The sequence below is a fragment of the Aquifex pyrophilus genome (genome assembly GCF_054656935.1).
In genome coordinates this window covers 221056-275983 of the sequence record NZ_BAAHXJ010000005.1, presented here as the reverse complement: position 1 = coordinate 275983, position 54928 = coordinate 221056, and the positions used below count along the sequence as shown (strand labels likewise).

General features: G+C 46.7%; 57 protein-coding genes and 3 tRNA genes (2 of these 60 running past the window's edge). 36 read left to right on the top strand and 24 right to left on the bottom strand.

Going from position 1 to position 54928, the window contains the following annotated elements; genetic code table 11:
* Window positions 1–547, bottom strand: the 5' portion of a protein-coding gene (locus ACYQZ0_RS05075; RefSeq protein ID WP_459775516.1) for an alpha/beta fold hydrolase. It extends 215 nt beyond the left edge of the window; 547 of the gene's 762 nt are visible here — the first part of the coding sequence; it begins with the start codon at window positions 545–547; the stop codon falls past the left edge of the window.
* Window positions 548–571: 24 nt separating this feature from the next.
* Between ACYQZ0_RS05075 and ACYQZ0_RS05070 the strand changes: the two genes are divergently transcribed.
* From ACYQZ0_RS05070 to lpxK, 4 genes are all read left to right on the top strand, one after another.
* A complete protein-coding gene (locus tag ACYQZ0_RS05070; protein ID WP_459775515.1) occupies window positions 572–1021 on the top strand; it encodes a DUF1931 family protein in 450 nt (149 codons plus the stop codon).
* A 27-nt stretch (window positions 1022–1048) separates the two neighbouring features.
* The gene (locus tag ACYQZ0_RS05065) at window positions 1049–1927 is read left to right on the top strand and encodes a ferritin-like domain-containing protein (protein ID WP_459775514.1); all 879 of its coding nucleotides are present in this window, start codon (window positions 1049–1051) and stop codon (window positions 1925–1927) included.
* Between the two features lie 77 nt (window positions 1928–2004).
* Window positions 2005–2502 carry a V4R domain-containing protein gene (locus tag ACYQZ0_RS05060; protein ID WP_459775513.1) on the top strand — a complete coding sequence of 166 codons (498 nt, stop codon included), beginning with the start codon at window positions 2005–2007 and terminating at the stop codon, window positions 2500–2502.
* The gene (lpxK, locus tag ACYQZ0_RS05055) at window positions 2489–3469 is read left to right on the top strand and encodes a tetraacyldisaccharide 4'-kinase (protein ID WP_459775512.1); all 981 of its coding nucleotides are present in this window, start codon (window positions 2489–2491) and stop codon (window positions 3467–3469) included. Before ACYQZ0_RS05060 ends, lpxK begins: the two co-directional genes overlap by 14 nt.
* Here the strand turns inward: lpxK and ACYQZ0_RS05050 are convergent.
* Genes ACYQZ0_RS05050 through ACYQZ0_RS05040 form a run of 3 tightly spaced genes read right to left on the bottom strand, consistent with a single transcriptional unit; the run spans window position 3407 to window position 7462 of the window.
* Complete coding sequence (locus ACYQZ0_RS05050; RefSeq protein ID WP_459775511.1) at window positions 3407–5422, bottom strand: nitrate reductase; 2016 nt, start codon at window positions 5420–5422, stop codon at window positions 3407–3409. The two genes, lpxK and ACYQZ0_RS05050, sit on opposite strands and share 63 nt — an antisense overlap.
* A complete protein-coding gene (locus ACYQZ0_RS05045; RefSeq protein WP_459775510.1) occupies window positions 5419–6846 on the bottom strand; it encodes a NarK family nitrate/nitrite MFS transporter in 1428 nt (475 codons plus the stop codon). Before ACYQZ0_RS05045 ends, ACYQZ0_RS05050 begins: the two co-directional genes overlap by 4 nt.
* A 1-nt stretch (window position 6847) precedes the next feature.
* Window positions 6848–7462 carry a P-II family nitrogen regulator gene (locus tag ACYQZ0_RS05040; protein WP_459775509.1) on the bottom strand — a complete coding sequence of 205 codons (615 nt, stop codon included), beginning with the start codon at window positions 7460–7462 and terminating at the stop codon, window positions 6848–6850.
* A 187-nt stretch (window positions 7463–7649) separates the two neighbouring features.
* On the opposite strand from ACYQZ0_RS05040, the gene ACYQZ0_RS05035 reads away from it, so the two are divergent.
* From ACYQZ0_RS05035 to ACYQZ0_RS05020, 4 genes are read left to right on the top strand one after another with little or no spacing between them, the layout of a single operon-like run.
* Window positions 7650–10625, top strand: coding sequence for an FAD-dependent oxidoreductase (locus ACYQZ0_RS05035; RefSeq protein WP_459775508.1), 2976 nt, complete (start codon window positions 7650–7652; stop codon window positions 10623–10625).
* A gap of 1 nt (window position 10626) precedes the next feature.
* Window positions 10627–11370, top strand: coding sequence for a uroporphyrinogen-III C-methyltransferase (gene cobA / locus ACYQZ0_RS05030; RefSeq protein ID WP_459775507.1), 744 nt, complete (start codon window positions 10627–10629; stop codon window positions 11368–11370).
* Window positions 11343–12131: a type II secretion system protein GspC gene (gene gspC, locus ACYQZ0_RS05025; protein ID WP_459775506.1), complete on the top strand. Its 789-nt coding sequence runs from the start codon at window positions 11343–11345 to the stop codon at window positions 12129–12131. Before cobA ends, gspC begins: the two co-directional genes overlap by 28 nt.
* Window positions 12115–13524, top strand: coding sequence for a GspE/PulE family protein (locus tag ACYQZ0_RS05020; RefSeq protein WP_459775505.1), 1410 nt, complete (start codon window positions 12115–12117; stop codon window positions 13522–13524). Before gspC ends, ACYQZ0_RS05020 begins: the two co-directional genes overlap by 17 nt.
* Here ACYQZ0_RS05020 and ACYQZ0_RS05015 read toward each other — a convergent pair.
* Entirely contained in the window at window positions 13514–13834 is a 321-nt protein-coding gene (locus tag ACYQZ0_RS05015; RefSeq protein ID WP_459775504.1) for a hypothetical protein, read from the bottom strand. The genes ACYQZ0_RS05020 and ACYQZ0_RS05015 overlap by 11 nt on opposite strands.
* A complete protein-coding gene (eno, locus tag ACYQZ0_RS05010) occupies window positions 13785–15065 on the bottom strand; it encodes a phosphopyruvate hydratase (protein WP_459775503.1) in 1281 nt (426 codons plus the stop codon). Before eno ends, ACYQZ0_RS05015 begins: the two co-directional genes overlap by 50 nt.
* 15 nt (window positions 15066–15080) lie before the next feature.
* On the opposite strand from eno, the gene ACYQZ0_RS05005 reads away from it, so the two are divergent.
* From ACYQZ0_RS05005 to ACYQZ0_RS04975, 7 genes are read left to right on the top strand one after another with little or no spacing between them, the layout of a single operon-like run.
* A complete protein-coding gene (locus ACYQZ0_RS05005; protein WP_459775502.1) occupies window positions 15081–15449 on the top strand; it encodes a DUF1232 domain-containing protein in 369 nt (122 codons plus the stop codon).
* Complete coding sequence (locus tag ACYQZ0_RS05000; RefSeq protein WP_459775501.1) at window positions 15449–16426, top strand: ABC transporter permease; 978 nt, start codon at window positions 15449–15451, stop codon at window positions 16424–16426. Before ACYQZ0_RS05005 ends, ACYQZ0_RS05000 begins: the two co-directional genes overlap by 1 nt.
* Complete coding sequence (gene secG / locus ACYQZ0_RS04995) at window positions 16423–16740, top strand: preprotein translocase subunit SecG (RefSeq protein ID WP_459775500.1); 318 nt, start codon at window positions 16423–16425, stop codon at window positions 16738–16740. The genes ACYQZ0_RS05000 and secG overlap by 4 nt, the downstream gene beginning before the upstream one ends.
* Window positions 16706–17521 carry a peptide chain release factor N(5)-glutamine methyltransferase gene (prmC, locus tag ACYQZ0_RS04990; protein WP_459775499.1) on the top strand — a complete coding sequence of 272 codons (816 nt, stop codon included), beginning with the start codon at window positions 16706–16708 and terminating at the stop codon, window positions 17519–17521. The genes secG and prmC overlap by 35 nt, the downstream gene beginning before the upstream one ends.
* Window positions 17512–18744 carry a hemolysin family protein gene (locus ACYQZ0_RS04985; protein WP_459775498.1) on the top strand — a complete coding sequence of 411 codons (1233 nt, stop codon included), beginning with the start codon at window positions 17512–17514 and terminating at the stop codon, window positions 18742–18744. The genes prmC and ACYQZ0_RS04985 overlap by 10 nt, the downstream gene beginning before the upstream one ends.
* A complete protein-coding gene (gltX, locus tag ACYQZ0_RS04980; RefSeq protein WP_459775497.1) occupies window positions 18741–20162 on the top strand; it encodes a glutamate--tRNA ligase in 1422 nt (473 codons plus the stop codon). Before ACYQZ0_RS04985 ends, gltX begins: the two co-directional genes overlap by 4 nt.
* Window positions 20159–20848: an ATP-binding cassette domain-containing protein gene (locus tag ACYQZ0_RS04975; RefSeq protein ID WP_459775496.1), complete on the top strand. Its 690-nt coding sequence runs from the start codon at window positions 20159–20161 to the stop codon at window positions 20846–20848. Before gltX ends, ACYQZ0_RS04975 begins: the two co-directional genes overlap by 4 nt.
* Here the strand turns inward: ACYQZ0_RS04975 and ACYQZ0_RS04970 are convergent.
* The 3 genes from ACYQZ0_RS04970 to ACYQZ0_RS04960 all read right to left on the bottom strand — a co-directional run bounded on the left by ACYQZ0_RS04970 (window position 20845) and on the right by ACYQZ0_RS04960 (window position 24819).
* Entirely contained in the window at window positions 20845–21552 is a 708-nt protein-coding gene (locus tag ACYQZ0_RS04970; RefSeq protein ID WP_459775495.1) for a zinc ribbon domain-containing protein, read from the bottom strand. The genes ACYQZ0_RS04975 and ACYQZ0_RS04970 overlap by 4 nt on opposite strands.
* A 7-nt stretch (window positions 21553–21559) precedes the next feature.
* Window positions 21560–21635 (bottom strand) — tRNA-Ile (locus ACYQZ0_RS04965).
* 28 nt (window positions 21636–21663) lie between these two features.
* On the bottom strand, window positions 21664–24819 hold the full coding sequence (locus ACYQZ0_RS04960; RefSeq protein WP_459775494.1) for an efflux RND transporter permease subunit: 3156 nt from the start codon (window positions 24817–24819) through the stop codon (window positions 21664–21666).
* A gap of 40 nt (window positions 24820–24859) precedes the next feature.
* On the opposite strand from ACYQZ0_RS04960, the gene ACYQZ0_RS04955 reads away from it, so the two are divergent.
* Entirely contained in the window at window positions 24860–25162 is a 303-nt protein-coding gene (locus ACYQZ0_RS04955; RefSeq protein ID WP_459775493.1) for a hypothetical protein, read from the top strand.
* Window position 25163: 1 nt separating this feature from the next.
* On the opposite strand, the gene ACYQZ0_RS04950 is transcribed toward ACYQZ0_RS04955, so the two are convergent.
* Window positions 25164–27110 (bottom strand): heavy metal translocating P-type ATPase, encoded by a 1947-nt coding sequence (locus ACYQZ0_RS04950; protein WP_459775492.1) that lies wholly within the window; start codon window positions 27108–27110, stop codon window positions 25164–25166.
* A gap of 76 nt (window positions 27111–27186) precedes the next feature.
* Between ACYQZ0_RS04950 and metF the strand changes: the two genes are divergently transcribed.
* Window positions 27187–28101, top strand: coding sequence for a methylenetetrahydrofolate reductase [NAD(P)H] (gene metF, locus ACYQZ0_RS04945; RefSeq protein ID WP_459775491.1), 915 nt, complete (start codon window positions 27187–27189; stop codon window positions 28099–28101).
* Here the strand turns inward: metF and ACYQZ0_RS04940 are convergent.
* A complete protein-coding gene (locus tag ACYQZ0_RS04940) occupies window positions 28070–28981 on the bottom strand; it encodes a cation diffusion facilitator family transporter (protein WP_459775490.1) in 912 nt (303 codons plus the stop codon). The genes metF and ACYQZ0_RS04940 overlap by 32 nt on opposite strands.
* Entirely contained in the window at window positions 28978–29553 is a 576-nt protein-coding gene (gene plsY / locus ACYQZ0_RS04935; protein WP_459775489.1) for a glycerol-3-phosphate 1-O-acyltransferase PlsY, read from the bottom strand. Before plsY ends, ACYQZ0_RS04940 begins: the two co-directional genes overlap by 4 nt.
* A 19-nt stretch (window positions 29554–29572) precedes the next feature.
* On the opposite strand from plsY, the gene ACYQZ0_RS04930 reads away from it, so the two are divergent.
* Complete coding sequence (locus tag ACYQZ0_RS04930; protein WP_459775488.1) at window positions 29573–30214, top strand: endonuclease III domain-containing protein; 642 nt, start codon at window positions 29573–29575, stop codon at window positions 30212–30214.
* A gap of 13 nt (window positions 30215–30227) precedes the next feature.
* Here the strand turns inward: ACYQZ0_RS04930 and ACYQZ0_RS04925 are convergent, their stop codons facing one another.
* The 3 genes from ACYQZ0_RS04925 to ACYQZ0_RS04915 are packed head-to-tail and all read right to left on the bottom strand — an operon-like array spanning window position 30228 to window position 32941.
* Window positions 30228–30725 carry a bifunctional nuclease family protein gene (locus ACYQZ0_RS04925; protein ID WP_459775487.1) on the bottom strand — a complete coding sequence of 166 codons (498 nt, stop codon included), beginning with the start codon at window positions 30723–30725 and terminating at the stop codon, window positions 30228–30230.
* Entirely contained in the window at window positions 30722–32044 is a 1323-nt protein-coding gene (gene miaB / locus ACYQZ0_RS04920) for a tRNA (N6-isopentenyl adenosine(37)-C2)-methylthiotransferase MiaB (RefSeq protein ID WP_459775486.1), read from the bottom strand. Before miaB ends, ACYQZ0_RS04925 begins: the two co-directional genes overlap by 4 nt.
* Before the next feature lie 27 nt (window positions 32045–32071).
* Window positions 32072–32941, bottom strand: coding sequence for a class I tRNA ligase family protein (locus tag ACYQZ0_RS04915; RefSeq protein ID WP_459775485.1), 870 nt, complete (start codon window positions 32939–32941; stop codon window positions 32072–32074).
* A 13-nt stretch (window positions 32942–32954) separates the two neighbouring features.
* Between ACYQZ0_RS04915 and ACYQZ0_RS04910 the strand changes: the two genes are divergently transcribed.
* The 9 genes from ACYQZ0_RS04910 to recR are packed head-to-tail and all read left to right on the top strand — an operon-like array spanning window position 32955 to window position 40890.
* The gene (locus tag ACYQZ0_RS04910; protein WP_459775484.1) at window positions 32955–34142 is read left to right on the top strand and encodes a hypothetical protein; all 1188 of its coding nucleotides are present in this window, start codon (window positions 32955–32957) and stop codon (window positions 34140–34142) included.
* Window positions 34143–34166: 24 nt separating this feature from the next.
* On the top strand, window positions 34167–35411 hold the full coding sequence (locus ACYQZ0_RS04905; protein WP_459775483.1) for an aspartate kinase: 1245 nt from the start codon (window positions 34167–34169) through the stop codon (window positions 35409–35411).
* Window positions 35412–35420: 9 nt separating this feature from the next.
* The gene (locus ACYQZ0_RS04900; RefSeq protein WP_459775482.1) at window positions 35421–37820 is read left to right on the top strand and encodes an EAL domain-containing protein; all 2400 of its coding nucleotides are present in this window, start codon (window positions 35421–35423) and stop codon (window positions 37818–37820) included.
* A 5-nt stretch (window positions 37821–37825) separates the two neighbouring features.
* Window positions 37826–38422 (top strand): outer-membrane lipoprotein carrier protein LolA, encoded by a 597-nt coding sequence (locus ACYQZ0_RS04895; protein ID WP_459775481.1) that lies wholly within the window; start codon window positions 37826–37828, stop codon window positions 38420–38422.
* Complete coding sequence (locus ACYQZ0_RS04890; protein WP_459775480.1) at window positions 38415–38900, top strand: GNAT family N-acetyltransferase; 486 nt, start codon at window positions 38415–38417, stop codon at window positions 38898–38900. The genes ACYQZ0_RS04895 and ACYQZ0_RS04890 overlap by 8 nt, the downstream gene beginning before the upstream one ends.
* 6 nt (window positions 38901–38906) lie before the next feature.
* On the top strand, window positions 38907–39389 hold the full coding sequence (locus ACYQZ0_RS04885; protein ID WP_459775479.1) for a DUF2391 family protein: 483 nt from the start codon (window positions 38907–38909) through the stop codon (window positions 39387–39389).
* 19 nt (window positions 39390–39408) lie between these two features.
* The gene (locus ACYQZ0_RS04880; RefSeq protein WP_459775478.1) at window positions 39409–39999 is read left to right on the top strand and encodes a CDP-alcohol phosphatidyltransferase family protein; all 591 of its coding nucleotides are present in this window, start codon (window positions 39409–39411) and stop codon (window positions 39997–39999) included.
* Window positions 39996–40292, top strand: a complete 297-nt coding sequence (locus ACYQZ0_RS04875) for a YbaB/EbfC family nucleoid-associated protein (RefSeq protein WP_459775477.1) — start codon at window positions 39996–39998, stop codon at window positions 40290–40292. The genes ACYQZ0_RS04880 and ACYQZ0_RS04875 overlap by 4 nt, the downstream gene beginning before the upstream one ends.
* The gene (gene recR / locus ACYQZ0_RS04870) at window positions 40282–40890 is read left to right on the top strand and encodes a recombination mediator RecR (RefSeq protein WP_459775476.1); all 609 of its coding nucleotides are present in this window, start codon (window positions 40282–40284) and stop codon (window positions 40888–40890) included. Before ACYQZ0_RS04875 ends, recR begins: the two co-directional genes overlap by 11 nt.
* Here the strand turns inward: recR and ACYQZ0_RS04865 are convergent, their stop codons facing one another.
* Together ACYQZ0_RS04865 and ACYQZ0_RS04860 are read right to left on the bottom strand one after the other, a co-directional pair.
* Window positions 40891–41643 carry an SAM hydrolase/SAM-dependent halogenase family protein gene (locus tag ACYQZ0_RS04865; protein ID WP_459775475.1) on the bottom strand — a complete coding sequence of 251 codons (753 nt, stop codon included), beginning with the start codon at window positions 41641–41643 and terminating at the stop codon, window positions 40891–40893.
* Window positions 41643–42122 (bottom strand): tetratricopeptide repeat protein, encoded by a 480-nt coding sequence (locus ACYQZ0_RS04860; RefSeq protein WP_459775474.1) that lies wholly within the window; start codon window positions 42120–42122, stop codon window positions 41643–41645. Before ACYQZ0_RS04860 ends, ACYQZ0_RS04865 begins: the two co-directional genes overlap by 1 nt.
* A gap of 218 nt (window positions 42123–42340) precedes the next feature.
* Here ACYQZ0_RS04860 and groES point away from each other — a divergent pair, with 218 nt between their 5' ends.
* Complete coding sequence (gene groES, locus ACYQZ0_RS04855; RefSeq protein ID WP_459775473.1) at window positions 42341–42643, top strand: co-chaperone GroES; 303 nt, start codon at window positions 42341–42343, stop codon at window positions 42641–42643.
* Window positions 42644–42660: 17 nt separating this feature from the next.
* Window positions 42661–44298, top strand: coding sequence for a chaperonin GroEL (gene groL, locus ACYQZ0_RS04850; protein ID WP_459775472.1), 1638 nt, complete (start codon window positions 42661–42663; stop codon window positions 44296–44298).
* A 23-nt stretch (window positions 44299–44321) separates the two neighbouring features.
* On the opposite strand, the gene recO is transcribed toward groL, so the two are convergent.
* Window positions 44322–44957, bottom strand: a complete 636-nt coding sequence (recO, locus tag ACYQZ0_RS04845) for a DNA repair protein RecO (protein ID WP_459775471.1) — start codon at window positions 44955–44957, stop codon at window positions 44322–44324.
* 18 nt (window positions 44958–44975) lie between these two features.
* On the opposite strand from recO, the gene mutS reads away from it, so the two are divergent.
* A complete protein-coding gene (gene mutS / locus ACYQZ0_RS04840; protein WP_459775470.1) occupies window positions 44976–47543 on the top strand; it encodes a DNA mismatch repair protein MutS in 2568 nt (855 codons plus the stop codon).
* Here the strand turns inward: mutS and ACYQZ0_RS04835 are convergent.
* From ACYQZ0_RS04835 to ACYQZ0_RS04825, 3 genes are read right to left on the bottom strand one after another with little or no spacing between them, the layout of a single operon-like run.
* A complete protein-coding gene (locus ACYQZ0_RS04835; protein ID WP_459775469.1) occupies window positions 47530–48279 on the bottom strand; it encodes a tRNA (adenine-N1)-methyltransferase in 750 nt (249 codons plus the stop codon). The genes mutS and ACYQZ0_RS04835 overlap by 14 nt on opposite strands.
* On the bottom strand, window positions 48266–49105 hold the full coding sequence (locus ACYQZ0_RS04830; protein ID WP_459775468.1) for a menaquinone biosynthesis family protein: 840 nt from the start codon (window positions 49103–49105) through the stop codon (window positions 48266–48268). The genes ACYQZ0_RS04835 and ACYQZ0_RS04830 overlap by 14 nt, the downstream gene beginning before the upstream one ends.
* Before the next feature lie 6 nt (window positions 49106–49111).
* Window positions 49112–49549, bottom strand: coding sequence for a phosphatidylglycerophosphatase A family protein (locus tag ACYQZ0_RS04825; protein ID WP_459775467.1), 438 nt, complete (start codon window positions 49547–49549; stop codon window positions 49112–49114).
* A gap of 24 nt (window positions 49550–49573) precedes the next feature.
* Between ACYQZ0_RS04825 and ACYQZ0_RS04820 the strand changes: the two genes are divergently transcribed.
* Window positions 49574–50431 carry an LptF/LptG family permease gene (locus ACYQZ0_RS04820; RefSeq protein ID WP_459775466.1) on the top strand — a complete coding sequence of 286 codons (858 nt, stop codon included), beginning with the start codon at window positions 49574–49576 and terminating at the stop codon, window positions 50429–50431.
* Here ACYQZ0_RS04820 and ACYQZ0_RS04815 read toward each other — a convergent pair.
* Complete coding sequence (locus tag ACYQZ0_RS04815) at window positions 50423–51049, bottom strand: MarC family protein (RefSeq protein WP_459775465.1); 627 nt, start codon at window positions 51047–51049, stop codon at window positions 50423–50425. The genes ACYQZ0_RS04820 and ACYQZ0_RS04815 overlap by 9 nt on opposite strands.
* Before the next feature lie 12 nt (window positions 51050–51061).
* Between ACYQZ0_RS04815 and ACYQZ0_RS04810 the strand changes: the two genes are divergently transcribed.
* The 4 genes from ACYQZ0_RS04810 (at window position 51062) to ACYQZ0_RS04795 (ending at window position 52293) form a co-directional block, all read left to right on the top strand.
* The gene (locus ACYQZ0_RS04810; protein WP_459775464.1) at window positions 51062–51445 is read left to right on the top strand and encodes an acyl-CoA thioesterase; all 384 of its coding nucleotides are present in this window, start codon (window positions 51062–51064) and stop codon (window positions 51443–51445) included.
* Window positions 51446–51474: 29 nt separating this feature from the next.
* Window positions 51475–51551, top strand: a tRNA-Arg gene (locus ACYQZ0_RS04805).
* A 23-nt stretch (window positions 51552–51574) separates the two neighbouring features.
* A tRNA-Lys gene (locus ACYQZ0_RS04800) sits at window positions 51575–51650 on the top strand.
* A gap of 16 nt (window positions 51651–51666) precedes the next feature.
* Window positions 51667–52293 carry a lysophospholipid acyltransferase family protein gene (locus ACYQZ0_RS04795; protein WP_459775463.1) on the top strand — a complete coding sequence of 209 codons (627 nt, stop codon included), beginning with the start codon at window positions 51667–51669 and terminating at the stop codon, window positions 52291–52293.
* Here ACYQZ0_RS04795 and ACYQZ0_RS04790 read toward each other — a convergent pair.
* Together ACYQZ0_RS04790 and ACYQZ0_RS04785 are read right to left on the bottom strand one after the other, a co-directional pair.
* Window positions 52196–53458, bottom strand: a complete 1263-nt coding sequence (locus tag ACYQZ0_RS04790) for a cation:proton antiporter (protein ID WP_459775462.1) — start codon at window positions 53456–53458, stop codon at window positions 52196–52198. The genes ACYQZ0_RS04795 and ACYQZ0_RS04790 overlap by 98 nt on opposite strands.
* 2 nt (window positions 53459–53460) lie before the next feature.
* Window positions 53461–53952, bottom strand: coding sequence for a cation:proton antiporter regulatory subunit (locus tag ACYQZ0_RS04785; protein ID WP_459775461.1), 492 nt, complete (start codon window positions 53950–53952; stop codon window positions 53461–53463).
* Window positions 53953–53978: 26 nt separating this feature from the next.
* Between ACYQZ0_RS04785 and lysS the strand changes: the two genes are divergently transcribed.
* A protein-coding gene (gene lysS, locus ACYQZ0_RS04780; RefSeq protein WP_459775460.1) for a lysine--tRNA ligase crosses the window boundary here: on the top strand, window positions 53979–54928 show its 5' portion. 769 nt of this gene lie beyond the right edge of the window; only the first 950 of its 1719 coding nucleotides appear in the window; the start codon lies at window positions 53979–53981; its stop codon lies off the right edge, out of view.

Genomic DNA, 54928 nt, shown 5'->3' with positions numbered 1-54928 from the left:
TATCCCTCCTCTCCGCAAGGGCTTTCAGAGTCTTTACTATCCCCTCCGTTGAGGCTTTCTCCATTATACACCTGAGCGTTCTCATTTTCTTTTCATCCTTCTTCGTTGAAGGGGATGTTTGGTTCTCAAGCATAACGTCTATGAGGAAATCCTTCCCCTCCTTCTTGACCCTCTCAATGAGTGTGTATCTCGTCTTTTTGCCCTCCTCGGTATCCGCTTCCGCCCTCGTTGCGACGAAGACAAAGCCCTTAACAAGCTCCCTGTATCTCCTCCAGAGGTCAAACATTATATAACCCCCCATGCTGTCCCCCACCGCCACTACCTTTTTAATTCTCAGCTCCGAGAGAATGTTAACAACGTAGTCGGTGAGCCTCTCAACGGTGTATTCCCCCGGTAGGTTGGGGCTGTCGCCGAAGCCCGGATAATCAACCGCAACGTAGGGAATGCCTTCCTCCTCAAGGGCACAGAACTGGAACTTATACATATCCTTATTCAGTGGAAATGCGTGGAGGAATAAAACCGCTTCGGGAATGCTTATCCTGTACATGAAAAATATTCTAAAATAGAAACCATGATTAGGCCTAAGGGATTTGACAAGCTTGACCATTACTTCAGGACGGAGCTCGGGATAGACCTAACAGACGAGACGATAAACCTTCTCCTTGAAGGTGTTAAATCAACCTTCGGTAAGCTCTTTTACGGAGCTGAGAACAGGGCGCGCTTCAACGGGAGAAACTTTATAGCTCTTGCGGACCTAAACATAACGAAAGCCCTTGAGGAACACATTGAGAACTTCAAGAAGATTGAAGAGGATATGGGAGTTGACGAGCTTCTTGAGTATATCTCCTTCATTCCCCCCGTGGAAATGGAGGTGGGGGAAGACCTGAGGAGCGAATACAGGAACATAATGGGAGGACTCCTTCTTATGTATGCATCGGTAATAAAGGGCGCAACTGGAGAGAAAAAGCCCTCAAGGAGTGCGATGGAGTTTGTGAACAGGATTGTTGACAAAGTTTTTTAAAGGCTTACCTTTTAGTCGGGGGCTGTTATGAATAAGAAGGAAGTCATAGACATACTGCTTTACGACGTTGCCCTTGAGCATTCCGCGATAATTCAATACCTTTACAACGTGTTCCTCATAGGAGACCCCGAGATAACGAATGAGATAGAGAGTATAGCGAGACAGGAGATGAGACACCTCAAGTGGTTTGCCCAGAAGGTTGTTGACCTCGGCGGGAAGGTCTCCCTAAAGAGGATAGAGGAAGCCATAAAGCTCGGTGAGAACTGGGAAGAGATGCTAAAAAACGACGTGAACGCGGAAGAAGAGGCTATAAAGATTTACTCAAGCCAGCTTGAGGTGGTGAAGGACGACTCCGTTAAGAAGCTCCTTGATAGAGTGATAAACGACGAGATGAGGCACAGGGACGAGTTTACGGAACTCCTTGAGGCAATAAGGCAGAAAAAGATAGAGGAGAAGAAGGAAAGCGGGGAGCTTGACCCCGAGATAATCTCAATTCTGAATAAACTTCTCCAGAAGGAGTATAGGCTCATACTTGATTACCTCTATCACTTCTTCCACTCAAAGACGTGGAGGGAAAAGGACACCTCCCTTGATATAGCTATAGAGAGCATGGTTCACATGGGAGAGCTCGGGGAGAAAATCGGAGAGCTCGGCGGAATGCCTGACCTATCCCTTCCCGAAACGAGACATATGAAAGGTTTTACGCCCCAGGAGGTAATAGAGGACATAGCGGAAGAGGAAAGGGCAAAGAACACGTATAGGGAGGAGGCCCAGAAAATTACAAAAGAGGAGCTCGTAAAACTCTTTAAGTGGATTGAGAAGCACGAGGATTATCACGCCCAGCGTCTTAAGGAGCTCTTCAGGACCCTTAACAGGTTCACAGTAGGAAGCCTAATAAAGGAATAAAAAGAATTTATAGCCTCCTTAATTGAAATCCTATAAAGTATCCTTAAATTGTTAGTTAAAGCTAACCGGTGGCGGAGATGGTAAGTATTAAGGACCAGATTAAGACTCTTGCGGAAGCGATAGAAAGGGAGAGCGTCCTCATTCACAGGGATGCCCTTATCGGAGCATACAGGGACCTTAGCAAGATAGCGAAGTTCGGGCTTGATAAACTCATAAAGAAGGCCTCCGAATACGGAGGAAAGAAGGGAGCCCAAACCCTTAAGGAGAAATACGGCATATACACAGACAGGCTTGACGAGGCCCTTGACGTCCTCTCAATAATAGCGGAATCCTCAAGGATGATAGGCTATTTTGAGTATGACCTTGATAAGATGGAGATAAGAATTGAGGGCTCAATACTCGTTGAGGCGATACCCACAAGTCAGAAGCCTGTATGCCAGCCCATAGCGGGATTTTTTAAGGGATTCCTGAGCGAGTTCCTTGAAAAGGATTACGACGTTGAAGAGGTAATGTGCCAAGCCCAGGGATACGAGCAGTGCGTTTTCAGGATAAAGCCAAAAGGTGCTAAGAAGTAAGCTCCTTTTCCCTTTAAGCATTTTATACGGAAAGGCAGTTGACCTGAGAAACGCTTTATACGATAAGGGATACCTGAAGGTTAAAAGGCTTCCCGTTCCGGTTATATCCGTCGGAAACCTCTCGGTGGGAGGGACCGGAAAGACGAGCTTCGTTATATACCTTGCTAACCTTCTGAAAGATAAAAAGGTGTGCATTCTCTCAAGAGGATACAAGAGAAAAACTAAAGGAGCTCAAGTAGTTTCTGAATATGGGAATATAAAGCTTGGATGGGAAGAGGCTGGAGACGAGCCTTACCTTTTGGCGAAGCTCCTCCCCTTTGCGAGCGTTGTCGTCTCCGAAGACAGATACGAGGGGGGATTAAGAGCGGTTGAGGAGCTATCCCCCGACGTTATAATCCTTGACGACGGCTTTCAACACAGGAAACTCCACAGGGATTTGGACATTCTTCTTTTGAAGAAAAAGGATTTAAGGGATAAGCTCCTTCCCGCAGGCAATCTAAGAGAAAGGCTCTTTTCAATAAACAGGGCGGATATTATTATCCTCTCGTATCAAGAAGTGGAGCCTTTTGAGTTCTTCACGGGAAAACCTACTTTTAAAGTTTTCAGGGAGTTCAACAAACTCCTCAACTCAAGGTTTGAACCTCTTCTCCTTGACTTTATAAGGGACAGGGAAGTTATAGCTTTTTGCGGACTCGGAGACAACGAGCAGTTTTTAAAAACCCTTAAAAAACTCGGCATAAGGATAAAGGAGTTCATACCCTTTTCGGACCACCACGACTACAGGGATTTCGTTCCCGAAGAGGGAAAGGTTTACATAACAACGCCCAAGGACCTCGTAAAACTTGAGGGATACGAAAACGTTTACGCCTTATATTTTGACCTCAGGATTGAAAGGGAGGAGAGACTAAGGAAGATCCTTCAGGGACTCCTTTCCCACGGGAATGACCTTAATCCCCCTGAACTTTAGGTCCGGCTCCTTTGATATTGGGTCCGTTCTGTCGCTCGTGAGGACGTTTACGGGAATTCCGAACTCCTTCGGATAACCGAAGGGTGTGAATAGGTGTCCCCTCTTGATGTTTCCTATCCTTACCACCCTCTCAACTTCCAGACCGTTGACCGAGAGCTTAACGAGGTCTCCCTCTTCAACACCGAGGCTTTCCACGTCTTTCGGGTTCATAAGAACGAAGGGGGGTATCTCTCCCTTGAGGAGTTCAGGGGACTTTCCCGTTCTGGTCATCGTGTGCCACTGGTTCTTCAACCTTCCCGTTATGAGTATGAATCCCCCTTCTTCCTCAATCTCAAAAACAGCCCTGTTAAACCTTGCCCTTCCGGAAGGCGTGGGAAATCTAAGGTCTTCGTAAAGCCATCTCTTTCCCCACCTTGCGGGGAGTTTAGAGTAATCAAGCCCCGATATGTCGCAAAGCCTTCCCTTTGTTGAGAGGGCAAACTCCCTGAATATCTCTTCCTCTTCTTTATAGGGGAAGGCTTCCCAAAAGCCGAGCTTTTTCGCCAGCTCCGTAAAGATAAGCCAGTCTGGTTTTGACTCACCGAAAGGTTCTTTAAACCTTTCGCACAGGGTTAGGGTCCTGTCAGAACCCGTCATAATTCCCCTTTTTTCCCCTATCTGGCAGGCCGGAAGAACGAGGTTAGCATACTCAACGGTATCGTTAAAGTATGCATCCTGAACCACGAGAAAAACCCTCTCAAGGGCTTTATGAACCTTGCTTAAGTTCGGCAGGGATACAGCGGGATTCGTTCCCACAACCCAGAGAAGCTTTATCCTTCCCTCAAGGATGAGGTCAATCGCTTCCGTAATCGTAGGACCCGGTTCTTTCTTTATCCCCTCGGTTTTCCAGAACTCTTCCATAAACTTCCTGTCTTCTTCGTTCCTAACATCCCTGTATCCGGGTAGTCCCGCATTAAGGTATCCGACCTCCCTCCCCCCCATGGCGTTGGGCTGGCCCGTCAGGGAGAAGGGACACCCCCCATCGTTTATCCTTCCCGTGGCAAGATGAAGGTTTATAAGTGCCAAGTTCTTCATAACGCCGTTTACTGACTGGTTTAGTCCCTGACACCAGAAGGATATAAGTTTTTTACTCCTGTGGAAGGCTTCCGCAACGAGGTAAATAGCCTCCTCCCTAACACCGCAAATTTTTGAGGCAACCTCAGGAGGGTATTTTTTAGCCTCTTCAAGGGCTTCCTCAAAACCTTCGGTATACTTCTCAATGAAAGCGTAGTTTATCCAATCATTTTTATAAAGGACGTATAAAACAGAGTTAAGGAATACCGTATCCGTTCCCGCCCTTATGGGTATGTATATGTCGCTCTTCTTTGCGGTTTCCGTCTCCACGGGGTCAATCGTTATAATCACAATCTTTTCCGCTTCCCTTCTTCTCTTGAGAACCCTCTTGAAGAGAACGGGGTGGGCTATCACCGCATTTGAGCCTATGAAGAGAAAGGTATCTCCCTCGTCAACGTCCTCGTAGGTGCAGGGAACACCGTCCGAACCGAACGCAAGCTTGTAAGCGGAAACTGCAGTTGCCATACAGAGCCTTGAGTTTGCGTCCATATTATTGGTTCTCAGAAATCCCTTAACCAGCTTGTTTATGACGTATATGTCCTCTGTAAGGAGTTGACCTGACAGGTAGAAGTAAAGCTCCTCCGGCTTCAGGCTCTTTATTTTTCTTACGAGTATCTCGTAAGCCTCTTCCCACGTTATTTCCCTGAAGGCTTCCTCTTTCCTCTCCCTGTAAAGAGGCTTCTTTATCCTTCCCTTATCAAGAACCTTGGGAAGGTATATGGGCTTTTTACAGATGTCTCCCCTGTTTGCGGGATGCTCAAAGTCTCCCTTTACCCTTCCCTTCTCGTCCAAAAATAGACCGCAACCTACTCCGCAGTAAGGACACTGAAAGTTCCTCATCTTGCCAGCTCCACGAGAACTCTTCCGCTTTTGGGGTCTATACCGACGAGCTTACCCTTCTCGTAGTCGTATCTCACGTATGCCCATTCCATCCATTGGGAGTGGAGGAGCTTAACTATCAGCGTTATGAGAAGAGCAAGACCGCCGAAGAGGGCGAAGGCAACGTTGTAATGTCCCGTAAGGTCGTAAACTATTCCGTTCACCGTGGGAAGGTAAAAGCCTCCTATTCCGCCCGCGGCCCCTATTATTCCCGTCATAAGTCCCGTCTTGAAGGGCCATCTGTGGGGAACGAGCTGGAAGGTTGCCCCGTTTCCGAGACCGTAGAAGGTGTAAAGGGCTAAAAAGAGAAGAACTCCGAGCATTAAGAGAGGCGTAAATAGGGCAAACAGGAAGTTAACAAGAGCTATGCCGCCGAGGAAGTAAAGGAGTGCGGTAGCTCCGCTAATCTTATCCGCTATGTATCCCCCAAGTGGCCTTATCATCGCACCCGTGAAGGCAAAGAGGGACATAAGAGCTCCCGCCTCTATCTTTGATATCCCGTATACGTCCCTAAGGAGCATCGCGACGTACGAGGACATACCGACGAATCCACCGAAGGTTATGGAGTAAACAAACATAAGCACCCAGGTATCCCTCTCAAGGAAGACCCTCTTGAACTCCGCAGGCATAAGGAGAATGGCAAAGATAGCTCCGAGAACGGGGATAAGGAGTTTTGCCGCGTTTCCGCTTACACCGAACCATCCCTTGTAAAAGCCCAGGGATATGAGAATCATAAAACCTATGGTTGCGAAGAAGGCTAGAACAGGGTAAATCTTGTTTCCTTCATTTTTCTCGGTCCTGTCCTCCGCCCAGAGGAGAACGAAAATTAGGGCTATAAGGAGCAGGACAGCAGAAAGAACGAAGGTTTTCTCCCATCCTATCGCTCTGGCTATCGGTGGGAAGAGAATTCCGTCCAGAACCGCTCCTATGTTTCCGGCCGCCGCTACCCCCAGAACGAGCCCCTGTATCTCTTTGGGATAATTGCTACCGGCCATGGGGAGAGCTATGGCGAAGCTCGCACCCGCAACACCAAGGAAAACACCCATCCAGAGAAGGTCCTCGTAAGATACCCTGTATCCCGAGAGGAGCATATAGATGTGGGGAACAGAGGAGAGGAGAATACCCATAACAGCTATGTGTTTCCCGTTTATATACTGGAACATATGGCCGAAGTTTATTCTGAATATGGCCGCGGCGATAACGGGTATGGCTACCATGAATCCCTTTTGAGCTCCAGATAGCCCCAGACTTTCCGCTATGAAGGGCCCGAGAGCTCCCAGAAGTAGCCAGATGCTGAAGGAGTGGTCAAAGTAGATAAAGGAAGCAAAGAGAGCCTTCCAGTTACCGCTTTTTATAGCCTCAATTACCTCTTTAACCTGTCTCATATCACAACTCCTTTTTCTTGCTCCTTACGGTCCAGACTTCGGACAGATCGCATACAAACACCTTCCCGTCCCCGTAAGCACCCGTATGGGCTGACCTGTTTATCGTTTCTATAACCTTGTTCACGTCCTTGTCCTCAACCGCTATCATTATCAGGGTTTTCGCAAGCTCGTCGTAAATCGCCTCTCCCGCTTTCAGTCCTCCTTCCTTTCCTCTTCCGACAACGTCCCACATCGTCAGGGCTTTAAAGCCTTCCTTATCAAGAGCCCTTACAACGTCAAGGGCCTTGTCGGGTCTCACAACAGCTTTTATCAGCTTCATACCGCTTACCTCCCCTTCCTTTATCACGAAAATCTTTCCATCACCGTAATTTCCCGTGCTTGCAACATTAATAATGAGCTCAACAACTTCCCCGGGAGAATTGGTAGGTATGAGGAAGGCCCTCTTCGGGAGAAAGGGAATTAAAACCTTCTCCCTGAGAAAGCCCTTATACCTGAAGCCACCTTCCTTTCCCCTTCCCTTTACGGTCCAGGAGACGTAAGGTATTCCCCTCTCCGAGAGAACCCCGCTGAGCTCGTATGACTTCTCCTTCCTTATAACCGCTAATATTTCAGCCATCTCACAAATTTAATTGCAAAATTTGTGCCAAAATCCCGCCCCGATTTTTCAGAGATTTTTGAAAAATGGATTTACAATTTTGTCAACATGTTAACAATTTTGTCCAAAGGGAAATCCTAAACGTATAAAGAGATTTGAGGGGTTTAATCGGCACGAAACTTGCAAAACATTTTTCGGGAGGATGGTTATGAAGATTGCGGTTATAGGAAACGGAATAGCGGGAACCGCACTTGTTGAGGAGGTTCTCCGGTTATCCGAGGGGAAAGATGTCAGGCTTCAGGTATTCGGTGATGAGAGATACATAGGCTATAACAGGATTCTTATAACTGAAGTTCTCGCGGGAAGGAAGCTCCCGACGGAGATATACATAAAAAGGTGGCAGTGGTATGAGGAAAAAGGAGTAAGGCTTGAGGTGGGAAAGAGGGTTGAGAGGATATTTCCCAACAAGAAGCTCCTCATAACGAGAGACGGGAATATACACAGATACGATAAGGTCGTTATAGCGACGGGGAGTAAGCCCTTCATTCCGCCGATTAAAGGGATAAACAAAAAAGGCGTGTTTACCTACAGAACCCTTGATGACGTTTTTAAGATTCTGGACCTCGCGAGGGTTTCGGAAAGGGCTGTGGTAATTGGGGGAGGGCTTCTCGGCATAGAAGTTGCAAAAGCCCTCGCGGATATAGGACTTGAGGTTTACCTCGTTCACATACTTGACATCCTTATGGAACAACAGCTTGACAAAACCGCTTCAGAGCTCCTCAGGAAGGACCTTCAGAGAATGGGCGTAAAAGTTTTACTGAACAGGAAAACAGAAGAGATACTGGGAGATAAAAAAGCACAGGGTGTTAGGTTCTCGGACGGGGAGGAGATAAGGACGGAGCTCGTAATAATAGCGACGGGCATAAGACCGAACGTTGACGTCGCCCTGAACTCGGGGCTGAAGGTAAACAGGGGAATTCTCGTGAACGATTACCTTGAAACTTCCGCAACGGACGTTTACGCGGTAGGGGAGTGTATAGAGCACAGGGGAAAAACCTACGGACTTGTCGCTCCGATAATGGAGCAGGTAAAGGTGTGTGCCCATAACCTCGTTTACGGAAATGAAAAGAGGTATGAGGGTTCCATAACATACGCTATGCTGAAGGTTGCGGGAATAAATCTCTTTTCCGCAGGTGATTTTAAAGGGGAAGGAAAGGAGGTTATATCTTTTCTGGACCAGGGGAAAGGTATATACAGGAAAGCGGTTCTCAAGGGAAACAAGGTCGTTGGTGCTATTCTTTACGGGGATATAAGGGGAAACAACTACATACTTGAGCTTATAAAAACGAAAAGGGACGTAAGTGAGGAAAGGCCTTTCTTCCTCATAAAGCATATAGTTCCCGAAAAGGGCACGGAAGTAAAGGAGTTAAAAGATACGGATATAGTCTGCAACTGCAACGCGGTAACGAAGGGGGAGATAGTTAAGGCAATCCTTGAAAAGGGAGCTAAAACCCTGGAGGATATTCAGGCCCTTACTAAGGCCTCAACCTCGTGCGGTAGCTGTTCGGAGCTCGTTGAGGAAATACTAAAAGAATACGTAAAGGAAAAACCGAAAAGGGTTAACAAGATAGAAGTAATAAAGAAAAGTCTTCACCCCTTTGACGAGGAGTTCAGGAAAAGGATGGAGAAATACTTTGAAGAAGGAGACTGGGAAAAAATACCCGAAGAGGACAGGGATGTAAGGCTGAAGTGGTACGGAATCTTTTACAGAAAGGCGACACCCGGTTACTTCATGATAAGGATAAGGGTTCCGAACGGAAGACTAACCTATGAGCAGGCAAAGGTGGTTGCCCATATATCCGAGAAGTTCTGCAGGGGAGAGGTTGAGATAACCTCAAGACAGCAGCTCCAGGTAAGATGGGTGGAGCTCAAAAACATCCCCGAGATACTCAACGCTCTTAACAGCGTAGGACTCACCACCCTCCAGACGGGTATGGATAACGTGAGAAACGTAACGGGAGACCCGCTTACAGGTCTTGCTGAGGATTCTCTCATAGACACATTAAGGCTCACGAAGGATGTGACGAATGTATTTCTCGGTAAGAAGGAGTATGCGGATATGCCGAGAAAGGTTAACGTGGCGGTTCTCGGCTCAAGGAGGGATTGTATAAACGCATTGTTTAACGATATATGCTTTTACCTCGCAAGGAAGAACGGAAAGCTCGGCTTTAACCTTTATCTCGGAGGGAAGATAGGTTCGGGTGGACCCGTAAAGGCTATAGACATGGACACCTTTGTTGAACCTTACGAGGTTCCCGACTTCACAAGGGTAATTCTTGATATATACGCAACTTACGGAAACAGGGAAAACAGGAGTAAGAACAGGCTCTTTTTCCTTCTAAAGGAGTGGGGCGTTGAACGATTCAGGGAGGAAATGGAAAAGAGGCTCTACAAGGCTCTTCCCGAAAAGGGAGAGGAGCTCGTAAACTCACGGGGAGAAAGAGAGGGAATAATAAACCTGAGAAACGGAACCTATGCGGTATGCGTTGTCGTTCCGGCAGGGAAGATAAAGGCGGAAGATTTGAGGAGGGCTGCGGAGCTCTCAAGACTTTACGGAAGCAGGGAGCTCAGGCTTTCGGTATACCAGAACTTTTATATACCTAACGTTCCCGAAGAAAACCTTGAGAAGCTTCTCTCGGACCCCTTCTTTGAGAAGTTCTCAACGGTGAGCTCGCCCTTCATGACCCATCTTATAGCCTGTGCGGGAAGCGATACATGCAGTTTCGGGGTTATAAAAAATAAAAGCGATGCGGTTGAAGTGGCGAAGTATTTAACCGAGAGGTTTGAGCTTGACATACCTATAAGAATGCATTGGTCCGCCTGTGCCAAGGGATGCGGTCAGCACGGCTGCGGTGATATAGGATTTGTGGGGACTAAGACAAAGATAAACGGGAAAGCGGTTCTCGCCGTTGACCTCTTCGTAGGAGGTTCCACCGACAGGGAAGGGATGAAGCTCGTTCAGGGCGTTCCCCTTAGCAGGATAAAGGAAACGGTTGGCTCAATAATTGAGTATTACCTGAATAACAGACTTGAAGGGGAGAGCTTCTCAGATTTCGTAAAAAGGGTAGGAGCGGAAACGTTAAAAGGTCTCGTAGTTGCAAAAATTAAGGCGGGGGTTTGCTGATATGGGAAAGGTTTATTTGGTGGGAGCGGGTCCCGGAGACCCCGAACTCCTAACACTTAAGGCTTACAGGCTTATAAAAGAGGCTGATGTTATCCTTTACGATGCACTCGTGAGTGAAGGGATTTTGAGTCTTGCGAGGGAAGACGCGATAAAGGTATACGTCGGGAAGAGAAGGAGAAACCATTCCCTTTCGCAGGAAGAGATAAACGAGCTCATATACAGATATGTTCTCAGTTTCCCGAAGGTTGTAAGACTCAAGGGAGGAGACCCCTTCATATTCGGGAGGGGAGGTGAGGAGCTTTTATACCTTGTGAGAAGGGGCATAGAGGTTGAGGTCGTTCCCGGGATTTCCTCCTTCCTGGGTGCCTCAGCTTATTCAAACATTCCATTAACCCACAGGGGTGTATCCTCTTCCTTTGCGGTCCTGAGTGGACACGAGCCCGAAAAGGTAAACTGGAAGAACTACAGAGACGTTGAAACCCTCGTAATACTGATGGGCGTAAAAAGAAGAAAGGATATAGCGAAAAAGCTCCTGGAAGCGGGAAGGGACCCGAAGGAACCCGTTGCCTTTGTTGAGAACGCAACGAGGGAAAACCAGAAAATCTTTTTTACAAGGCTCGGAGAAATAGAAGAAGATTTCCCTCCCGTAAATGCACCCGCGGTTATGCTTATAGGAAACGTTGTGAAAGTGGTCAAGTCCGTTATAGATTTAAATAAATGCACCTCGTTTACGGACTCGGTTTAGGTTTTGTATTTGGAGTAATCGGGAGCTTCCTTATTTTATTCATTATTTTTAAAAGTTCACTACGACCTTCCTTTGTTCCAAAAGTAGAAGGGGCAGCGGAAATATCCGCAAGCAGGCTTATCTCTCAGGGAGGGAAGTTTTTCAATTATGAGAAGAATATTGTTCTTAATGGTGAGTTAAATGGCTCCTTTGACGAAGTTTCCCCTCCTGCATTTGGAATAAGGGGATTAATCCTTTCAAAAAGTTTAAGAGGAGTATTTATAATTGATAGCGGTAAAGTTAACTTTCTTGAGGAGGGAAAAAAATATAAGGGGTATGAGCTTATTCGTGTAGGAAAAGAGGGTGCGGAGTTCAGAAAAGGGGAAAAATCTTTTTTCCTCAGATTTGAACCCGTAAAGGGAAGCACAAATCTAACAAAGACTGCGGAAGTTGCGAGTATTCCCAAGGAAGTGGTGATTAACAGGAGGGAGATAGAGAGTATTACAAAGGACCCCGCAAAAATGTTTACCCAGATAAGGCTCGTTCCCTATATCAAGAACGGAAAAACCGAGGGGTTCATATTTGAGTGGGTGAAGCCGGGAAGCTTGTTCCACAGGCTCGGAATAAGGAGGGGGGATATACTCGTATCCATAAACAACCTGACGATAACGAGCGGTGAGGATGCCTTCAGAATATTGCAGATGATAAGGAACGAACCTAACCTGAAAGTTGTTCTTATCAGAAAAGGAAAAAGGGAGGAGATAGATGTCAGAATTGAGTGAGAGCCTGGAGTTCATAGTTGAGTATGAAAGTGAAAGTGAAGCCCTTTTAATCGTTCCGAAGGGATTTAATCCTCTTGTAGTTGAGGAATTTCGTTTTAAGAGAGGGAAGGACGTTAAACTGAAGGTTGTTGAGCCGGAAGAGTATGCAAAGCTTGTTCAGGAGAAGATAAGCTCCCAAGAGCTTGAGCTTGAAACGGAATCGGAAGAAAGCGAGGATGGTGTTGACATCTTATTCCAGAGGGACGGCTCCCCGGCGGTAAGGCTTGTAAATACCATTTTGATAAAAGCCTCTTCGGTTTCCGCCTCCGACGTTCACTTTGAACCCTATGAGGACGAAACTGTTGTAAGGATAAGAATGGACGGGGTTCTCCACGACTACATGAAGATACCTCCCCAGACGTACCAGGAAGTGGTTTCCCGCATAAAGGTTATGGCAAAGCTGAACGTAGCTGAAAGAAGAGTTCCCCAGGACGGGAAAATAAGGGTAAAGATAGGGAGGAAGGATTACGATATCAGGGTTTCGGTCGTTCCCACGGTCTTCGGTGAGAGAGTCGTTTTGAGACTTCTTGAGAAAACGGGAAGACTTCTCACCCTTTCAGAGCTGGGGCTCTCCGAGGAGGACCAAAGGAAAGTAAAGAGGTTGGCGGAAAAGCCTTACGGCATAGTTCTCGTAACGGGTCCCACGGGAGCGGGAAAGTCAACAACCCTTTACGCTATGCTTCTTCACGTAAAGAGTCCCAAGAGGAACATAATAACGATAGAGGACCCCGTTGAGTATCAGGTAAAGGGGGTGAGCCAGATACAGGTAAACCCGAAGGTCGGCCTCACCTTTGCCCAGGGACTTCGGGCCATCCTCAGGCAGGACCCCGACGTAATAATGGTGGGTGAGATTAGGGACCCGGAAACCGCGGAGGTTGCGGTTCAGGCTGCACTCACGGGACACCTTGTTTTATCAACGGTTCACACAAACGACGCACCTTCCGCTATAACGAGGCTAAAGGACATAGGTATAGAGCCCTTCCTGATAGCTTCCTCCCTTGAAGGAGTTATAGGCCAGAGGCTCGTAAGGAAGATATGCGAAAACTGCAAGGAGCCTTACAAACCCGACGGGGAGGAGCTCAAGGGGCTCGGACTTGAGGACGGAGATTACGTATTTTACAGGGGCAGGGGGTGTGAGAACTGCCTCGGGACGGGATACAGGGGAAGAACGGGAATATTTGAGGTTCTTGAGCTGAACGATGAGTTAAAGAAGCTGATTAACAAAACTCAGGACGCAAACGTTATAAGGGAGGAGGCGAGGAAGTTCGGTTTTAAAACGATGCTTGAGGACGGAATAGAAAAAATACTAAAGGGCATAACTACGAGTAGCGAGGTTCTGAGCGTCATTCGTTGATTATGATAATCTTCTCCCCCTCTTTTATCTTGAAAAGATACTCCCTTATGAATCTTTCCTTGACTTCTTTGGGATTTCTTTTAAGTTCATTGTATAAACTCTCAAGTTTTTCCCTTTTTTTGAGCTCCTTCTTTATATTTTCCGCAACCTCCTTTTTCAGACTTCTTAGTTTAATAAGGTCAAAAATGGTAGGTTTTGAAATAAATAAATTAACAAAGGTATTCAGAAGGAGAACGAAAAGAAATAACTTGAGGATTTTCTTAAGAGAGGAATCTGTAGAACTCCTCCCTTCCCCAGAAGATTGCTCCATCACCCAGCCTCTCCTCTATTCTTAAAAGCTCGTTGTATTTAGCTATCCTGTCGGTTCTTGAGGCGGAGCCGGTCTTTATCTGTCCCGCATTTGTAGCCACCGCAAGGTGGGAGATAAAGGTGTCCTCCGTCTCTCCGGAGCGGTGGGAAATTATTGCGGAGTATCCCCTCTCCTTTGCGAGCATAACCGTGTCAAGGGTTTCAGAAACGGTTCCAATCTGGTTGAGCTTAACGAGTATAGCGTTTGCTATTCCGTTTTCTATTCCCTTTCTCAAAATCTTTGGATTGGTAGTAAAAAGGTCGTCCCCAACGAGCTGAACCCTGTTTCCGAGCCTTTCCGTTATTAACTTCCATCCTTCCCAGTCGTTCTCGCTCATAGGGTCCTCTATTGATACGACGGGATACTTTTCAACGATTTTCTCGTAAAACTCTATCATGTCCTCCGCTCTCATCTCTCTTCCTTCAAACCTGTAAATCCCGTTTTCGTAGAACTCGGAAGATGCAACATCAAGGGCAAGGAGTATGTCTTCGCCGGGCTTGTATCCCGCCTTCTCAATTGCGGTCATCAAGAGGTCAAGGGCTTTCTCGGAGGAGTTTAAGTTAGGTGCGAATCCCCCCTCGTCTCCTACGTTCGTTGAGTATCCCTTTTCCTTCAAAATCTTCTTAAGGTGGTGGAAGGTCTCAACGCCCGCCCTCAGGGCTTCCCTGAAGGAACCTCCGCACACCGGAACAATCATAAACTCCTGTATGTCAAGGTTGTTATCCGCATGAGCTCCCCCGTTTATAACGTTCATGAGGGGAACGGGAAGCCTGTATCCGAACTTACCGCCGAGGTATTCGTAAAGGGGAATTCCGAGCTCATTCGCGCAAGCCCTCGCAACAGCCATGCTGGTTCCCAGTATTGCGTTAGCCCCGAGCTTGCTCTTGTTATCCGTTCCGTCAAGCTCTATAAGAATGTTGTCAATCTCCCTCTGGTTGAAAGGGGAGAGTCCTTTCAGGGCTTTCGCTATAACGCTGTTTACGTTATCAACCGCTTTCAAGACGCCCTTTCCGAGGTATCTCTTCGGGTCTCCGTCCCTCAGCTCAAGGGCTTCCCTTTCCCCCGTAGAAGCTCCGCTCGGAACGATAGCCCTTCCTACAGCTCCGCTCTCAAGCTCAACCTCAACCTCCATCGTGGGATTTCCCCTTGAGTCAAGAACCTCCCTTCCGTGAACCCTCACAATCCTTGACATGTATACTATCTTACTATGGAGAAGCACCTTGAAAGGTTCAAAGGAGAGGAGTATAAGGACATAAATAAGCTGAGACAAGCCTTCAAGAAAAAGCTCTCGGAAGTTCCCCCCACTATGGAATACGTGAGGAACCTAATCCTTGACGCTAAACTCCTCTTCAGAATTCTCACGGACCCTAACTTTGAGCTGAGCCAGGAGGCAAGGGAAGACTTTATGGCTGCACTTTGGTATTTCATAGAGAAGAAGGACCGCATACCCGACTGGCTTCCCATAATAGGATACTGGGACGACTACAAGGTAATCAGGTATGTAAAAGAAAAGCACAAGGAGGAGATAGATAAATACTTCCAGGAGACTAAGTTCTTTATAGCCAATTACTTTTAATGTTCAAGTTCATTCTCTTCAGAATTCTTCAGGCTATTCCTACCCTTCTCGGAGTTACCTTCCTTTCCTTTGTTATCATTAAGCTCGCTCCCGGGGATTACCTTGACCAGCTCAAACTGAATCCCCAGATATCCCCCGAAACCATAGAGAGACTAAGGGAGCTCTACGGCCTTGATAAGCCCCTTCTTGTTCAATACCTCTTATGGTTAAAGAACGCGGTATTTTTTGACCTCGGGTATTCCTTCCAGTATCACGCACCCGTTCTTGAACTAATCCTTGAGAGGATTCCCAATACGCTTCTCCTCTCGGTGAGCTCAGCCCTCTTTGCCTGGACACTCGCCATCCCTCTCGGAACCCTTGCAGCGTTCAAGGAAAACAGCCCCATAGATAAACTCATTCAGACCTTCTCCTATACTTTTTTTTCAATACCTTCCTTCTTTCTTGCCTTTATCCTTCTCTTTTTCGCGTCAAAAACGGGAGTCCTCCCGATAGGAGGGATATACAGCCCCGAGTTTGAAAAGCTTAGCTTTACAGAGAAGGTAATTGATATTTTAAAGCACCTGTTAATCCCTTCGCTTGCCCTCGGGCTCGTCTCCCTCGCGGCCCTGACCAGACTCGTGAGGAGCGCGGTTCTTGAGGTTCTCCACAGCCCCATGATAACAATGCTAAAGGCTAAAGGTGTAAGGAGGATAACGCTTTTCAAGCATGTCCTTAAGAACGCTATGAATCCCTTCACAACCCTTCTGGGATACGAGATAGCTAACCTCATATCGGGGGCTGCCCTCATAGAGATAATCGTGGGATGGCCCGGGATGGGCATGCTTATGCTGAATGCGGTTCTCTCCCAGGACTTGTTCCTCGTTATGGGAGGGCTTTACATAGGAACGATAATGTTGATTGTGGGAAACCTTATTGCGGACCTCCTTCTCGCATACATAGACCCGAGGGTGAGGGAGAGGGCTTTCGGGAAATCGTGATAAATTATAAAACTATGTATTACGCACTCCTTACCCTATTCGTGATAGTTGCGGTTCTTCTGCTCATAGCAACGCTCCTCCAGAAAAGCAGGGGAGATGTGGGAGCAGCCTTCGGGGGAAGCATGGGCCAGTCCATATTCGGCGTCGGAGGTGTTGAAACGATACTTACGAAGGCTACCTACTGGCTCGGAGCCCTTTTTCTCATCCTCGCGCTTCTCATCTCAATAGTCCCGAGGGAAAAAGGTTCCGTAATTGAAAAGCTTGAAAAGACGGAACAAAGTGAAGGTAAGGGAGCTACTCAAAAAAGTAAGTGAGAACAAGAGGGATGCCCGTATAATCCTCTCTCACCTCCTCGGCGTGAAGCCCCCCGAGCTCATACTCCTTGAGGATAGGGAAGTTCCCGAAGAGGTTGTTGAGAAGTTTAACGAACTTATGGAATGGAGAAGGGAAGGCTATCCGGTTGCATACCTTATAGGCGAGTGGGAGTGTATGGGGAGAACCTTCAAGGTTGAGGAGGGCGTTTTAATACCGAGGCCCGAGACCGAGATACTCATAGAGAAAACCCTTGAGAGGATACCGAAGGACAGGAATATGGTCGGGTTTGAGCTCGGTGTCGGAACGGGGTGTATATCCATAAATCTACTCCTTGAGAGGCCACTCTTGAGGATGGAGGGAAGCGATATAAATCCGAAGGCTGTAAAGCTGGCGATGGAAAACGCAAAGATGCACAGGGTTGAGAAGAGGTTTAAGGTATTTCTCGGAAACGGCTTTGAACCCGTAAGGGGAAAGGTTTACGACTTCATAGTATCAAACCCTCCCTACATACCCGAGAAGTTCTGGGACTTCCTTCCTGAGGAGGTCAAAAGGGAGGGATACAGCTCGGTAATAGCCGGGAAAAAGGGGTATGAGTTTTACGAGGAAATAGCTAATGAGTCTCCGAAGCACCTCAAAGAAAAGGGTTTTGTTGCCCTTGAGATAGGGCACGACCAGGGGGATATTGTGAGAAAGCTCTTTGAAGAGAAAGGTTTTAAGGTTAGGATTTTTAAGGATTACTCGGGATACGACAGGGTGGTGATAGCGGAAAGATGGAGCTGATAGGTTTCTTAATAGGAGTTTTCTTCTTCATTCTCCTTGAGGGTTTCTTTGCGGGTTCGGAGATAGCGCTCCTTAATGCGGACAAGGGCATTCTAAAGGCGGTTTACAGAAAGAGAAAATACGGCTTCATAAAGCACTTCCTGGATAATCCCGAGGAGTACATAACCCTCACGATGCTGGGATACACCCTATCAATAGTCCTCGCATCAACCTTATACACGCTCTTTTTACTTAATCTCTCAAGGTATGTTCCCGCGATAAGGGGGAAAGAGGTTCTCCTTGCGGAAAGTCTCGTAATATTCACAATAATCCTCGGGGAGATAATACCCAAGAGCTTATTCCAGCATTATGCGGACAAAGTAGTAATACCGAGTCTTTTCATCCTTGATAAGCTAAGGCTCATATTCAAGCCCTTCCTTCTCCTCGCGAAGATAATAAGCAGGGCGATAGCCAAGCGTTTTAAGGCTTCCGAAGAGAAGGTGAGGAGGGAGGACCTGATAGCACTTCTCAGGGAGGATAAGACCTTTTCCGAGTCAATTAGCTACATAGTTTCAAACGTTCTTTCCTTCAAAAGCAGAAGAATAGGGGAGATAGTAAAGCCCCTTTACGAGGTCGTTATGATTCCCGATACCGCAACGGTCGGGCAGGCGGTTGAGCAGATTAAGAAAACGGGATACTCAAGAATACCCGTTTACAGGGAAAGGGTTGACGATATTGTGGGTTACATAAGCGCTTATGACCTCATAGATAAGGATATAAACGAGCCCGTGAAGAAGTATATAAGGCGGATTCTCGTTTTTAGCGAGTATACCTCCCTTCCCGAAGTCCTGAAGGTATTCAAGGAGAGGAAGGAGCACATAGCGGTCGTCGTTGACGAGAGGGGGATAATACTCGGAATTATAACCATTGAGGATATATTTAAGGAGATTCTCGGATACCTCGCCTCGGAGAGCGAGGAAAAGCCCCTGATAAGGGAGATAAGCAAGGACAAGTGGGTCGCTGAGGGAAAGATTGAGGTAAACGAGTTTAAGCGAATTACGGGAATAAACATTCCCGAAGGCCCTTACAACACCCTGGGCGGATTTCTCACATACAGGCTCGGGAGGATACCAAAGAAGGGGGAGGTTGTGAGTTACGACGGGTACATCTTTAAGGTTGTTGATGCGGACGGAAGAAAGGTAAAGAAGGTGGTTGTTGAGAAGGCCTATAATAAAGCTTTATGAGTAAAGTTAAAACGCGTTTTGCTCCGAGTCCTACGGGATACCTCCACCTCGGGAATGCGAGGACCGCCATATTCAGCTACCTCTTTGCGAGGCATAACAACGGGGGTTTTGTCCTCAGGATAGAGGACACGGACAGAGAGCGTTCAACGAAAGAGTATGAGGATATGCTCATAGAGGATTTAAAGTGGCTCGGCCTTGATTGGGAAGAGTTTTACAGGCAGTCCGAGAGATTCGATATATATAGGGAGTATGTGAATAAGCTCCTTGAGAAGGGCAAAGCCTACCCCTGTTTCTGCACCCCTGAAGAGCTTGAGAGGGAAAGGGAAGAGGCGAAGAAGAGAGGCGTTCCCTACAGGTATTCGGGAAAGTGCAGGAGACTATCAAGGGAAGAAGCGGAAAGGCTGAAGAGGGAAGGAAAGCCCTTTACTGTAAGGTTTAAGGTTCCCGAAAATAGAACGGTTGTCTTTGAGGACCTCGTGAAGGGACACATAGCGATAAATACGGACGATTTCGGGGACTTCATAATAGTGAGAAGCGACGGGACTCCCACTTACAACTTCGTCGTCGTTGTTGACGATGCGTTAATGGGCATAACCCACGTGATAAGGGGTGAGGACCACATACCAAACACCCCGAAGCAGATACTCATATACGAAGCCCTCGGTTTTCCCGTTCCTAAGTTTGCCCATCTTCCCGTTATACTGGGTGAGGACAGGAGCAAGCTATCAAAGAGGCACGGGGCTGTATCGGTGAGGGCTTACAGGGAAGAGGGGTATATGCCCGAGGCTCTCTTTAATTACCTCTGTCTTCTCGGCTGGTCTCCTCCCGAGGAAGGAAGGGAGATATTCTCAAAAGAAGAGCTTATAAAACTCTTTGACCTGAAGGACGTAAACGACTCGCCCGCGGTATTCAACAGAGAGAAACTTAAGTGGATGAACGGAGTTTATATAAGGGAGGTTCTTCCCCTTGAAACGCTCCTTGAGAGGGCTATCCCATTCCTTGAGAGAGCGGGATACGAGGTGAGCGACAGGGAATACGTAAAGAAGGTTCTCAGCTACACGAGGGACTCCTTTGACACCCTTTCGGAAATGGTTGAAAGGCTCAGGCCTTTCTTCGTTGACGATTTTGAGATAAAAGAAGAGCTATGGGCTTTCATAGACGACGAGAAGGTTTACGAGGTTTTAAGCCTCTTCCTTGAAAGGATAAGGGAGAAGAAGCCCGAAACACCAGAAGAGGTAAAGAAGCTCGTCAAGGATATACAGAAAACCCTTAAGGTGAAACCCCCTAAGGTTTGGAAGCCCCTAAGGATAGTCCTTACGGGAGAAACGGAAGGGGTGGGAATAGACATTCTCATAGCGGTTCTCCCAAAAGAGAGGATAGAGAAGAGAGTCCTGAGGGTTATTGAGAAGCTTTCATGATAAAGCTCTACTTTAAGAAGTCCTTTCCCTCCTTAACCGTTGAGGCTTCCTTTAACTTCGTCAAGGGCTTTAACGTTATTCTCGGTCCCTCGGGTTGCGGAAAGACTACGACCCTCAGGGTTATGTGTGGACTTCTTAGACCCGAGAGGGGATATATGCTTTGCTGTGAGGAGGTCTTTATGGACCTTGAAAAGGGTATATTCCTCCCTCCTCAGAAGAGGAGGCTCGGTGTCGTATTTCAGGAGCACAACCTCTTTCCCCATATGACCGTAAAGGAGAATATTGAGTTCGCACTTAAGAAAGCCCAAAAGAGGGAGTTTACAGCGGAGGAGCTCCTTGAGAGGTTCAACCTGAAGGGCTATGAAAATAAATACCCCCACGAACTCTCGGGAGGCCAGAAACAGCGGGTAGCGGTTATAAGAGCGCTCGCTTACAACCCGAGAGCCTTTCTCATGGACGAGCCCTTCTCCTCCCTTGACTTCAGGACCAAGGTTGAGGTTATGGATTTCGTAAAAAGCGTTCAGTTCGGAAGACCCGTAGTAATAATAACCCACGACCCCTTTGAAGCCCTCTACGTGGGTGAGAGATTCTTCTTAATGGATAAGGGGAAAGTCGTCGCGGAAGGGGGTAAGGAGATAGTAAGGGAGTATGTAAACCTTAAGAAGATAAGGGAAGTTTTATCTTAAAACTTGTAGTAAACGAACCTTCCGCAGGAGGGACACTGCTCTATGCTGTCCTCCCTTATCATCTTTGAGAGAATGACGCTCGGGATTTTTATACCGCAACCGCTGCAGGCTTCCTCCTCCATAGGAACAACTACGAAACCCTCAAAGTGTTCCTTGTTCTCTTCGTAAAATCTAACGAGGTGTTCGGGAATTTCCCCCTTAGTTTCTTCCCTTCTGTTTGCAAGCTCGTGGAGCTTCCTGTGGGCTATCTCTTCCTCTGTTTTTAAATCCTGTATCTCCTCCTCAATCTCTTTAATTCTCTTTTCAAGCTTGGGAAGGTTCTCTTCTATTTCCTTCGTAAGTTTTTCTATTTCCTCCTCAACCTCGTCAAGCTCGTAGGATTTCTTAAGAATTTTGTCCTCAAGCTTTGCCTTTTCTCTTAGGAGTGCCCTGTATTCAACGTCCCTCGTTGCCCTCATTAATCTCTCTTCCGTTTTCTTGAGCTGCTCTTCAGCTTCCTCTATTTCTTCTCTTAATTTCTTTCTTAGTCCCTCCAGCTCCTCCTTTCTCTTCAAGAGCTTTTCCTTTTCCTTATTTAGGAACTCTAAATCCTCGGTTAGTTGCTTTAGCTCCTCCCCTATCTTCTCAAGTCTTTTTTTTATCCTCTCTATCTCAAGGTCTATCTCCTGTAGCTTTAGAATTAATTTAACTTCTTCCTTTGTCATGGTTTTGTGGTGGGCGCGGGAGGACTCGAACCCCCAACCGGGCGGTTATGAGCCGCCCGCTCTGCCAATTGAGCTACGCGCCCAAGCTAAAAAAATAATATACCATCTTTTTTACCTGCGTGCAAGTCTTAAATCAAGATATACCGCGTAAAGTGCAGGAATGAAGATGAGAACGACGATAATCGTTGAGATTATCCCGCCAACCATGGGTGCGGCTATGCGGGACATTACCTCGCTTCCCGTTCCCTTCCCGAGGAATATGGGAAGGAGTCCCACAAGTATCGCACCGAAAGTCATGAACTTTGGCCTTATACGTTTCACCGCCCCGTGGTAGATAGCCTCAAAGGCTTCCCTTTGTGTATATCCCTCGGGAAGTTCTTTCAGGGCATTCCTTATGTAAACCACCATAACTATTCCCATCTCCGCCGCTATGCCGAGAAGTGCGAGAAATCCCGCTATACTTGCTATGGATACGTTATAACCGTTTATATACATCAAGAAAACGCCCCCGAAGGTTGCAGCGGGAAGGGTGAGAAGGACGAGGAGTGTCTCAAAAAACCTGTTGAAGGTGAACCATACCAGAAGAATTATGAGGAGAATAACCGAGGGGACTATAACTTTCAGGTCCTCAAGTGCCTTCTTCCAGTATTCATACTGTCCGCTCCATTCGTAGTAATATCCCTTCGGGAGCTTGAGCTTCTCCTTCAGGATTCTGTCCGCGTTTTCTATAACGCTTCCCATATCCCTCTCGGGGTCGGGGGTTATGAGGACGTAGCTCACGAGCAGCCCGTTTTCGGACTTTATGCTTACGGGACTTTCCCTCTTCACTACGTGTGCCACCGCGGAAAGGGGAACAAGCTTATCCTTTAAGGGAATCATTAGGTTTTCAAGGTCGTATCTGTAATCGAGGGGAAGGCCGAGGGTTATGGAATACCTCTCCCTTCCGTAAATGAATGTTGATACTTCCGAGTTTGCGAGGAGTGAGGAAAGAGCTTGATTTATATCTCCGATTGTTAATCCGTATCTCTCAAGAGCTTCCCTTCTCGGGATTATCTCTATGTAGCTTCCCCTTGAGCTCCTTTCCCCGAACACGCTCATTATTCCTTCCGCATTTCTCAGTAGTCTTTCAACTTCTTGAGCGAGCTCGTTGAGTTTATCAACGTTATCCCCGTATATCTTTATCCCTAAGGGTGTCTGAATGCCCGTCGTTATCATATCTATCCTTCCCTTTATGGGCATAGTCCACATGTTTGTGAGTCCGGGAACGGATATGGCTTTATCCATCTCCCTTATGAGCTCCGTATAGGTTATCGGTCTCTCCTCGGGGAATACTTTTCTAAGGATATTCTTAGCCCATTCGGGTATGTTCCAGTCGGAGTAAAATCTCTCAACCTTTACCTTTCTCCACTCCTCCTGGGGTTTCAGCATTATGAAGGTCTCAACCATTGATAGGGGAGCGGGGTCGGTGGGTGTGTTCGCCCTTCCCGCCTTTCCGAAGACGGACTCAACCTCGGGAAACTGAGCGAGTATCCTGTCCTGAAGGTTTATTATCCTCAGTATTTCCTGCCTTGATACGCTGGGTGTTGTGGTAGGCATATACATCAGGCTTCCCTCAAAAAGGGGAGGCATGAACTCCCTTCCCAGCTTTTCGTAAAAGTAAATGCTTCCCCCTATGAGGCCGAAAAAGAGAACGAGGAGTAAATACCTGAGCTTTACGGAAATGTGAAAAATAGGGTCGTAGAGCTTTACGAGAACCTTAACGAGCGGGTTTTTCTCCTCCCCGGGAATCCTTCCCCTTATGAGGTAGTAAGCGAGGACCGGGACTACGATAACGGAGAGTATAGAAGCCACGAGCATTGAGAGGGTCTTCGTTGCAACGAGGGGGGTAAAGAGCCTTCCCGCCTGGCCTTTCAGGGCAAGGAGGGGAACGAAGGAAACGGTAACAATGAGAAGGGCAAAGAATATGGGCTTTCCCACGTCTGAAGCGGAGTGAAGGATTGCGGTTTTCAGGTCCTCCCCGTTTTCAAGCCTTCTGTGAATGTTCTCAACGAGAACGATTGCAGCATCAACCATCGTTCCTATTGCTATAGCTATTCCCCCGAGAGACATTATGTTTGAGGTTATTCCGAGATGGTTCATCGTTATGAAGGTTGCGAGAATAGAAAGAACGAGGAAGACGATTATCACAAAGGCACTCCTGACGTGGAAAAGGAAAAGGGAAACGACGAGGAGAACGATTATTGACTCCTCAATGAGTTTCTCCTTAAGGTTGTTCACAGCACTTTCTATGAGCCTTGAGCGGTCGTAAACGGGAACTATCTTCACATCCTCGGGAAGTCCCTTCTTTATTTCCTCAAGCTTTTTCTTTACTTCCTTTATAACCTTGTAAGCGTCCGCTCCGAACCTCATAACGACTATACCGCCCACCGTGTCCCCCATACCGTTCAGGTCCGCGACGCCCATCCTGTATGCGGGAACTTCCACAACCTTACCTATATCCTCAATTCTTATGGGAACTCCGTTTCTCTCAACTATTACCGTTTTCTCTATCTCTTTCTTGTTTTTCACGTATCCCACGAGCCTTATCAGATACTCCCTCTCGTTTACCTCCACATACTTTCCGCCGAGCTCAAGATTCGTTTTCTTAACCGCTGTGTATATATCCTTCAGGCTTATGCCATATTGGTATAGCTTCTCGGGTTTTACGAGAATCCTGTATTCCTTCTTGAATCCTCCTACGGAAGCGACTTCCGCAACGTCGGGAACGGAAAGGAGGGCATACTTTATGTAAAAGTTCTGGAGTGTCCAGAGCTCATCAAGGGTTCTTTTCTCGGATACGAGGGCATACTGGTAAACCCATCCAACTCCGGTGGCATCTGGCCCGAGCTGGACCCTTGCCTCCTTTGGGAGCTGGTCCCTTATCGTTGCAAGCTTTTCAAGAACCCTGCTCCTTGCCCAGTAAAGGTCTGTCCCGTCCTCAAATATAACGAACACGAGGGAGTAGTTGGGAACGGAATACCCCCTTACGGTTTTCACCCTCGGAACACCCATCATGTTCGTAACGAGAGGATAGGTAAGCTGGTCCTCAATAACCTGGGGAACCTGACCTATCCACTCCGAGTAAATTATCACCTGAACGTCCGAAAGGTCCGGAATGGCGTCTATAGGAGTCTTTTTGAGGGAGTAATAACCGTATAAAAGGAGAAATATTGAGGCAAATAAAACAGCTATGCGGTTTTTAAGTATAAACTCCGTAAATCTTTCCATTGAGGTTCACCTCCGACGATTGTATATTTTTTCCATGGGGATGTTTGATGAATTAAGGAACTGGCTTTCTCCCGAAATAAAGGAACTCAAGGCAAAAGCGGACCATCTCCACAATGATTTATCAAACCTGAAGGAAAAGGTGGATAATTTGGAGAAAAGGATATCAACAATTGAAGCGGAAATAAAGAATCTAAAGGAAAACAGTATAAAAAGTGAGGAAAAGCTGGAAGATATGTCCCGTATGCTCCTTGAAATTATACGTATGATAACAAGACTTGAGGATAAGATAGAGCTTGAAAGAAGAATAGAAAGACTTGAGGAAAAGGTTCTAAAAAAGAAGTAGCTCATACCAGTTCCCTCTTCATAAGAAGGGCATTTAAAGAAACGATAACGGTGCTTGCGCTCATGAGAATAGCTCCCACCGCGGGCTTGAGCACTATACCGAAGGGAACGCCAAGACCCATAGCGAGGGGGATTGCAACAACGTTGTATGAAAGAGCCCAGAAGAGGTTCTGATACATTTTCTTAACGGTTATCTCCGAGAGCCTAAACACCTCAACAACGTCAAGAGGATTGCTTTTAACGAGGATTATGTCCGCACTTTCTATGGCTATATCCGTTCCAGAGCCTATGGCTATACCGACATCAGCCTGAACGAGAGCGGGAGCGTCGTTAACCCCGTCCCCGACCATGGCTACCATATAGCCCCTCTCCTGAAGCTCCTTAACTTTGAGGGCCTTCTCGTGGGGAAGAACCCTTGCAAAGAACTCCTCAATGCCAAGCTCTTCCGAAACCGCCTTAGCAACCTTTTCATCGTCCCCCGTTATCATAACCACCTTCTTCCCCATTTCTTTCAGCAGTCTCACGGCCTCGTAGGACTCCTTTCTTATCCTGTCGGAGAGGGCAACGCATCCCGAAAGCACCCCGTCAAAGGATGCGTAAATAACGCTCTTTCCCGCTAAAGAAAGCTCCTCACACCTTTTTAGCAACTCTTCGGAGATTTTCACTCCTTTCTCTTTCAGAAACTCAAGATTCCCGACGAGAACCTCTTTCCCATTAACCTTTCCGTATACACCCTTTCCGGGGAAGGCCTTAAACTCGGAAACCTCAAGGAGGTTAACTCCTTTCTCCTTTGCGTAATTAACAACCGCCCTTCCGAGGTGGTGTTCCGATAAGGCCTCAACGGAAGCAACGAGCTTCAAAAACTCATTTTCTTCCATATCGGTCATCACGTCGCTTACGGAAAGCCTACCTTCCGTTAAGGTTCCCGTTTTGTCAAAGACGACGACCTCAACATCTTTTGCTCTCTCAAGGGCTACCCTGTTCCTTATGAGAATGCCTTTCCTTGCGGAGTAGGCTGTTGATATGGCAACAACGAGGGGAATAGCGAGACCGAGGGCATGCGGGCAGGCTATAACCATAACCGTTACCGCTCTCTCAACCGCAAAGGTTGTATCGCCCCTCAGGTAAATCCATGCTATAAGGGAGGAAAAACCAGAAAGAACAGCTATAACCGTGAGATAGAAGGCCGCACGGTCCGCTATATTCTGGAGCTTCGTTTTTGTCTCCTGGGCTTCCTTGATGAGCTTCATAACCTGGCTCAGGTATGTGTCCCTTCCCGCCTTCTCAACCCTCACCTTAAGGAAGCCGTCAAGGTTCAGGGAACCACCTATCAACTTATCCCCTTTGCCTTTCTTAACGGGCTTTGACTCTCCCGTTAATACGGACTCATCAACGAAGCTCTCCCCCTCCTCAACAACCCCGTCCGCCGGAATTCTCTCCCCCGGCTTTACGAGAACGAGGTCACCGGGCTTCAAGCTGTGCGTGGGGACTTCAACTGTTTCCCCGTCCCTGATTAAGTGGGCCTTTGATGGAATGAGCTTTACAAGCTCCTCAAGGGCTTTTCCCGCACCCGCTATGGACCTCATCTCTATCCAGTGTCCCCAGAGCATAACCGCTATAAGGGTGCTAAGCTCCCAGAAGAAGGACTTCCCCCCGAAGAAATAGGTGTAAACGCTGTAAAAGTATGCAACACTTATTCCCAACGAGACGAGGGTCATCATTCCGGGCTTTCTCTTCTTAATCTCTTCCAGGAATCCCTTGAGGAAGAACGTCCCCCCGTATAGGTATATAAAGGTTGAGAGAAGTAGGTTTAAGGTACTCCCGTAGGGAAACTCCTTCACCGAGAGAAGAACCACGGGAATTGATAACAGGGTTGTTATTATCGCTTTTCTCTTTATTACCTCCTCGTGGCTCTCCTTATGTTTTTTATGGTCGTGGTGTTCGTGCATAAACAAAAAGATAGAGAAAGGTTTTGTTAAATTGGGAGTTTTATTTCCTGTTTTTTTAACGTTAAACTTAAACCTTATGAAGATAGGGGATATACTCAGGAAGGGCGTTTTCAGCATATCCTTTGAGTTTTTTCCCCCCAAAACGCCGGAGGGGGAGAAACAGCTCTTTGAAACGATAAGAAAACTTGAGAGATTAAATCCGACCTTCGTTTCCGTAACCTACGGTGCTGGAGGCTCAACGAGGGACAGAACGAGAAATATAGTGAAGAGAATACACGAGGAGACAAACCTTACCGTTATGGCACACCTCACCTGCATAGCCCACACGAGGGAGGAGTTAATAGAAATACTCAACGATTACAAAAACATAGGAATAGAAAATATATTAGCCCTGAGGGGGGACGTCCCGAGGGATAAGCCAGACTGGAGACCCCCAAAGGGTGCCTGCAGGTATGCGAAGGAGCTTGTGGAGCTAATAAGGAAGGAGTTCGGGGACTGGTTCTCAATAGGCGTTGCCTCCTACCCGGAAGGTCATCCCGAATCCCCGAACCTTGAGTGGGAAGTGAAATACTTCAAGGAAAAGGTTGAGGCGGGGGCGGACTTCTCAATAACCCAGATGTTTTTTGTAAACGATTACTACTACAGATTTGTTGATATGTGCAGGAATGCGGGAATAGAGATTCCCATAATTCCCGGAATAATGCCCATTACAAACTTCAAGCAGATAAGGAAGTTTGCATCCCTCTGCGGTGCGACGATTCCCCAGAGCCTCGTTGAGAAGCTTGAAAGGGTTGAGGACAAGCAAGAGGAGGTTAAAAAAATAGGAATAGAGTTTGCGATAAACCAGTGCATAGACCTTATTGAGAACGGCGTTCCGGGACTTCACTTTTACACACTCAACAAGTCCGACGCAACCCTGAAGATATACGAGAGTATCAAAGACAAAATTCCGAGGAGTGTTAATGTTCGTGGTGGTGATGGTGAAGCTTAACGTGTCCCTCCGTTAGCAGAGGGCAGGACTCGGTGCAGGCAAAGCCCTCCTTCTCAAGCTGAACGGTTGTGTGCCTTATCCCGTATTTTTCCGCAATCTCCTGAACCTTCTTTAAAATATCGTTGCATATACTTGTGTCCTCAATTACGACGTGAACCGTTAAAACCTCCGTTCCCGGAGTTATGGACCATACGTGAAGGTCGTGAACGTCCTTAACACCGGGAAGATTCCTTATATCCCTCTCAAGCTCCTCGGTGCTTATGTGGGAAGGCGCAAGCTCAAGGAGAACGTCAACGGTTTCCTTTATAACCGCATAGGTTGAGGGAAGAATGAGGAGGGCTACAGCCACGCTCAGAATCGGGTCCGCAAGGTAAAACTTCCAGAAAATAATAGCAATTCCCGCAATTATTGCAGCAACTGAGCCGAGGGTATCGGTAGCCACGTGAAGAAGGGCAGCCTTTACGTTTATATTCTCCTCCGAGTGCTTAAGGAGAATGTATCCGACCCCGAGGTTAACGAGAAGACCCGCAACCGCTATGTAAATCATCTCTTCCTTAACGGGCTCGGGGTTCTGGAAACGTTTCAGGGCTTCAAAGATTATGTATCCGACGAGTCCGAGGAGGAAAACTCCGTTTATAAGAGCTGCGAAAACCTCAAGCCTGTAAAGGCCGTATGTCATTCTCTTATTTCTCACCTTTACCGCGAGAATCTGGCTTATGAGGGCTATTGAAAGGGAGAGGGCATCCGTCGTCATATGCCCCGCATCCGAAAGGAGAGCGAGACTGTTCGTTAAAATCCCGCCGACAAACTCAATAACGGCAAATAGGGTTATCAGAAAAAAACTTATTCCCAAAGCCTTAAGGCTCTTTTCCCTGTTCATACCTTAAGCTCCCTTCCCTGAACGAGACGCTCAATATTCCCGCGATGCTTATAAAGGATAAGGAGAAAAATAATCAAGGCCATGACTATTATCTTCGGAGGGTATTCAAGAACGAGAAGGTAAATAACCGCGGAAAAGCTCGCAACGAGGGAGGAAAGAGATACGTATCTCGTAAGGGCAAGAACGATAAACCATACAAGTATTGAGGCAAGGGCGACTGAAGGGGAGAGTGCTATGAGAACGCCGAAGGCGGTTGCAACACCCTTCCCACCCTTTAAACCAAAATAAAGGGGGAACATATGTCCGAGAACTGACGCTATTCCCGTAAGTGGGGTTATCCAGGAATCGTAGCCGTAAAGCTCAACCGCAAGAGCGGTTGGTACAAATCCCTTTAGCATATCGAGAAAGAAGACGAGAGCTCCGTATCTCTTTCCGAGGGCACGGGAAACGTTTGTAGCTCCCACGTTCCCGCTTCCCACCTCTCTCAGGTTTATCCCTTTAAGCTTTGCTATTATCTCTCCGAATAGAATAGAACCAAGAAGGTATGAAAAAATTATCAGGAAAACCCCCATAATTCTTATTATCTTCAATATGAGAAAGGAAGACATTCCCAAGGTTATTGAGATACTGAAAAAGGAGTTTCCAAAATGGAACGCTCCCGTTGTTCACATGATTTCCCAGCACAGAAGAGACCCCTTCAGAACCCTTGTGTGTGCTCTGCTTTCCACAAGAACCAAGGACGAAACAACGTGGAAGGTATGCAAGAGATTCTTTGAAAGGGTTAAATCTCCCGAGGATTTGTTAAAGCTCTCCGAGGAAGAGATAAGGAATCTTATATACCCCGTAGGGTTTTACAGGGTTAAAGCGAAACAGCTAAAGGAGATTGGGAGGATACTCGTTGAGAAGTATAAAGGAAATGTTCCTGACGATATAAAGGAGCTCTTGAAGCTTCCGGGTGTCGGGAGAAAGGTAGCAAACCTCGTTTTATCAAAGGGATACGGAAAACCTGCGATAGTCGTTGACGTTCACGTTCACAGGATAGTTAACAGGTGGTGCCTTGTGAAGACAAAAACACCCGAGGAAACCGAAAGAAAGCTCATGGAAATAGTTCCGAAGGAGCTCTGGAGCGATATAAATTACCTTCTCGTTGCCCTTGGGCAGACGATATGCCTACCGAGAAAACCAAAATGCGAGGAATGTCCCATTAATGATTACTGCGGGAAGTGTATATGAGAGGAGGGGGAAATCAGCTTTTTTCCCCGCCTATCTCAAAGTCTTCCGGTCTTATGTTCTCAAGCCATTCCCTTAACTTCTTCTTCTCCTCGTCCTCTTCGGGCTCGGGGAGCTTTGATTGTTCAAGGACGTGTTCCGCCACGTATATGGGTGCCCCGAACCGGAGGGCGAGGTTTATCGCGTCGCTGGGGCGGGAATCTATAACGAGTGTGTTATTCCCCTGGTTTATGTATATCTCCGCGTAGTAGGTGCTGTCTTTGAGGTCGTTTATTACGACCTTCTCAACGGTTCCGCCCATCTCGGTTATTATCCTCTTCAGGAGTTCGTAGGTCATGGGTCTTGGGGGCTCAACGCCCTGGAGCCTCATCGCTATACCGTTAGCCTCAAAGGCACCTATCCATATGGGAAGTATGAGGTTCTCGTCCTCCTTTCCCTTTAAAACCACTATCGGCATCTGAGTTGTAGGGTCAAGGGTGATGCCGTGAACTTCCATCTCAACAAGCTCACTCATCTCAATACCTCCAAAAGCTCACACTCTAAATTAAAGGCGGAAGCCTTATTAACCTTAACCTTAACTATCTTCCCGAGGAGGGACTTATCTCCCTTCAAGGTAGCCCACTTGTTCGTGGTCGTCCTCCCTATGAGCTCCCCGTTCTTTTCCTCTTCAATCAGGACCTCCTGAACCGTTCCCTCGTATCCCTTAGCTATTTCGGAGAGGATACGTTTTTGTAGCTCAAGGAGTCTACTCATTCTCTCCGTCTTCACGTCGTCACTAACCTGTCCCTCCATTTCGGCAGCGGGCGTTCCAGGCCTCGGGGAGAACTTGAAGGAGAACACCTGTTCAAACCTTACCTTTTCAAGGACATCAAGGGTGTGCTCAAAGTCCTCCTCAGTTTCCGTCGGGAATCCCACTATCACGTCCGTTGACATAGCTATGCCCTTTACCTTCTCTTTCAGCTTGTAAACCTTCTCAAGGTATTCCTCCTTTGTGTATCCCCTGTCCATGAGGGTGAGAATCCTATTTGAGCCCGCCTGGAAGGGAAGGTGGAGCGCGTTGCAAACCTGGGGAATATCTGCCATGGCCTCTATGATGTCGTCGGTGAGGTCCCTCGGGTGTCCCGTTGTGAACCTTATCCTCTCAACTCCCTCAATCTTTGAGACCTCGTAAAGGAGCTCGGAGAAGGGAATGGGTTTTTCAAAATCCTTTCCCCAGGCCGTTACGTTCTGACCGAGGAGGTGAATCTCCCTTACCCCGTCGTCAACGAGTCTCTTTACTTCGTCAAGTATGCTGTGGAGGGGTCTTGACCTCTCCTTTCCTCTGGTTCTCGGGACAACACAATAAGTGCAGTTCTTATCGCACCCCTTAATTATCGTCACGTATGCGCAGTATTTGTTATCCCTCTCAACGGGGTATTCCCATATCTTGTGCTCGTCCTCGGGAGGCTCGTCAAGTATGGCTATCGCTTTATATCCCGCCTGAGCCTGATTTATGAGCTCGGGGAGCTGGTGCATGTTAAAGGAGGAGAACATTATATCTATAACGGGAGCCTTCTTCACGAGCTCCCATCCTGCCCTCTGGGCAAGGCATCCCGCAACCGCTATTAAGGCGTTGGGATTTCTCTCCTTAATTTTCTTATACTCCCCAAGGTGGGACAATACCTTCTGGTCAGGCTTCTCCCTTATCGTGCATGTATTCAAAATTATGAGGTCCGCCTCTTCCCAGTTCTGGGTGGGCTCGTAACCGAGGGTTTTCAGCATTCCCTTTATCCGTTCGCTGTCGTTAAAGTTCATCTGGCATCCGAAGGTCTTTATGAAAAACTTCTTTCCCATAGATAATTAATTTAAGGTAGGTATAACCTAACGCACCACGAGGTTAACGAGCTTATTCTTCACGTATATAAACTTCTTAAGCTCCTTTCCCTCAATCCATTTCCTCACCTTTTGGTCTGAGAGGACAATCTCCCTCACGGTTTCCTCTTTGGCATTTGCGGGAATCTTTACCTTAGCCCTCACCTTTCCGTTCACCTGAACGGGAATTTCTATCTCCTCCTCCTTCAGGGCTTCGGGGTCGGGTTCGGGGAAGGTCTGTTCTATAACGAAGCCCTTATTTCCGAGCATCTCCCATATTTCCTCGCATACGTGGGGAGTTATCGGGGAAAGGAGCAGTGTAATAGTCTCAACCGCCTCCCTTAAAACCTTGTAGTCCTCTTCCGATTCGGGTTCAAATTTCTGGAGGGTGTTAAGGAGCTTCATAACGGAGGCTATGGCTGTGTTGAACTGGTATCTCTCCTCAAAATCCCTTCTGAACTGTTCTATGGTTCTGTGAACCTCCCTCCTCACCTCCTTAGCCCTTCCCTCAACCCTTCTCAGCTCTTCCTTTGTGTAGGAAACCTCTTTTAGTTTATCTATATAGGTATTTACGAAGTTCCAGAGCCTGTTTAAGAACCTGTAGGCTCCCTGAATGCCCTCGTCGGTCCACTCAAAGTCCTGTTCGGGGGGTGCGGCAAAGAGTATATAGAGCCTTACCGTATCCGCCCCGTATTTCTCAACCGCTTCCTCAGGGTCCACAACGTTCGCCTTTGACTTTGACATCTTAGCACTTTCCCCTATTTCCCTCTCAAGGAACTTTATAAGCTCCTCATCCTTAAGTCCGAGCTTCTCAAGGAGGAATATCGCGTTATCCCCTACGGAAATTTTATGCTCCTTTAAAAATTCTCTTATTTTCATAGAGAATTATTTTATGACCTACGTTGATTTGGCGGTAAGCTCCGTATTCCTTCTCTCCCTCCTCTTTTTCCTGAATCCAAAGCTTGAGAGAAAACGCATATGGACCGCAACCGTTACGCCCCTCGCATCAATAATAGGGAGCGGTTATCTCGTTTCCGCCCCTCTCCTTTATTACGCCCTCGGGGATTGTGCGTTCCTCGGAATGCTCGGAATAGTCCTCCTCGCCTATCTTATAGGTAGCTCCATAAGGTTCAACATAAAGAGGGAAGAGAGAATAAACGAATTCGTTATAACGAGAGAGCTTGAGAGCTTCTCAAATCTTTCCCTCTCCTTCGCTTACTTCATCTCCGTTGCCTTTTACCTCAGACTCCTTTCCGCCTTCATATTCTCGGGATTTTTTGAGAGAAATCCCCTTTACGAGAACATTTTCACAACGAGTTTGCTCCTGTTCATAGGCGTTTCTGGATTTTTAAGGGGTCTCAACTACCTGGAGTTTCTTGAGAAATACGCCGTTGCCTTGAAGCTCTCCGTTATCTTCTCCTTTCTCGTTGCCCTTTTCCTTCACGATGTGAGCACGGGATTTGCCGTAAAAGGGGAGTGCAGGCCCGTAAACCTTGAAACCTTAAGAGTTCTTGCGGGTATCCTTCTCATAGTTCAGGGGTTTGAAACCTCAAAGTATCTCGGTGAGAAATACACGAAGGAGGAAAGGATTAGGAGCATGAAGCTTGCCCAGTTTATCTCGGGATTCATTTACATATCCTTCATAGCCTTAATAACTCCCATTCTTTACGAGCTTGAGGGAAAGCCCCTTGACGAGACAGCTGTTATCTTCCTTGCGACTTCCGTATCCCTCGTTCTCGGATACCTCATTAGGCTTGGACCCCTCATGAGTCAGTTCAGCGCAGCGGTTGCTGATACAATAGGTGCGGGAGGACTCATAAATAAGGAGACCCACGGGAGAGTTAGCTCAAAGCTCGGGTATTTAATGGTTGCCACGATAGACACAGTTATTGTTTGGAGCTTAAATGTGTTTGAGATTATAGCCTTCGCCTCAAAGGCCTTCGCCTTTTACTACCTCCTCCAGACCCTTATATCCCTTATCCTTTCCCTCAAGGAAGGGAGATTATTTACCTCGTTTTTCTTCTTTATTCTTTCCCTATTACTCGCCTTTGTGGTTATTCTCGGGAGAAGTGCGGAATAAAAATACTTTAAAATAATCTTTTCTATGAAAATAATCGTTCAGAAGTTCGGAGGAACTTCAGTAGCAAATCTGGAGAGGATAGAGCTCTGTGCGAAAAGGGTTATAGAGGCTGTTGAGAAGGGGTATAAACCTGTGGTCGTTTCTTCGGCGATGGCGGGAGAGACGGACTCTCTCATAAACCTCGCAAAGGAGGTGAGCCCGAGGCCCCCTGAAAGGGAAATGGATATGCTCCTTGCAGTAGGGGAGCAAAAGGCTATAGCCCTTTTTGCTATGACCTTAAACAAGCTCGGATATCCAGCGGTTAGCCTCTGCGGATGGCAGGTTCCCATAATAACCGACAACATTCACACAAAGGCCCGCATAAGAAAAATAGGCGTTAGGAGACTTCTTAACCTCATAGAGGAGGGATACATACCCGTAGTTGCGGGATTTCAGGGGGTAACGGAGGATTGGGAAATAACAACCCTCGGGAGGGGAGGCTCCGACACAACCGCTGTAGCCCTCGCGGCTGCCCTTAGGGCGGACTGCGAGATAAACACGGATGTTCCGGGCGTTTTCACGGCTGACCCCCGCATAGTTCCCAACGCACGGAAGATAAAAAAGATATCTTACGAGGAGATGCTTGAGCTTGCCTCTCTCGGCGCTAAGGTTATGCAGATAAGGAGCGTTGAGTTTGCCGCAAAGTATAAAGTTAGAATACATGTAAGGAGCACCTTCTCGGACGAGGAAGGAACGTGGATTGTTCCGGAGGATGAGGTAATGGAAAAGGTTGTTGTAAGGGGAGTTACGGCGGACACGAGCGAGTCAAGAATTACAGTCGTTAGGGTTCCCGACAAGCCCGGAATAGCAGCGGAGATATTTAAGGCCCTCGGAGATGCCCACATAGTTGTTGATATGATTGTTCAGAACGTATCCCACGAGGGATATACAGACATGTCCTTCACGGTTAACAAGAATGACGCGGACAAGGCGGAGGAGATAGTTAAGAAGATAGCCCAAAAGATTGGTGCAAAGGAAGTCATAAGGGACGACAAGGTAGCGAAGATATCCGTCGTCGGGATAGGTATGAGGAGTGCCTACGGAGTTGCCGGAAGAATGTTTGAGATTCTGGCAAAGAACGGCATAAACATAATGGCTATATCAACCTCCGAGATAAAGATATCCTGCCTCATTGAGGAAAAGTATGCGGAACTTGCCGTAAGGGTTCTCCACGAGGAGTTTATTGAGGAGATGGAGGAGTTTGAAACCATAAACGGGAAAAGTAAGTAAATTTAATGTATGGAAAAATCCCTTCTCAGGATGCTTATTTCCTTTTCGGAGGAGGACAGGAAAAATCTTGAGGAAATACGTTCACTGCTTACAGAAGGGGAACTCAATAAGGTAAGCGAAGAGTTTGCAACATTTCTAAAAGAAAAACTCGGCGTTAGTGTTGATAACCTTGAAGGAGAGATATTTGAATACCTTAAGAATTCCCTTAATTGTAAAGCGGATTACTCTCTCGCTGAGGAAGTTTACAAAAGCGGTGTTGATATTCCCGAGTTTATAGCATCTTACGGGAAACTTTTTGAGCTAATCAGGGAGGTGTTAAAACCAAAAGTTGAACCAGAAAGGCTAAATGAGCTCTGCCTTTCTCTCGCAAAGCATACCCTGCTTGATATAGCTTCGGTGGCGGACTACATAATAGAGGAGCACTTTGAGACATTCATAAGATTCTTTGAAGAAAATCCGGACCCCATACTCATAATTGATGAAAACTTTAAAATTTTTTACGCAAACAATACCTTTAGTGAAATTCTAAAGATTGATAAACCTAAAGGTATGAAACTTAAGGAACTATTTCCCGAAAGATACCTCTCTCATTACGAATTGCTCTGTAAGGCCTGCAGGGAAAAGATTTCGGGAAGCTTTGATAGGGTTGTTTACCTGACAAACAGGAAGCTGGGCATAACAAAGCCCTTTAAGTTATCCTTTGAACACGTAAAGCTAAAAAATAAAGATTACATAATCCTTGACCTAAGGGATGCGGAAGAGGAACTGAAGAGGGAAAAGGAAAGGGAAAACTTAAGCATTCTTTACGGACTCATAAGCGAGCTTTACAAGGTCCTCCTTGAAGAGACAAACTTAAACAGGCTGTTTTTCAAAATGGTTGATGCATTCGTTAGGAAAGGCATATACACGTATGCCGCGGTTATAAGAACCGATAAGGAGGTAAAGGTTGCTGAAGAGGGGATACCCACAGATTACAGCGTCTGCATTCCCTTTTACAGGGAGTATGCCCTCGTGCTCACGAAAAATGAGCCCTTTTACAACACGGAAGTTGACCTCATAAGGAACTTCCTCTCGGAGCTTTCCGATATTATTCAGTCCTTTAGCCTTGAGGGGAAACTGAAGGAGCTCAGGTTTTATGACCCAGTAACAGAGCTTCCCACCCGTGCCTTCTTCGTAAGTGCTCTCTCCGATATGATAAGAGAGGCTGACAAAAAGGGGGAAAGAGTAGGATTGATAGTCCTTGATATAGACAACTTCACAGCGATAAACGGCTTATACGGACAGCAAACGGGGGATAGGGTTCTTAAGGAAGTTGCGGACGGCCTCAAGGAGATAGTAAGGCTTGAGGACATTCTTGCGAGAATAGGTGCGGACACTTACGCCATAGCTTTCGTATCAAAGGACCCCTTTGAAGCGGCAAACAGCCTGATAACACGTATAAGAACGAAGTTCATAAAACCCATAAAGGTTGACGGGCATAGCATACCCATAACCTTCTCAATGGGTGTGGCCTTTTATCCCGACGATGCAAAGGACGGAGAACAGCTCATCGCCCACGCAACTCAGGCGATGTTTGAGGCGAGAAAGCTCGGCGGGGATACGGTAATTTTCTACCACAGGGATACAAAGAGGGATATAGAAAAGATGTTTATCTTGAGGAACGAGCTCCAGAAGGCACTCAAAGAGAAGGAGTTTGTTCTCTTTTATCAACCGAAGGTTAACCTGAAAAAGGGAAAAATAGAGGGAGCGGAAGCCCTTATAAGGTGGGTGAGAAAGGGAAAGCTCGTTCCCCCCTATGAGTTCATTCCCATCCTTGAGGAGAGCGGTCTCATAACGGAAGTTGGTCTATGGGTTCTTGAGGAAGCCATAAAACAGATAAGTCAATGGAAGAGCAAGGGAATAAATATAGAGATTGCGGTTAACCTTTCCGCGGTTCAACTCCGTTCCGTAAAGCATCTTGAGATAATCATTAAGACCCTTCAGGAGAACTACGATGCGGTTCCATACCTCGGATTTGAGATAACGGAAACCGCGTTAATAGAAAATATCTCAACCGCCTCCGTTTTCTTAAAGCTCGTCTCGGAGCTCGGCGTCAAGGTTTATATAGACGACTTCGGAACGGGATACTCCTCAATAGCCTATCTCAAGACACTCCCAGTTTACGCCCTAAAGATAGACGTTGAGTTCATAAGGAATATAGATAAAGACGAGAAGGATTACGAGATAGTGAAAACCATAATAAACCTCGCAAAGAACCTGAACCTCAAAACCGTTGCGGAAGGCATTGAAACAAAAGAGCACGAAAAAATACTTAAAGAGCTCGGTTGCGACTACGGACAGGGATACTACTACTCACCTCCCGTCCCTCCCGAAAAGTTTGAAGAGCTCTACAGAAAGTTTGCAAAATAAACCTTATGGTTATCTTTCTGCTTTTACTTATAGCTTTCACTTTCGGAAACAGCTTTGAAAAGCTCAAAGAAGTTCTCAGAAATACGGAAACCCTTAAGGTCGTATTCGTCCAGAAGGTTATTTACGACTGGTATCCGAAGCCCGATGTAAGCAAAGGTATTCTTTACGCAAAAAGGGGAGAAAGAATAAGGCTTGATTACACCTACCCCGACAGGATAACGATAATATCCGACAGGAAAAAGGTTTATCTCATACACTATGAGGAGAAAAAGGTTTACGTAGAAGATATGAGCAGAAACACCTCTCCCGTAATAAACAGCCTCCTCTTCCTCTCCGAGCCCGTTGAAGAGGTCTTTACCTTTGTGGGAAAGGAGAAGAACGAAGAAGAAGCTATAATCCTTCGTCCGAAGAAGAAGGACGAGAACCTTAAGCTCGTCAAGGTTTACCTAAAAAACGGGAATATTGAGAAGATAAAGACTTACGATGGGAAGGGAACAGAGGTTGTGATAGAGTTTATAGAGGTAAAGAGGAATTTCAAACCTTCCGAAGAGCTGTTTAAAATAAAGTTTCCCGATGGCTTCAGAGTATTTCGCTATGAGTGATAAGGCAAAAACTGAAGTAAAGATAGAAAGGGTTAAAGAGGAGGACATTCCGAAGCTCGTTGATTTATACCTCAGGGCTTACAAGGGGCTTGAGGAGTACGCATATACACATCCTAAAGACGTTGAAAGCTATATGAGATGGCTCCTGAACAGGGACCCCGAGGGCTTCTTAGTTGCAAAGGTTAACGGGAAGATTGTCGGCTTCGTTGCGGGAGATGCAAACTGGTACAGCAGGAGGGAGAAAAAGAGAGTAGGTGCAATCCACGAGATAGTTGTTGACCCCGAATACCAGGGAATGGGAATAGGAACGAGGTTGATGGAGGAAATCCTGAACTACTTCAAGAAAAAGGGACTTGATACCGCAGAGCTGTGGGTGGGGGACGAGAACTACAGGGCTATAAACTTCTACAAAAGGTTCGGATTTCAAGAAAGGGGAAGGTATAACTACTGGATAAGAATGACAAAATCCCTGGAGTAAAGGAGGATGGACAAGCTGAACGAGATAGACAGAAAGGTTGATGACCTTGAAAAGAAGATAAACGAAATGTATGAAGACTTTGAAAGTTCAAAGAAAAAACAGAAGCTCGGATTTTCTGACCTCGTTCAGGAACTCATAGGAGCTATGATAATAGCCCTTCCCTTTTCTCTAACAGAAGAGGTTTGGGAGCTTGCGAAAAGGCTGAGCTTTTTGAGGGTTCTTGTAGTTTACCTTATTACGGTTATTACCGTTTTCCTGTTTATAAAATACTCAAAGCTCCAGAACTGGGAGCACCAAAACGTTCTCGGATTTATTCCTTTGAGACTTATAACGAGCTTATCAATATCCTTCTTCATTTCCCTTTTATTTCTTACACTCTTCGGAGTTTACCCGGATATGATAAAGGACTTTCCCACGCTTCTTAAGGCTTCTCTACTTGTGAGCATATTTGCGGTTATAGGAAGTCTCGGTGTTGACGTTGCTAAGTGATATACTTTTTAAAAGTTAAATGAGCGTCCTTACAAGAAGGCTGAAACCTTACTATGAAGAACTTGTAACACCCTTAATAACGCTTCTTGAGAGGAAGAATGTAAATCCTAACTACATAACGCTATTCGGGCTTTTCAGTGTAGGTTTTGGCTCCTTATTCCTTTATCTGGAGGATACACTTCTGGCCCTTCTCTTTTTAGTGCTCGGTGCCCTTGCGGACAGCCTTGACGGTGCCCTTGCAAGGAGAACCAACAGGGCTTCCCCCTTCGGTGCCTTTCTTGACTCAACCTCGGACCGGTTTTCTGACGCTTTCCCCTTTACCGCTATGGGTGTAAACTTCTCCTCAAAGGGGGACGAACTGGGAACGCTTCTTTCTTTTTTAGCCCTAACCGCTTCCTTCGGTGTGAGCTACACGAGGGCAAGGGCGGAAGGCCTCGGGGTTTACGGACTTGGCGGACTCTTTGAGAGAACTGAGAGATGGGTCGTTCTCCTCGTTGGAATACTCCTCGGACTCTGGAAGTTAGCCCTTCTTGTCATATTTGTCGGCTCTCTTATCACGGTTATCCAGCGGGTGAGGGAGACGAAGAGGGCTCTGGAGGTGATGAGATGAATATTTACGACTTTATGAAGAACTTAAAGAACTTTCAGGAGACGATGGAAGAAGTAAAGAAAGAACTCAGGGAAGAGAAGGATATCCTTGAGAAGGACGGGGTTGAGATAGTTTTTAACGGGCTCGGTGAGATACTAAATATTGAGTTTAAGGAAGAGAAGGACTGCGAAAAGGTTAAGACAACCTTAATAGAGCTCATAAATCAGGCTCAGGACATAGCGAGGGATAAGGTAAAGGAGTCCTTCCAGAGGAAGTTCGGCGGGCTGTTGGGAGGGCTCGGGCTTGGGCTTTGAGGATGTATTTCCCAAAGCCCTGAGAGAAGCCCTTGAGAGTATAACGGAGATACCTACTTACGGAGAGAGGGGGGCGAGCAGGTTTATGTATAACCTTTTAAAACTGAAGCCTGAGGAAAGAAAGAAGGTGATTGACAAGATAAGGGAGGCGGTTGAGGTTCTTAGACCCTGCAGAGAGTGTTTCCTCATAACCGACAGGGAGGTATGTCCCATATGCTCTGACGATAGGAGGATAAAACGTTTCATATGCGTTGTTGAGGAAAGTCAGGACGCTTATGCTATAGAGAGGCTTGAGAGGTATAAGGGAGTTTACCACGTCCTTCAGGGAAGGATTGCACCCCTTGAGGGCATATCTGCGGAGGACCTGACGATAGACAAGCTCCTTGAGAGGATAGAGAAATACAACGCAAAGGAGGTGATAATAGCGACGAACCCAAACGTTGAGGGAGAGGCTACAGCGAGCTACCTTATGAATCTCATTAGAAAGAGGTTCCCCTCGGTAAAGGTTACGAGAACCGCTTACGGATTTCAGTTCGGAAGCCTCATAGAGTTTATGGACGAGTATTCTCTTGAAAAATCAATAGAAAACAGGAAGTAATTACTTGAAAAACCTAACTTTCTCCCCTTTCTTCAGGCCAAACCTCTCTCTTGCACTCCCCAAGGGAACGAAAAGCTCCATAAGTCCGAAGCTCCCGCAAACTCCGTTCAGTTTATCCCTTTCCCCCTCAAGGAAAAAGTTAACGACTTTGAACCTATCTCCTCTAAACTCCCCTTCCCTGTATTTCCCGCAGGGAACGTTCGTTATCCCGTTCCCGAACTTATCAAAGTAAAGAATAACACCTTCAACGTAATCCTCTTCTTCCTTCACCCCGGGTATATCAAGCCTGAAGGTGTATTCTATCTTTCTCCCGATAAGCTCTGGTCTCACTCCCCTGCTGAGGTATGCGGAAACGGGTGCGAAGACGTCCCTCCCGTGGAAGGTGTTGTTTCTTCTGGGGAGGGTAAACCTCTCGTTTTCTATAAGGTATGTCTCAAACTCTTTCTCTTCCCTCAGGACAAGGTCAAATATGCCGTTGTCGGGACCCACAAAAATGTATTTCTTTGTTTTAACAACTATACCCCTTCTCTCGGAGCCAACTCCCGGGTCCACGACGCACACGAATATGCTACCTTCGGGAAAGTAAGAGTAATGAGCCTTTAAAATAAGTGCTCCTTCCAGTATATCAAAAGAATTAACCTCGTGGGTTATATCCACTATCTGGACCGAGGGGTTTATGGAGAGAATGACCCCCTTAACCGCACCGACAAACCCGTCCTTGGTTCCGAAATCGGTAAGGAGGGCTATAACCATCAGTTGAGCATTCCGAGAATCTGGTGTCTGAGTATGTGGGAGGGCTTGTAGTCGGGCTTTATCCTTATAGCTTCCTCAATCTCCCTCAGGGCTTCGTAAAGCCTTCCTTTAAGCATGTAAACCTTTGCGAGGTTTATATAGGGGTAGTGTCTCGGCTCGTATCTCTTTGCCCTCTTTGCCTTCTCAAGCCACTCAACCGCCTCGTCAAGCCTTCCGAGCTCTATGAGGTATGAACCTATATCGTTGTAGGGATTTCCGAAGTCGGGGTCTATCTCTATGGCCCTCTTGCAGGCCTCTATGGCTCCCTCGTAATTTCCCCTCATGCTGTAAGCCCATCCCAGGAAGGTCCAGGCCTCCGCGGTGGGGTAAACATCTATGGACTTTCTGTAAAGCTCTATAGCCCTGTCCAGGTCTCCGAGCATGTGGTATTTATAGGCTTCCTCAAATAGCTTCATCGCTTCCTCTCTCAGGCCTTCCATGGCCAAACACCTCCTGCATTTTAATATATTGCCTTCATAAAGATTTACAAGAAAGGACTAAAGTTAGGAAATCGCTTTTTCCGTAGGGATTTCCTGAGCTAAATATTTCCTTAAAATTCCTTAAGTGAAATTCGCTAAAATTAGGTCTTGACATCGGGAACCGATGTTAATATAATTGGAAAGTGAAAAGATTAGGTAATAACGGAGGAGGTGGCAGAATGAAACTGAGACCCTTATACGACAAGATAGTTGTTGAGAGGTTTGAAGAGAAGGAGGAAAGGACTCCTTCGGGAATTATAATTCCCGATACCGCTAAGGAAAAGCCTCAGCTCGGTAAGGTTGTGGCGGTTGGACCCGGAAAATTACTTGATAACGGGGAGCTTAAGCCTTTGTCTGTTAAGGAAGGTGATGTAGTTCTCTTTAACAAGTATGCGGGTAATGAGGTAGAAATTGAGGGAAAGATTTACCTCGTTATGTCTGAAGATGAAGTTCTTGCGGTAGTTGAAGATTATCAAGCTTAATTAGGAGGTGAGGTGAGATGGCAGCAAAGGCGATTATCTATAACGAAGAGGCAAGGGCAAAGTTAAAGGCAGGTGTTGATAAGCTTGCAAATGCGGTTAAGGTAACCCTCGGTCCCAAGGGAAGGGAAGTTATCTTAGGCAAGAACTGGGGAACTCCCGTAGTTACGAAGGACGGTGTTACCGTCGCTAAGGAAATAGAGCTCAAGGACAAGTTTGAAAATATCGGAGCTCAGCTCGTAAAAGAAGTAGCATCAAAGACCGCGGACGTTGCGGGTGACGGAACGACGACCGCTACGGTTCTGGCACAGGCGATATTCCACGAGGGACTAAGGGTAGCGGCAAGCGGTGCTAACGTAATGGAAGTAAAGAGGGGAATAGACAAGGCGGTAAAGACCGTAGTTGAAGAACTCAAGAAGCTTTCCAAGGAAGTAAAGGACAGGAAGGAAATTGAACAGGTCGCAACCATATCCGCTAACAATGACCCCGAGATAGGAAAGATAATAGCGGACGCTATGGAAGAGGTAGGAAAGGACGGTGTTATAACCGTTGAGGAAAGCAAGTCCGCGGAAACGACCCTTGAAGTTGTTAAGGGAATGCAGTTTGACAGAGGATACCTATCCCCCTACTTCGTAACGGACCCCGAAAAGATGGAATGCGTTCTTGAAAACCCCTACATACTCATATACGAAAAGAAGATAAGCAACGTAAAGGACCTCCTTCCCATACTTGAACAGGTTGTAAGAGCTGGAAGACCTCTCCTCGTAATAGCTGAAGACGTTGAAGGTGAAGCACTCGCTACACTCGTTGTAAACCACATAAAGGGCGTTCTGAAGGCTTGTGCTGTAAAGGCTCCCGGATTCGGACAAAGGAGAAAGGACTACCTCGGAGACATAGCTGTTCTCACGGGTGGACAGGCTATAACGGAAGACCTCGGAATCAAGCTTGAAAGCGTAACCCTTGATATGCTCGGACAGGCGGAAAAGGTAGTTGTTGACAAAGAACACACAACCATAATAGGCGGTAAGGGAGACCCGCAACAAATACAGGCAAGGATAGAACAGATAAAGAGACAGATACAGGAAACGACTTCCGACTACGACAGGGAAAAGCTCCAGGAAAGACTCGCTAAGCTCAGCGGTGGTGTTGCGATAATAAGGGTAGGTGCAGCAACGGAAGCTGAGCTCAAGGAAAAGAAGTACAGGGTTGAGGACGCTGTTCACGCAACCAAGGCTGCTGTAGAAGAGGGAATAGTTCCCGGTGGTGGAGTAGCACTCGTAAGGGCTTCAGAAGCACTTGAAAACCTCAAGGGAGACAACCACGACCAACAGCTCGGTATAGACATAATCAAGAAGGCTGTAAGGGTTCCTCTGAAGCAGATAGCTTACAACGCAGGATACGACGGCTCAGTGGTTCTTGAAAAGGTTATAGAGCTCGGAAAGACGAAGGGAGTAACCTGGGGATTCAACGCGGCAACGGGCGAATACGTTGACATGTATGAAGCGGGTATAATAGACCCCACAAAGGTTGTTAGAACCGCAATAGAAAACGCAGCATCCGTTGCAGGAACGATGCTCACCGCAGAAGCACTCATAGCGGACCTCCCCGAAGAAAAGAAGAAAGACATAACACCCACCGACATGCCCGAGCTTGACTAATCCCTTCTCCCCCTTTCCCTTTATCACTTTGTGTGAAAGCTAAGAAAATCCTTTAAAAACTTCTCTATCTCCCTGAAACTTCCCCTCGTTATTTTTATCCTTTCGTAATCCTCCATGTTTTTAATCTTTCTCAATAGCTCTATATAACTGCCCTTTATTTCGTAATTCCCCTTACCTATCTCTCCGTTTTCAAGGTTTATCCTTACCCTCTTCCTTACCTTTCCCTCGTAGAGGAACTTGGGAGTGTATCCGAGAAGCTCAATTAGGTTTATGTAAAACCTAAGAACGGAAGCGTTAACGTTTTTAACTTTCTTCCCGAGCTCCCTCAAAAGAAGTCCGTAAATCTTCTCATCGTAAGAGTGGACGAACCACAAGACAATCTCCGATATCTTTGACATGTAAAGAAACTGCTCGTAATCCCTCGCCTTGTATGAAAGCCTCTTTATTCTTCTCACATCGTTCGGAATTATTATGTTTCCCGCTTGCTGGAAATCTATCTCAACCCAGTTGAAGGGCTCAAAAACGCCGAAAAGGGGATTTTCGTTAAGATACCCTTCCTTCAGAAACAGCGTTAATTTTCCGTGGGTTCCGTATAGAGTTGCGACGAGGTCAACGTCTCCGCCCCTTACCCTTCTGAGAACTATAAATTCCCCTTTCATACCTTATCTTAAAATCTTATGGGAAAAGAGGAGAAAGAGCTCACCCCCATGCTCGCCCAGTATCACCAGTTCAAGAGCATGTATCCCGACTGCCTTCTTTTATTCAGGCTCGGGGACTTTTACGAGCTCTTTTACGAGGACGCGGTCGTCGGTTCTAAAGAGCTCGGTCTAGTTCTAACTTCAAGACCCGCGGGAAAGGGAAGGGAAAGGATTCCCATGTGCGGTGTTCCCTACCATTCTGCAAACAACTATATAGCAAAGCTCGTTAATAAGGGATACAAGGTAGCAATATGCGAGCAGGTTGAGGACCCCTCAAAGGCAAAGGGAATAGTAAAGAGGGACGTAATAAGAGTTATAACACCTGGGACCTTTTTTGAGAGGGAAACGGGAGGGCTTTGCTCCCTTTACAGGAAGGGAAAGAGCTATCTCGTTTCTTATCTTAACCTCTCGGTAGGTGAGTTCATAGGTGCAAAGGTAAAGGAGGAAGAGCTCATAGACTTCCTCTCAAAGTTCAACATAAGGGAGGTTCTTGTAAAGAAGGGAGAAAAGCTCCCCGAAAAGCTTGAGAAGGTTCTAAAGCTCCACATAACGGAGCTTGAAGAGGAGTTCTTTGAGGAGGGAAAGGAGGAGCTTCTTAAGGATTACGGAGTTCCGTCGATAAAAGCCTTCGGCTTTCAGGATGAGGATTTATCCCTTTCCCTCGGGGCTGTTTACAGGTATGCAAAGGCGACACAGAAATCTTTTACCCCTCTCATTCCAAAGCCAAAACCTTACGTTGACGAGGGATACGTAAAGCTTGACCTCAAGGCAGTCAAAGGTCTTGAGATTACCGAAAGCATAGAAGGAAGAAAGGATTTATCCCTGTTTAAGGTCGTTGACAGAACCCTCACGGGTATGGGGAGAAGGAGGCTGAGGTTCAGGCTTCTAAACCCCTTCAGGAGCATAGAGAGAATAAGGAAGGTTCAGGAAGCAGTTGAGGAGCTAATAAACAAGAGGGAGGTTCTGAACGAGATAAGGAAAACCCTTGAGGGTATGTCCGACCTTGAGAGACTCGTATCCAGGATAAGCTCAAACATGGCAAGCCCAAGAGAACTTATACACCTCAAAAACTCCCTAAGGAAGGCGGAGGAGCTAAGGAAAATTTTATCTTTGCTTGATTCCGAAATATTTAAAGAGATAGAAGGTTCTCTCCTTAACCTGAATAAAGTTGCGGACCTCATTGATAAAACGCTTGTTGACGACCCTCCCCTGCACGTAAAAGAAGGGGGGCTTATAAAACCCGGTGTTAACGCATACCTTGATGAGCTTCGCTTCATAAGGGAGAATGCGGAAAAGCTCCTGAAGGAGTATGAAAAGAAGCTGAAAAAAGAAACGGGAATTCAGAGCTTAAAGATTGGATACAACAAGGTTATGGGATACTACATAGAGGTAACGAAGGCTAACGTAAAATACGTTCCCGAACACTTCAGAAGAAGACAGACCCTTTCAAACGCGGAGAGATACACAACCGAGGAGCTCCAGAGACTTGAGGAAAAGATACTTTCCGCCCAGACCCGCATAAACGAGCTTGAGTATGAGCTTTACAGGGAGCTCAGGGAAGAGGTTGTTAAGGAGCTTGATAAGGTAGGGAATAACGCAACCCTCATAGGGGAGGTGGACTACATCCAGTCCCTCGCCTGGCTTGCCCTTGAGAAGGGATGGGTAAAGCCGGAAGTTCACGAGGGATATGAGCTGATAATAGAGGAGGGAAAGCATCCCGTAATAGAGGAGTTCACGAAAAACTACGTCCCAAACGATACGAAGCTAACGGAAGAGGAGTTCATACACGTAATCACGGGCCCTAACATGGCGGGAAAGTCGAGCTACATAAGACAGGTGGGCGTCCTCACGCTCCTTGCTCATACAGGTAGCTTCCTTCCCGTAAAGAGTGCAAGGATACCGCTGGTTGATGCGATATTCACGAGAATAGGCTCGGGGGACGTTCTGGCTCTGGGTGTTTCAACCTTCATGAACGAGATGCTTGACGTGTCAAACATACTCAACAACGCAACGAAGAGGAGCTTAATAATACTCGACGAGGTGGGAAGGGGAACCTCAACCTACGACGGGATAGCGATAAGCAAGGCGATAGTGAAATACATAAGCGAGAAGATAGGGGCGAAAACGCTACTCGCAACCCACTACCTTGAGCTAACCGAGCTTGAGAGAAAGGTAAAGGGAGTAAAGAACTACCACATGGAGGTTGAGGAAACGGATGAGGGAATAAGGTTCTTATACATACTGAAGGAGGGAAGGGCGAAGGGAAGCTTCGGCATAGACGTCGCAAAACTCGCGGGACTGCCCGAGGAAGTTGTAAGGGAAGCAAAAAAGATACTGAAGGAGCTTGAAGGGGAAAAAGGAAAGCAGGAAGTTCTCCCCTTCCTTGAGGAGACCTATAAAAAGTCCGTTGATGAAGAGAAGCTGAACTTTTACGAAGAGATAATAAAGGAGATAGAGGAGATAGATATAGGGAACACGACTCCTGTTAAAGCCCTGCTCATCCTTGCGGAGTTAAAGGAAAGGATAAAGAGCTTTATAAAGAGGTGAGCTTTCTACCGAAGACGAGATAAGCGGTATGCCCGACCATCTGGTCCTCGGGCCTGAACCTCTCGGGAACTCTTTTGTAATACCTCTGGAGTATCTCAAGAACCTCTATATTTCCGAAAAGTCCGTTTATACTCTCAAGGAGCTTTATAACCTGATTTGCGGTAGGAAGGAGAAAGCCCACGCTTCCCCCATCTTTCAGGGATTGGTGAACCTTCTCAAGATAGGGGTAAGGCTCCCTGACGTCAACAAATACCGCATCAAAGTAATTTTGGGGAATTTCCGCCTTTCCGAAGTCCTCGTTAAAGAGCTTCACGTTTCCCTTTATGCCGAACCTCTCAAGGTTCTTTTTTGCGGTTTTGTAAAACTCCTCAACGGCCTCGTAGCTCCAGACCTCCCCCGCAATCTGGGAGAAAACAGCACATAAGGCACCGCTCCCTGTTCCGAACTCAAGAACTCTCTTTTCCCCGTTCAGCCCCAGCTTAAAGGCTATGTAAAAGGCATCCTTCGGATAAATTATCTGGGTTTTTCTCTCAAATCCGAGGAGTATTAAATCCTCAAGGGTTGGCCTGTAAACCTCAAAGCTCCCTATCCTCACCCCTTCGGGCTTACCTATAACCTCGTCAAACTTGAGGACTTCCTTCTTAACGTTCAGGCTTTGCTTCGGAATTAACTTCCTCAGGAACTTCCTATCGTTGTGAACTATTAATACGTATTCCCCTTCCTTAAAAGAGCTCATCCGAGAATATCTTTTCGGGTATTTCTGCCTTTATTATTCCCCTCTCCTTTCCGAGCTTCAAAAGAAGCCTTACCGCTTCCCTTCCTTCCTCGCCGTAATCAATGGTCCTCTCGTTTACATACATGCTTACGAACTTCTCGGTTCTGTTCGGGTCCTCTTTGAGGTCCCTCGCGTAGTTTATGGCATACTCAAGAGCTTTTTCCTTTTCCTTAAGGGCATACTCAACGCTCTTTCTCATGAGCCTCTCTATCTTCTTTATTACCTCTTTACCGAGGTCTTTCCTGACGACGTTGCAACCGAGAGGCAGGGGAAGTCCGTATTCTTTTTTCCACCACTCCCCGAGGTCAACGACCTTCTTAAGTCCGTAGTCTTTATAGGAGAGCTGTCCCTCGTGAATGACGAGACCCGCATCAACCTCACCTTTTAAAACCGCGTCAATAACCTTATCAAAGGGATAAACAACATGTTCAATCTCCGGTTCGTAAAGCTTGAGGGTCAAAAAGGCGGTGGTGAGCTCCCCCGGAACCGCCACCTTTTTCCCCTTGAGGCTTTCAATCTCTTCCCTTGATACCACTATGGGACCGTATCCCTCTCCAACGCTTCCTCCGCTCGGGAGAACCGCATACTTGTCCGCGACGTAAGGGTATGCGTGAAAGGAGATTGCGGAAACCTCGTAGGTTCCCTTAAGGGCTTCCCTGTTCAGGGTCTCAATATCCGCGAGGATATGCTCAAACTCAAGACCTTCGGTGTCTATCAGCCCCCTCACGAGGGGGTAAAACATGAACGCATCGTCCGAATCGGGGCTGTGAGCAACTCTGATTATCATAAAGAATTATTGTAGCAGGAGATAGAGAACGAAAGCGGTAATTATGCCCCCGACGACGTCATCCATCATAACACCGAGCCCTCCCGGAAAGTTCTCAAAGAGATTAACGGGAAAGGGCTTGTATATATCTATTACTCTGAACACTATGAAAGCGGTTATTAATGTCTTTGTTGTGGGTTCAACGAAGAGAAAGCAAAGAAGGTATCCAACTATCTCGTCTATAACGACCTCCTCGGGGTCCTCTTCTCTCTTTGCGTTCACCATATACTCGGAGGAAATCCAGCCGAGAAGGAAAAGGACTAAGGTCCCCAGAAGGTATAGCTTCTTATCAAGGTAGAGGAGAAGGACGATGGGTATGCCGACGAGGGTTCCGAGCGTTCCCGGAGCTAAGGGAAACTTTCCAACGTAAAAGCCCGTTGCTATAAACTCCAAAAGGTGGGACATTTCCTGAGTTAATATACCATAGAGATGCTCCGCTCTTATATCTTTTATCACTTCTTGAGAACCTCCTTCCTCGGTGCTTTCCTCCTTTCGGTTATTCTCTTCAGCCTCCAGTTCGTTCGTCTTAGCGGGATACTCCTCGGCGTTCCCCTGAAGGACTTTTTGGGTTTCTTTACGGTATGGAGCGTGTTTTATACATACTTCTTCCTTCCCGATGGGGTAATACTCGCAACAGCCTCCCTTATAAACAGCCTGAAGGAGAGGAGACTGGTTCACGTATTTTACTCCTTCGGGATTTCGGACCTAAAAATCTTATACTTCTTCTCTTTTCCCTTTGTCGCACTTTACCTCCTTCTGGTCTCCCTTTCGGGAACGCTCATTGAAGAGAAGGTAGCCTTTGTGAGGAAGAACCTCCTGTTTAAGTATCAGGATAGCTTTTTCAGGGAGGTTCCCGTCAAAACCTTCGTGGGCTTTGGAGGAGCGGTTATATACGTTGATGAGAGGGAAGGGGACAGGTATAAAAACGTATTCTTCAAGTTCAGGGATATAACCATACTCTCAAGGGAGCTTGAGTATAAGGGAAAGGGTGTATTCTTATTTAAAAGGGGAACGGTTATAACGGAGGAAGAGAGCTTATTCATAGTTGGCTTTGAGAGATACACGCTGAACCTGAGACAGTTTGAGAAGAAGGGGCTGAGGGAGAAAAGGGTGAGGGAGAGCGTGGCGATAAACGTCGCAAACGCAGTTATTACTCCGATTCTGTTTCTCGGCGTATTTTTCTTCTGTCTTAAATTCTGCACGAGGGTAAGCCACTTTTACGGAGCAGTTGCGTTCTTCATAATCCTTCACCAGCTCATAATCTTCGCTGTAAAGGTTTTACTTTAATAGGGACTTCAGACCGTCGGTTATGAACTGAACCGAGACAGCAAGAAGGAGTATTCCAGATATTCTCGTGACGAGATTTATTCCTGTTCTCCCGAGGAACCTATAAAGGAAGGAGCTTGAAGAGTAAACGATAAAGGCAACAAAACAGGCAAGAAGTATAGCAAGTAATATAGCAACAAAATCAACGAGGTTCTTTCCGTAGCTCCTCAGAACGAGAACCGTTGTTATAGCTCCCGGGCCGGCGAGGAGGGGCATGGCGAGGGGAATGAGGGCTATGTTTTCCCTCTGAAGCGCAGCTTCTATGTCCTGACTTCTTCCCTTCTCCTTATGAACCTCTCCCTGAACGAGGTTTATTCCTATAAGGAATAGGAGCACTCCCCCTCCAACCTTGAAGGAGTGTATGGTTATGCCCATAAACCTGAAAAGAAGGTCTCCGCTGAGAAGGAAAAAGAAAAGTATGAGAAAGGCGTAAAAGCTCGCGAAGAAGGCTATCCTCCTTATCTCCTCTTTTGAATACTGGGTTGTGAGGGACATAACAACGGGAACGCTTGAGAAGGGGTTCATTATAGCGAGAAGCGAGATAAAGGCTTTTATAAGCATAAGGGTGAAGGCTTCCATTAATATAGAATTATGCCCTTTATCTACAGGAGAAGGGTTCAGTTCTACGAGACCGATGCTCAGGGCATTGTTCACCACTCAAACTACTTCCGATACTTTGAAGAAGCCAGGGGTGAGTTCCTGAGGAGCAGGGGGCTTCCCTACAGCGAGTTCAGGAAAAGGGGGCTTGAGGTCGTCCTTCTGACCGCAAGGTGCGAGTATAAGAAGCCCCTCTATTACGACGATGAGTTTGAGATACACCTCACGCTTAAGGATTTGACACGCTTTACCTTCTCCTTTGAGTATGAAGTCCTGAAAGAAGGGGAAAGTGTTTCTTACGGGGAGACAAAGCACTGTATCGTTAAGGAGGGAAAAATAGTTTCTATACCTGAGGATGTGAGGAGCATACTCGGGTGAGAAAATGGTATTAAAATATATATTTCGGACGGGCTGTAGCTCAACTGGATAGAGCGCGGGACTACGGATCCCGAGGTTGCGGGTTCGACTCCCGCCAGCCCGGCCAATGTGTTATAATTATCTCTATAAGGGCTGCTAGCTCAATCGGCAGAGCGGCGGACTCTTAATCCGCAGGTTCCGGGTTCGAGTCCCGGGCAGCCCACCACTTCATTTTCCTAAAAATGAAAAAAATAAGGTATAGAGTTATCCTCCTTCTTATTCCCCTGATAGCCCTATTTATAAGAATTCTCGGAAGGACAATAAGGTGGAAAAGGAGATACGAGTTCAGAAAGGACAGGGGTAAGATTTACGCCCTCTGGCACGGGCATGCCCTTGGTCTTGCCCTATTCGGTATGGACAGGAATATAGTCGTTCTAGTGAGCAGGTTCAGGGACGGGGAGATAGCGGCAAGACTCTTAAAACACCTAGGCTTTGAGGTCGTAAGGGGCTCAACCGAGGAAGGGAAATCCCACAAGGGAGGAAGAACCGCAACGAAGAAGCTCATAGAGTTATTGAAAGAAGGCAAAAATGTAGCCATAACCGTTGACGGTCCGAAAGGCCCTCCCTTTAAGGTAAAAAAGGGGGTTGTTTACCTTGCCCAGAAGACGGGAAGGGGAATAATTCCTGTTTGCGTGAAGTTTGATGAATACGTAAAACTAAACACTTGGGACCGATTGATAATTCCAAAGCCCTTCACGAGGGGAGAGGTTGTTATCGGGGAGGAGCTTTTTGTTCCTCCGACTGAAGACCTGGAGGGTGCTCGGAAAAGGCTTGAGGAGATTTTAAATAGGCTTTCCTCGGACGCTTGACTTTCCTCTTCTTCTTTTTCTTCGGCGGATAAATGAGGTCCGCTATCTTCGGTGCCACAACGAAGAGAACGCTTCCAACAACAGCGGTTCCGAATATAAAGGGAATGGATATGCTCTTTATGTTCGGCTCAAAGGAGGTCATTATAACGGAGAACTCTCCCCTTGGAACGAAGGAGAGAGAGGCCCTTAGTCTCGTTTTCTTCTTCAGTCCCATGAGGTACGCTGCTATGTAAGTGGAAACAATCTTGAGAATTATTCCGAGAACGAAGAGTATAACGAGGAAGGAAACCTCTTTGGGAACGGTTAGTTCCGTTTCGTAAGCGAAGAAGAAGAAAAAGAGCCCCATTGAAAGCTCCTTCAGGTCCGAAAGCTGTTTTTCTATACTTTCAAGAACCTTCGTCTCTGGGACTATGACGCCGAGTAGAAAGGCTCCCAGAGCTTCGGATATACCGAGGGAGTGAAAGAGCGTTCCAACCGTGAGAACTATGCCGAGGGTGAAAAAGATAAAGGTTTCCTCCTCGGAAAGGGAGTCAAGCCATCTCGTAATTCTCGGGATTACGAACCTGTGAAGAATCCAGAAGAATAAAAGGGAGATGGCGACTTTAAGAAAGCTCATAGGTAAAACCATAGGTTCAACCTTTCCCGCTTCCTTCAGGGGAATAATCAGGGAAAGGAGGAGAATTGCCACGAGGTCCTCAAATATAAGAATACCTATCAGTAGCTCCGCTTCGGGTGAAGCTATACGCTTGTAGTCCATAAGGAGCTTGGCTATTATTGAGGTGCTTGAGGGGTAAAAAACGGAAGCTATAATTAGAGCGGAGATTAAGTCAAAACCGAAGAGGTAGGCAAGAACAAAGGGAGGAATGAAGTTGAATATGAAATCAACGGTACCCGTTTTCCAGGCACCGAGCATATTCCTAAGCTTCTCAAAGGAATATTCAAGCCCTATGAAGAAGAAAAGAAGTATTATCCCCGCATGCTTGAATATCTCAAACTTTTCCATACTCTGGGGCTCTACGAAAAACTTAGCGAGGAATCCCACAACCATGAAGGCAACTATGGCGGGAACGCTTATTCTTCTGAAAAGGTAGGCGAATATGAACATAAACAGGAGAACAAGGTACGGACTTATCTCTTCCAGTATGTGGTGTATATGTTCTTCCATCGTTAGGTGCTACAATCTCCGCACATATCTAGGAACTTGAGGAGTTGCTCTCTCGTTCCCACGACGATTAAGGTATCCCCTGCCTCTATTTTCTCTTTATAGGGGTCTGGGCTCGGTATCATCTCCCCATCTCTGATAATGGCGATAATTGAGACTCCCGTCTTTCTTCTTATCTCAAGCTCCGCTATGGTCTTTCCGATAAAGGAGGAGTTTTCCCCCACCTTTACCCACTCCATAACGATTTCCTTCATAAGGAGTTCCATCTTTTCGGTGCTCACCGTTTGGAACGTTGTTCCCGCAAGAAGAAATCCAAGCTCCCTCGCCTCCTCTTCTGTTAGGGAAAATACACAGCTCGGTTCTTCCTCTTCCTCCTCAACGAGATAAAGTTCTCTTCTTCCCGTATTGTGGATTATGAGGGTGAGCTCTCCTCCTTCTTCAAGCTCTATCGTGTACTTCTTGCCTACTCCGGGTAGCTCCGTTTCCTTAATACGCACTATGGAAGATATTATAATCCTTCCTTATGGAAGAAGTAAGGCTAAAGAAGCTCAGGGAACTTCAGGAAAAGGGCATAAATCCCTATCCTTACAGATTTGAGGTAACGGACTTCATAGGAAACATAAGGAAGCAATATGAGGAAGAACCACCGGAGAATCTTAAAGTAAGGGTAAGGGGCTTGGCAAAAAGGGTTTCAAGAACGGAAGAGGGATACATGGTTAGACTCGCCGACAAAGAAGGCATTGAGATACTCATCTTTACAAAAGAGGAGGGATTAAAACCGAAGGAAGAATACACCTTTGAGGGTTTCTTAAAGAGGGTTGAGGGAAAGCTCAGCCTCGTTGACGCAAAGCTCACGGAAGGGGAGGCGGAAGAGATAAAGAAGGTAAAGGAGCAGTTTGATTACGACCCGAACTTCAGACCCGTATCCCTTGCGGGAAGACTCGTATCCATGAGGAGCATGGGGAAGGCCATATTCGGACACATACAGGACCTGACGGGGAAGATACAGATATATCTGAAAAAAGATATCCTCGGAGAAGAAAAGCTTAAGTTTTTCAACGATTACATAGATGTAGGGGACATTATAGGAGTTAGGGGGAAGCTTTTCAGGACCAACACCGGAGAGCTTACCGTTGAAGTTGAGGAGTATCAGCTCCTTTCAAAATCCCTGCATCCACTTCCCGAGAAGTGGCACGGACTCAAAGACGTTGAGATGAGATACAGACAGAGGTATTTAGACCTCATAGCGAACCCGGAAGCGAGAAGGATATTCATGCTTAGAACAAAGCTCATATCTGAGATGAGAAAGTTCTTTGAGATGAACGGATTTATAGAGGTTGAAACTCCCATACTCCAGCCAATAGCGAGCGGGGCAAACGCAAGACCCTTCGTTACCTACCACAACTTCCTTGAGACGGAACTCTACCTCAGGATAGCCCCAGAGCTTTACCTCAAAAGGCTCATTGTCGGCGG

Coding starts and splice junctions, on each gene's coding strand:
- ACYQZ0_RS04950 (WP_459775492.1), bottom strand. CDS start 27,110: ATGCACGAACACCACGACCATAAAAAACATAAGGAGAGCCACGAGGAG.
- ACYQZ0_RS05015 (WP_459775504.1), bottom strand. CDS start 13,834: ATGGAGCAATCTTCTGGGGAAGGGAGGAGTTCTACAGATTCCTCTCTT.
- ACYQZ0_RS04970 (WP_459775495.1), bottom strand. CDS start 21,552: ATGACAAAGGAAGAAGTTAAATTAATTCTAAAGCTACAGGAGATAGAC.
- plsY (WP_459775489.1), bottom strand. CDS start 29,553: ATGGGGGTTTTCCTGATAATTTTTTCATACCTTCTTGGTTCTATTCTA.
- ACYQZ0_RS04885 (WP_459775479.1), top strand. CDS start 38,907: ATGGACAAGCTGAACGAGATAGACAGAAAGGTTGATGACCTTGAAAAG.
- ACYQZ0_RS04895 (WP_459775481.1), top strand. CDS start 37,826: ATGGTTATCTTTCTGCTTTTACTTATAGCTTTCACTTTCGGAAACAGC.
- ACYQZ0_RS04910 (WP_459775484.1), top strand. CDS start 32,955: ATGACCTACGTTGATTTGGCGGTAAGCTCCGTATTCCTTCTCTCCCTC.
- ACYQZ0_RS04810 (WP_459775464.1), top strand. CDS start 51,062: ATGCCCTTTATCTACAGGAGAAGGGTTCAGTTCTACGAGACCGATGCT.
- ACYQZ0_RS05040 (WP_459775509.1), bottom strand. CDS start 7,462: ATGGCTGAAATATTAGCGGTTATAAGGAAGGAGAAGTCATACGAGCTC.
- ACYQZ0_RS04820 (WP_459775466.1), top strand. CDS start 49,574: ATGCTCCGCTCTTATATCTTTTATCACTTCTTGAGAACCTCCTTCCTC.
- ACYQZ0_RS05065 (WP_459775514.1), top strand. CDS start 1,049: ATGAATAAGAAGGAAGTCATAGACATACTGCTTTACGACGTTGCCCTT.
- ACYQZ0_RS05005 (WP_459775502.1), top strand. CDS start 15,081: ATGGAGAAGCACCTTGAAAGGTTCAAAGGAGAGGAGTATAAGGACATA.
- ACYQZ0_RS04940 (WP_459775490.1), bottom strand. CDS start 28,981: ATGAACAGGGAAAAGAGCCTTAAGGCTTTGGGAATAAGTTTTTTTCTG.
- metF (WP_459775491.1), top strand. CDS start 27,187: ATGAAGATAGGGGATATACTCAGGAAGGGCGTTTTCAGCATATCCTTT.
- ACYQZ0_RS04835 (WP_459775469.1), bottom strand. CDS start 48,279: ATGAGCTCTTTTAAGGAAGGGGAATACGTATTAATAGTTCACAACGAT.
- ACYQZ0_RS05070 (WP_459775515.1), top strand. CDS start 572: ATGATTAGGCCTAAGGGATTTGACAAGCTTGACCATTACTTCAGGACG.
- ACYQZ0_RS04815 (WP_459775465.1), bottom strand. CDS start 51,049: ATGGAAGCCTTCACCCTTATGCTTATAAAAGCCTTTATCTCGCTTCTC.
- ACYQZ0_RS04860 (WP_459775474.1), bottom strand. CDS start 42,122: ATGGAAGGCCTGAGAGAGGAAGCGATGAAGCTATTTGAGGAAGCCTAT.
- ACYQZ0_RS04865 (WP_459775475.1), bottom strand. CDS start 41,643: ATGGTTATAGCCCTCCTTACCGATTTCGGAACCAAGGACGGGTTTGTC.
- ACYQZ0_RS04930 (WP_459775488.1), top strand. CDS start 29,573: ATGAGAAAGGAAGACATTCCCAAGGTTATTGAGATACTGAAAAAGGAG.
- ACYQZ0_RS04790 (WP_459775462.1), bottom strand. CDS start 53,458: ATGGAAGAACATATACACCACATACTGGAAGAGATAAGTCCGTACCTT.
- gspC (WP_459775506.1), top strand. CDS start 11,343: ATGCACCTCGTTTACGGACTCGGTTTAGGTTTTGTATTTGGAGTAATC.
- ACYQZ0_RS04795 (WP_459775463.1), top strand. CDS start 51,667: ATGAAAAAAATAAGGTATAGAGTTATCCTCCTTCTTATTCCCCTGATA.
- cobA (WP_459775507.1), top strand. CDS start 10,627: ATGGGAAAGGTTTATTTGGTGGGAGCGGGTCCCGGAGACCCCGAACTC.
- ACYQZ0_RS04900 (WP_459775482.1), top strand. CDS start 35,421: ATGGAAAAATCCCTTCTCAGGATGCTTATTTCCTTTTCGGAGGAGGAC.
- ACYQZ0_RS05045 (WP_459775510.1), bottom strand. CDS start 6,846: ATGAGACAGGTTAAAGAGGTAATTGAGGCTATAAAAAGCGGTAACTGG.
- groES (WP_459775473.1), top strand. CDS start 42,341: ATGAAACTGAGACCCTTATACGACAAGATAGTTGTTGAGAGGTTTGAA.
- ACYQZ0_RS05035 (WP_459775508.1), top strand. CDS start 7,650: ATGAAGATTGCGGTTATAGGAAACGGAATAGCGGGAACCGCACTTGTT.
- ACYQZ0_RS04985 (WP_459775498.1), top strand. CDS start 17,512: ATGGAGCTGATAGGTTTCTTAATAGGAGTTTTCTTCTTCATTCTCCTT.
- ACYQZ0_RS05000 (WP_459775501.1), top strand. CDS start 15,449: ATGTTCAAGTTCATTCTCTTCAGAATTCTTCAGGCTATTCCTACCCTT.
- miaB (WP_459775486.1), bottom strand. CDS start 32,044: ATGGGAAAGAAGTTTTTCATAAAGACCTTCGGATGCCAGATGAACTTT.
- groL (WP_459775472.1), top strand. CDS start 42,661: ATGGCAGCAAAGGCGATTATCTATAACGAAGAGGCAAGGGCAAAGTTA.
- ACYQZ0_RS04890 (WP_459775480.1), top strand. CDS start 38,415: ATGAGTGATAAGGCAAAAACTGAAGTAAAGATAGAAAGGGTTAAAGAG.
- recO (WP_459775471.1), bottom strand. CDS start 44,957: ATGAAAGGGGAATTTATAGTTCTCAGAAGGGTAAGGGGCGGAGACGTT.
- ACYQZ0_RS04880 (WP_459775478.1), top strand. CDS start 39,409: ATGAGCGTCCTTACAAGAAGGCTGAAACCTTACTATGAAGAACTTGTA.
- mutS (WP_459775470.1), top strand. CDS start 44,976: ATGGGAAAAGAGGAGAAAGAGCTCACCCCCATGCTCGCCCAGTATCAC.
- gltX (WP_459775497.1), top strand. CDS start 18,741: ATGAGTAAAGTTAAAACGCGTTTTGCTCCGAGTCCTACGGGATACCTC.
- ACYQZ0_RS04830 (WP_459775468.1), bottom strand. CDS start 49,105: ATGATAATCAGAGTTGCTCACAGCCCCGATTCGGACGATGCGTTCATG.
- ACYQZ0_RS04955 (WP_459775493.1), top strand. CDS start 24,860: ATGTTTGATGAATTAAGGAACTGGCTTTCTCCCGAAATAAAGGAACTC.
- eno (WP_459775503.1), bottom strand. CDS start 15,065: ATGTCAAGGATTGTGAGGGTTCACGGAAGGGAGGTTCTTGACTCAAGG.
- ACYQZ0_RS04915 (WP_459775485.1), bottom strand. CDS start 32,941: ATGAAAATAAGAGAATTTTTAAAGGAGCATAAAATTTCCGTAGGGGAT.
- ACYQZ0_RS04975 (WP_459775496.1), top strand. CDS start 20,159: ATGATAAAGCTCTACTTTAAGAAGTCCTTTCCCTCCTTAACCGTTGAG.
- ACYQZ0_RS05060 (WP_459775513.1), top strand. CDS start 2,005: ATGGTAAGTATTAAGGACCAGATTAAGACTCTTGCGGAAGCGATAGAA.
- ACYQZ0_RS04825 (WP_459775467.1), bottom strand. CDS start 49,549: ATGTCCCACCTTTTGGAGTTTATAGCAACGGGCTTTTACGTTGGAAAG.
- ACYQZ0_RS04875 (WP_459775477.1), top strand. CDS start 39,996: ATGAATATTTACGACTTTATGAAGAACTTAAAGAACTTTCAGGAGACG.
- ACYQZ0_RS04960 (WP_459775494.1), bottom strand. CDS start 24,819: ATGGAAAGATTTACGGAGTTTATACTTAAAAACCGCATAGCTGTTTTA.
- ACYQZ0_RS05050 (WP_459775511.1), bottom strand. CDS start 5,422: ATGAGGAACTTTCAGTGTCCTTACTGCGGAGTAGGTTGCGGTCTATTT.
- ACYQZ0_RS04925 (WP_459775487.1), bottom strand. CDS start 30,725: ATGAGTGAGCTTGTTGAGATGGAAGTTCACGGCATCACCCTTGACCCT.
- ACYQZ0_RS04905 (WP_459775483.1), top strand. CDS start 34,167: ATGAAAATAATCGTTCAGAAGTTCGGAGGAACTTCAGTAGCAAATCTG.
- ACYQZ0_RS05020 (WP_459775505.1), top strand. CDS start 12,115: ATGTCAGAATTGAGTGAGAGCCTGGAGTTCATAGTTGAGTATGAAAGT.